Source organism: Tsukamurella sp. M9C (assembly GCF_020169415.1).
In the GTDB taxonomy this organism is placed as follows: Bacteria; Actinomycetota; Actinomycetes; order Mycobacteriales; family Mycobacteriaceae; genus Tsukamurella.
The window spans coordinates 1-45,090 of the sequence record NZ_JAIULG010000038.1 but is presented as its reverse complement, the minus strand read 5'-3'; the positions used below and the strand labels follow the sequence as shown (position 1 = coordinate 45,090).

At 71.9% G+C, this 45,090-nt stretch carries 49 protein-coding genes; 24 read left to right on the top strand and 25 right to left on the bottom strand.

The window, feature by feature from the left end; translation table 11 throughout:
* Nucleotides 1–473, top strand: a 473-nt coding sequence (locus tag LB823_RS17075; RefSeq protein WP_224649141.1) for a 6-phosphofructokinase, incomplete at its 5' end; no start/stop codon positions are given.
* A gap of 27 nt (nucleotides 474–500) precedes the next feature.
* Here LB823_RS17075 and LB823_RS17070 read toward each other — a convergent pair.
* The 6 genes from LB823_RS17070 to LB823_RS17045 form a co-directional block, all read right to left on the bottom strand.
* Entirely contained in the window at nucleotides 501–1,277 is a 777-nt protein-coding gene (locus tag LB823_RS17070) for an aspartate/glutamate racemase family protein (RefSeq protein WP_224649138.1), read from the bottom strand.
* Between the two features lie 92 nt (nucleotides 1,278–1,369).
* Nucleotides 1,370–2,470, bottom strand: coding sequence for a galactokinase (locus LB823_RS17065; protein WP_224649135.1), 1,101 nt, complete (start codon nucleotides 2,468–2,470; stop codon nucleotides 1,370–1,372).
* Nucleotides 2,467–3,567: a galactose-1-phosphate uridylyltransferase gene (gene galT, locus LB823_RS17060; protein ID WP_224649133.1), complete on the bottom strand. Its 1,101-nt coding sequence runs from the start codon at nucleotides 3,565–3,567 to the stop codon at nucleotides 2,467–2,469. Before galT ends, LB823_RS17065 begins: the two co-directional genes overlap by 4 nt.
* Nucleotides 3,564–4,364 carry a DeoR/GlpR family DNA-binding transcription regulator gene (locus LB823_RS17055; RefSeq protein WP_224649131.1) on the bottom strand — a complete coding sequence of 267 codons (801 nt, stop codon included), beginning with the start codon at nucleotides 4,362–4,364 and terminating at the stop codon, nucleotides 3,564–3,566. The genes galT and LB823_RS17055 overlap by 4 nt, the downstream gene beginning before the upstream one ends.
* Complete coding sequence (locus LB823_RS17050; RefSeq protein WP_224649129.1) at nucleotides 4,351–4,650, bottom strand: hypothetical protein; 300 nt, start codon at nucleotides 4,648–4,650, stop codon at nucleotides 4,351–4,353. Before LB823_RS17050 ends, LB823_RS17055 begins: the two co-directional genes overlap by 14 nt.
* Nucleotides 4,651–4,664: 14 nt before the next feature.
* Entirely contained in the window at nucleotides 4,665–6,365 is a 1,701-nt protein-coding gene (locus LB823_RS17045) for a sodium:solute symporter family protein (protein ID WP_224649127.1), read from the bottom strand.
* Between the two features lie 132 nt (nucleotides 6,366–6,497).
* Here LB823_RS17045 and LB823_RS17040 point away from each other — a divergent pair, with 132 nt between their 5' ends.
* On the top strand, nucleotides 6,498–7,040 hold the full coding sequence (locus LB823_RS17040) for an AAA family ATPase (RefSeq protein ID WP_224649125.1): 543 nt from the start codon (nucleotides 6,498–6,500) through the stop codon (nucleotides 7,038–7,040).
* On the opposite strand, the gene LB823_RS17035 is transcribed toward LB823_RS17040, so the two are convergent.
* The 3 genes from LB823_RS17035 to LB823_RS17025 form a co-directional block, all read right to left on the bottom strand.
* Complete coding sequence (locus LB823_RS17035) at nucleotides 7,041–7,772, bottom strand: SDR family oxidoreductase (protein WP_224649122.1); 732 nt, start codon at nucleotides 7,770–7,772, stop codon at nucleotides 7,041–7,043.
* A 77-nt stretch (nucleotides 7,773–7,849) separates the two neighbouring features.
* Nucleotides 7,850–8,704 (bottom strand): sigma-70 family RNA polymerase sigma factor, encoded by an 855-nt coding sequence (locus LB823_RS17030; protein WP_224649120.1) that lies wholly within the window; start codon nucleotides 8,702–8,704, stop codon nucleotides 7,850–7,852.
* Between the two features lie 11 nt (nucleotides 8,705–8,715).
* Nucleotides 8,716–10,119 carry an NAD(P)H-quinone dehydrogenase gene (locus LB823_RS17025; protein WP_224649118.1) on the bottom strand — a complete coding sequence of 468 codons (1,404 nt, stop codon included), beginning with the start codon at nucleotides 10,117–10,119 and terminating at the stop codon, nucleotides 8,716–8,718.
* Between the two features lie 90 nt (nucleotides 10,120–10,209).
* On the opposite strand from LB823_RS17025, the gene LB823_RS17020 reads away from it, so the two are divergent.
* On the top strand, nucleotides 10,210–10,704 hold the full coding sequence (locus LB823_RS17020; protein ID WP_224649116.1) for a gamma-glutamylcyclotransferase: 495 nt from the start codon (nucleotides 10,210–10,212) through the stop codon (nucleotides 10,702–10,704).
* A gap of 6 nt (nucleotides 10,705–10,710) precedes the next feature.
* Here the strand turns inward: LB823_RS17020 and LB823_RS17015 are convergent, their stop codons facing one another.
* The gene (locus LB823_RS17015) at nucleotides 10,711–10,947 is read right to left on the bottom strand and encodes a hypothetical protein (RefSeq protein ID WP_224649114.1); all 237 of its coding nucleotides are present in this window, start codon (nucleotides 10,945–10,947) and stop codon (nucleotides 10,711–10,713) included.
* A 55-nt stretch (nucleotides 10,948–11,002) separates the two neighbouring features.
* On the opposite strand from LB823_RS17015, the gene LB823_RS17010 reads away from it, so the two are divergent.
* Together LB823_RS17010 and LB823_RS17005 are read left to right on the top strand one after the other, a co-directional pair.
* Nucleotides 11,003–12,013 (top strand): helix-turn-helix domain-containing protein, encoded by a 1,011-nt coding sequence (locus tag LB823_RS17010; protein WP_224649112.1) that lies wholly within the window; start codon nucleotides 11,003–11,005, stop codon nucleotides 12,011–12,013.
* The gene (locus tag LB823_RS17005) at nucleotides 12,003–12,782 is read left to right on the top strand and encodes an SDR family oxidoreductase (RefSeq protein ID WP_224649110.1); all 780 of its coding nucleotides are present in this window, start codon (nucleotides 12,003–12,005) and stop codon (nucleotides 12,780–12,782) included. The genes LB823_RS17010 and LB823_RS17005 overlap by 11 nt, the downstream gene beginning before the upstream one ends.
* A gap of 188 nt (nucleotides 12,783–12,970) precedes the next feature.
* On the opposite strand, the gene LB823_RS17000 is transcribed toward LB823_RS17005, so the two are convergent.
* From LB823_RS17000 to LB823_RS16990, 3 genes are read right to left on the bottom strand one after another with little or no spacing between them, the layout of a single operon-like run.
* A complete protein-coding gene (locus tag LB823_RS17000; protein ID WP_224649108.1) occupies nucleotides 12,971–14,179 on the bottom strand; it encodes an amidohydrolase in 1,209 nt (402 codons plus the stop codon).
* Complete coding sequence (locus LB823_RS16995) at nucleotides 14,176–15,378, bottom strand: amidohydrolase (protein ID WP_374201343.1); 1,203 nt, start codon at nucleotides 15,376–15,378, stop codon at nucleotides 14,176–14,178. The genes LB823_RS17000 and LB823_RS16995 overlap by 4 nt, the downstream gene beginning before the upstream one ends.
* Before the next feature lie 2 nt (nucleotides 15,379–15,380).
* Nucleotides 15,381–16,091: an enoyl-CoA hydratase/isomerase family protein gene (locus tag LB823_RS16990; RefSeq protein WP_224649106.1), complete on the bottom strand. Its 711-nt coding sequence runs from the start codon at nucleotides 16,089–16,091 to the stop codon at nucleotides 15,381–15,383.
* Between the two features lie 32 nt (nucleotides 16,092–16,123).
* Here LB823_RS16990 and LB823_RS16985 point away from each other — a divergent pair, with 32 nt between their 5' ends.
* From LB823_RS16985 to LB823_RS16975, 3 genes are read left to right on the top strand one after another with little or no spacing between them, the layout of a single operon-like run.
* The gene (locus LB823_RS16985) at nucleotides 16,124–16,960 is read left to right on the top strand and encodes a purine-nucleoside phosphorylase (protein WP_224649104.1); all 837 of its coding nucleotides are present in this window, start codon (nucleotides 16,124–16,126) and stop codon (nucleotides 16,958–16,960) included.
* Complete coding sequence (locus tag LB823_RS16980; protein WP_224649102.1) at nucleotides 16,961–18,586, top strand: phospho-sugar mutase; 1,626 nt, start codon at nucleotides 16,961–16,963, stop codon at nucleotides 18,584–18,586.
* On the top strand, nucleotides 18,583–19,134 hold the full coding sequence (locus LB823_RS16975) for a hypothetical protein (protein ID WP_224649100.1): 552 nt from the start codon (nucleotides 18,583–18,585) through the stop codon (nucleotides 19,132–19,134). Before LB823_RS16980 ends, LB823_RS16975 begins: the two co-directional genes overlap by 4 nt.
* Before the next feature lie 19 nt (nucleotides 19,135–19,153).
* On the opposite strand, the gene upp is transcribed toward LB823_RS16975, so the two are convergent.
* Nucleotides 19,154–19,783 carry a uracil phosphoribosyltransferase gene (gene upp, locus LB823_RS16970; protein WP_224649098.1) on the bottom strand — a complete coding sequence of 210 codons (630 nt, stop codon included), beginning with the start codon at nucleotides 19,781–19,783 and terminating at the stop codon, nucleotides 19,154–19,156.
* A 63-nt stretch (nucleotides 19,784–19,846) separates the two neighbouring features.
* Between upp and LB823_RS16965 the strand changes: the two genes are divergently transcribed.
* The 3 genes from LB823_RS16965 to LB823_RS16955 all read left to right on the top strand — a co-directional run bounded on the left by LB823_RS16965 (nucleotide 19,847) and on the right by LB823_RS16955 (nucleotide 22,748).
* Nucleotides 19,847–20,161 carry a hypothetical protein gene (locus LB823_RS16965; protein ID WP_224649095.1) on the top strand — a complete coding sequence of 105 codons (315 nt, stop codon included), beginning with the start codon at nucleotides 19,847–19,849 and terminating at the stop codon, nucleotides 20,159–20,161.
* Nucleotides 20,158–21,321: a C40 family peptidase gene (locus tag LB823_RS16960; protein ID WP_224649093.1), complete on the top strand. Its 1,164-nt coding sequence runs from the start codon at nucleotides 20,158–20,160 to the stop codon at nucleotides 21,319–21,321. Before LB823_RS16965 ends, LB823_RS16960 begins: the two co-directional genes overlap by 4 nt.
* 62 nt (nucleotides 21,322–21,383) lie before the next feature.
* Nucleotides 21,384–22,748 (top strand): primosomal protein, encoded by a 1,365-nt coding sequence (locus LB823_RS16955; protein ID WP_224649091.1) that lies wholly within the window; start codon nucleotides 21,384–21,386, stop codon nucleotides 22,746–22,748.
* A 39-nt stretch (nucleotides 22,749–22,787) separates the two neighbouring features.
* On the opposite strand, the gene LB823_RS16950 is transcribed toward LB823_RS16955, so the two are convergent.
* From LB823_RS16950 to LB823_RS16935, 4 genes are all read right to left on the bottom strand, one after another.
* Entirely contained in the window at nucleotides 22,788–23,906 is a 1,119-nt protein-coding gene (locus LB823_RS16950) for an adenosine deaminase (RefSeq protein ID WP_224649089.1), read from the bottom strand.
* Nucleotides 23,907–23,950: 44 nt separating this feature from the next.
* Entirely contained in the window at nucleotides 23,951–24,577 is a 627-nt protein-coding gene (locus LB823_RS16945) for a response regulator transcription factor (RefSeq protein WP_224649087.1), read from the bottom strand.
* Between the two features lie 66 nt (nucleotides 24,578–24,643).
* Nucleotides 24,644–25,903, bottom strand: coding sequence for a sensor histidine kinase (locus tag LB823_RS16940; protein WP_224649085.1), 1,260 nt, complete (start codon nucleotides 25,901–25,903; stop codon nucleotides 24,644–24,646).
* An 86-nt stretch (nucleotides 25,904–25,989) separates the two neighbouring features.
* Entirely contained in the window at nucleotides 25,990–27,654 is a 1,665-nt protein-coding gene (locus LB823_RS16935; RefSeq protein ID WP_224649083.1) for a DHA2 family efflux MFS transporter permease subunit, read from the bottom strand.
* 107 nt (nucleotides 27,655–27,761) lie between these two features.
* On the opposite strand from LB823_RS16935, the gene LB823_RS16930 reads away from it, so the two are divergent.
* Nucleotides 27,762–28,256, top strand: coding sequence for a MarR family winged helix-turn-helix transcriptional regulator (locus LB823_RS16930; RefSeq protein ID WP_224649080.1), 495 nt, complete (start codon nucleotides 27,762–27,764; stop codon nucleotides 28,254–28,256).
* Nucleotides 28,257–28,261: 5 nt separating this feature from the next.
* Entirely contained in the window at nucleotides 28,262–29,188 is a 927-nt protein-coding gene (locus LB823_RS16925; protein ID WP_224649078.1) for a D-2-hydroxyacid dehydrogenase family protein, read from the top strand.
* Here LB823_RS16925 and LB823_RS16920 read toward each other — a convergent pair.
* The gene (locus LB823_RS16920) at nucleotides 29,185–30,483 is read right to left on the bottom strand and encodes a thymidine phosphorylase (protein WP_224649076.1); all 1,299 of its coding nucleotides are present in this window, start codon (nucleotides 30,481–30,483) and stop codon (nucleotides 29,185–29,187) included. The genes LB823_RS16925 and LB823_RS16920 overlap by 4 nt on opposite strands.
* Before the next feature lie 5 nt (nucleotides 30,484–30,488).
* Complete coding sequence (locus tag LB823_RS16915; RefSeq protein WP_224649073.1) at nucleotides 30,489–30,902, bottom strand: cytidine deaminase; 414 nt, start codon at nucleotides 30,900–30,902, stop codon at nucleotides 30,489–30,491.
* Between the two features lie 241 nt (nucleotides 30,903–31,143).
* Here LB823_RS16915 and sdhC point away from each other — a divergent pair, with 241 nt between their 5' ends.
* The 9 genes from sdhC to LB823_RS16870 all read left to right on the top strand — a co-directional run bounded on the left by sdhC (nucleotide 31,144) and on the right by LB823_RS16870 (nucleotide 38,966).
* The gene (gene sdhC / locus LB823_RS16910; protein ID WP_068741624.1) at nucleotides 31,144–31,551 is read left to right on the top strand and encodes a succinate dehydrogenase, cytochrome b556 subunit; all 408 of its coding nucleotides are present in this window, start codon (nucleotides 31,144–31,146) and stop codon (nucleotides 31,549–31,551) included.
* Nucleotides 31,552–31,565: 14 nt separating this feature from the next.
* Nucleotides 31,566–32,033 (top strand): succinate dehydrogenase hydrophobic membrane anchor subunit, encoded by a 468-nt coding sequence (locus LB823_RS16905; protein ID WP_068522412.1) that lies wholly within the window; start codon nucleotides 31,566–31,568, stop codon nucleotides 32,031–32,033.
* A 25-nt stretch (nucleotides 32,034–32,058) separates the two neighbouring features.
* A complete protein-coding gene (gene sdhA / locus LB823_RS16900) occupies nucleotides 32,059–33,810 on the top strand; it encodes a succinate dehydrogenase flavoprotein subunit (RefSeq protein WP_224649071.1) in 1,752 nt (583 codons plus the stop codon).
* Nucleotides 33,810–34,577: a succinate dehydrogenase iron-sulfur subunit gene (locus LB823_RS16895; protein WP_224649069.1), complete on the top strand. Its 768-nt coding sequence runs from the start codon at nucleotides 33,810–33,812 to the stop codon at nucleotides 34,575–34,577. Before sdhA ends, LB823_RS16895 begins: the two co-directional genes overlap by 1 nt.
* An 80-nt stretch (nucleotides 34,578–34,657) precedes the next feature.
* Nucleotides 34,658–35,818 (top strand): SGNH/GDSL hydrolase family protein, encoded by a 1,161-nt coding sequence (locus tag LB823_RS16890; RefSeq protein ID WP_224649055.1) that lies wholly within the window; start codon nucleotides 34,658–34,660, stop codon nucleotides 35,816–35,818.
* Nucleotides 35,819–35,912: 94 nt separating this feature from the next.
* Nucleotides 35,913–36,425 (top strand): histidine kinase, encoded by a 513-nt coding sequence (locus tag LB823_RS16885; RefSeq protein ID WP_224649053.1) that lies wholly within the window; start codon nucleotides 35,913–35,915, stop codon nucleotides 36,423–36,425.
* Nucleotides 36,426–36,530: 105 nt separating this feature from the next.
* Nucleotides 36,531–37,376 (top strand): DUF4097 family beta strand repeat-containing protein, encoded by an 846-nt coding sequence (locus LB823_RS16880; RefSeq protein ID WP_224649050.1) that lies wholly within the window; start codon nucleotides 36,531–36,533, stop codon nucleotides 37,374–37,376.
* A 28-nt stretch (nucleotides 37,377–37,404) separates the two neighbouring features.
* Nucleotides 37,405–38,199, top strand: coding sequence for an ABC transporter ATP-binding protein (locus LB823_RS16875; RefSeq protein ID WP_224649048.1), 795 nt, complete (start codon nucleotides 37,405–37,407; stop codon nucleotides 38,197–38,199).
* Complete coding sequence (locus LB823_RS16870; protein ID WP_224649046.1) at nucleotides 38,196–38,966, top strand: ABC transporter permease; 771 nt, start codon at nucleotides 38,196–38,198, stop codon at nucleotides 38,964–38,966. Before LB823_RS16875 ends, LB823_RS16870 begins: the two co-directional genes overlap by 4 nt.
* On the opposite strand, the gene LB823_RS24115 is transcribed toward LB823_RS16870, so the two are convergent.
* Nucleotides 38,959–39,927: a DUF2867 domain-containing protein gene (locus LB823_RS24115; RefSeq protein ID WP_224649044.1), complete on the bottom strand. Its 969-nt coding sequence runs from the start codon at nucleotides 39,925–39,927 to the stop codon at nucleotides 38,959–38,961. The genes LB823_RS16870 and LB823_RS24115 overlap by 8 nt on opposite strands.
* 71 nt (nucleotides 39,928–39,998) lie before the next feature.
* Between LB823_RS24115 and LB823_RS16860 the strand changes: the two genes are divergently transcribed.
* Nucleotides 39,999–40,571, top strand: a complete 573-nt coding sequence (locus tag LB823_RS16860) for a TetR/AcrR family transcriptional regulator (protein ID WP_224649041.1) — start codon at nucleotides 39,999–40,001, stop codon at nucleotides 40,569–40,571.
* On the opposite strand, the gene LB823_RS16855 is transcribed toward LB823_RS16860, so the two are convergent.
* The 4 genes from LB823_RS16855 to LB823_RS16840 all read right to left on the bottom strand — a co-directional run bounded on the left by LB823_RS16855 (nucleotide 40,568) and on the right by LB823_RS16840 (nucleotide 44,139).
* Nucleotides 40,568–42,091, bottom strand: a complete 1,524-nt coding sequence (locus LB823_RS16855; protein WP_224649039.1) for a DHA2 family efflux MFS transporter permease subunit — start codon at nucleotides 42,089–42,091, stop codon at nucleotides 40,568–40,570. The genes LB823_RS16860 and LB823_RS16855 overlap by 4 nt on opposite strands.
* On the bottom strand, nucleotides 42,081–42,662 hold the full coding sequence (locus tag LB823_RS16850; protein WP_224649037.1) for a PadR family transcriptional regulator: 582 nt from the start codon (nucleotides 42,660–42,662) through the stop codon (nucleotides 42,081–42,083). Before LB823_RS16850 ends, LB823_RS16855 begins: the two co-directional genes overlap by 11 nt.
* Before the next feature lie 119 nt (nucleotides 42,663–42,781).
* Complete coding sequence (locus LB823_RS16845; RefSeq protein WP_224649035.1) at nucleotides 42,782–43,255, bottom strand: nitroreductase/quinone reductase family protein; 474 nt, start codon at nucleotides 43,253–43,255, stop codon at nucleotides 42,782–42,784.
* Nucleotides 43,256–43,281: 26 nt separating this feature from the next.
* Nucleotides 43,282–44,139, bottom strand: coding sequence for a sucrase ferredoxin (locus LB823_RS16840; RefSeq protein ID WP_224649033.1), 858 nt, complete (start codon nucleotides 44,137–44,139; stop codon nucleotides 43,282–43,284).
* A 31-nt stretch (nucleotides 44,140–44,170) separates the two neighbouring features.
* On the opposite strand from LB823_RS16840, the gene LB823_RS16835 reads away from it, so the two are divergent.
* Nucleotides 44,171–45,090 (top strand): D-alanyl-D-alanine carboxypeptidase family protein (locus LB823_RS16835; RefSeq protein WP_224649031.1); only part of this gene is annotated, 920 nt, incomplete at its 3' end.

The following is a 45,090-nucleotide window of genomic DNA, read 5'->3' as shown; positions in this document are numbered from 1 at the left end:
CCCACGCCGTCCTCATCCCCGAAGTGCCCTTCGACGTCGAAGAACTGTGCACCATGATCAAACGCCGCTTCCAACGCGGCCACGCCAGCTTCATCGTCGTCGTCGCCGAAGGCGCCAAACCCGCCGACGGCACCATGGAACTGCGGGTCGGCGGCACCGACGAATTCGGCCACGAACGGTTCACCGGCGTCGCCCACCAACTCGGCGTCGAGATCGAAAAACGCATCAACAAAGAAGTCCGCACCACCGTCCTCGGCCACGTCCAACGCGGCGGCACCCCCACCCCCGCCGACCGGGTCCTCGCCACCCGCTACGGCGTCAACGCCGCCGACGCCGCCCACGCCGGCAAAACCGGACAGATGGTCTCGTTGCGGGGCACCCAGATCGGCCTCGTCCCCCTCGCCGAAGCAGTCAAACAACTCAAACGCGTCCCCCGCGACCGCTACGACGACGCCGCCGAATTCTTCGGCTGAACCGATCCTCCGGCGGCACCGCCGGACTCAGCCCACGGCCTTGAGCGCGCTGGAGACCGCGGCGTTGACGGCGACGACCAGCGGCACGTCGAACTGCGGCTGCAGCCGCAGGGCGGACGGCGACAGCGGCCCGCCGCCCATGATCACCGCACGGGCACCGTCCTGATCCACCGACTGCCGTACGGCCTCGCGCAGCGCCACGTCGAGGGCGTCCGGCGACTTCACGAGCTCCGTCGCATCGCCGGGGGTGACGCGGACGCCGCGGTACTGCGCCAGGAGCCCGAGCTCGGCCGCCTTCTGCCGGAAGGACTCCACCAGTGCAGGATCCGACGTCACGGTCGCGATGCCGAAGGCGCGGCCGCCCCGACCCGCCTCCCGGAAGGCCTCGGTGCCGATCCCGAAGACGGGGACCGAGACCGCCGCGTCCAGGTCGGCGAGCCCGGGGTCGCTGAACGCCGAGACGATGATCGCGGCGACGCCCGGCTCCTTCGCCGCGGCGACGCCGCGCTCGACCACGCCCCGCGCCGCCGTCGCCATGTCCTGCTGCGTGGTCAGCAGCGCCGGGGCCCCGTCGTTGGTGACCCCGACGATCCTCGCGGCGCCGCGCGCGTGCTCCGTCGCGAGCTCGACCATCGAGGCGGTCGCGCTCGCGCTGGAGTTCGGATTGATGAGCACGATCGTCCTGGTCGGCGCGGGTGCCGCCGACGAGCTCGGCATCGCGCCGTCGCCGCCGCTCCCGCAGCCCGTGACAGCCAGCGTCACCGCGAGGATCCCCGCCGCGAACGCACCGTTCCGCACCGCCATGCCGCACCTCTTCCCGCCGGCGTCGCGCCGAGCATCAAATTCCGTTATGCGGAATGTACGCTCCGGATCGCGGCGAGTCCGACGAACGCGCGTTACCGTCGCGATCGCACATCCGGAAGGAGATGCGCACCGCGCCCCGGACGGACAGCCGTGACGATGGGGACGGGGTGACCCGCCCCCGCGATTCTCGACGGCAATGCGTCTGCGATCCGTTCGGCCGCGGCCGCGGGCGCCAGGGCGATGACGGTGCCGCCGAAGCCGCCGCCCGTCATCCGGGCGCCGTACGCCCCGAGCTCGACCGCGGTGTCGGCGATGAGGTCGATCGCGGGGACGGTGATCGCGAAGTCGTCGCGCATCGACGACTGCGAGGCGGTCATCAGCGCGCCGAAGGCGGCATGGTCCGCGCGCCGTAGCGCGGCCGCGGCGTCGAGCACGCGTCGGTTCTCGGTGAGCACGTGCCGGGCGCAGCGACGGGTCTCCCTGTCCTCCAGCGACTTCCAGGCGTCCTCCGCGGCATCGCGTAGGGCAGCGACACCGAGCCGCGCTGCGGCGGCCTCACACGCCTCGCGCCGTCGCCGGTACTCCCCCGCCGCGTGCTGATGCGGCGTGCGGGAGTCGATGGCGAGCAACACGTCGTGGTCGAGGCGCAGGGGAACGGGATCCACGGCCAGCGTGCGGAAGTCGAGCAGCAGGGCGGTGTCCTCCGCACCGTACATGCTGCTCATCTGGTCGAGCAGGCCGGTGGGCGCGCCCACGTAGTCGTTCTCGGCACGCTGCGCGAGCCGGGCCACGACGGTGCGGTCCATCGCATCCGCCCCGGCGGCCACGACCAGCGCCGGCAGCACGGCGCACTCGAGGGCCGCGGAGGACGAGAGTCCCGCCCCCACCGGCACGTCCGAACGAAGCCGGAGCGTGCCGGCGGGGACGTCGACGCCGTGCTCGCGGAGCGCCCACACGCACCCCGCGACGTACCCGGCCCAGCCCCGCACCCCGCCCGGGCGGGTGTCCAGCGGGACCGCGACGGCGCCGTCCTCCTGGGCGGAGGTGACGTCGATCGTGGAACCGCCCGAAGCCGGATCGAACTCGGCCACCGTCCCGACCTGCAGCGCGATGGGCAGCGCGAAGCCGTCGTTGTAGTCCGTGTGCTCCCCGATCAGGTTCACCCGCCCGGGGGCGTACGCGCGCACCGTCATCCGATCACCCGGCGCAGCTCGTCGGCGATGGCCTCCGGCGTCTTGTCCGTGACGAAGGCATCGCGGCCGGACTCCGAGCCCGCCAGGTACTTGAGCTTGTCCGCGCTGCGGCGGATGGAGAACAGCTCGGCGTGCAGGTAGCCCTCGGCGGAATCGGATCGGTACTGGTGCCACGAGGCGATGTACGGCAGGGGCGCGTCGTAGAGCGCGTCGAAGGCGCGGAGCAGCACCAGGTAGACCGCGGCCAGGTCGTCGGCCTCGGCGTCGGTGAGATCGGACAGGTTGCGAACGTGCCGATTCGGGTAGACGTGCGCCTCGACCGGCCATTTCGCGGCGTAGGGCACGAAGGCGGTCACGTATTCGGTGCGGACGAGGATCCGGGTTCCGTCGGCGATCTCGTCGGCGAGCACCCCTTCGAAGAGGTCGGCGCCGTGGTCGGCCCGGTACTGTGCGGCGGTGCGCAGCAACGCGGCGGTCCGGCGGGTGCGGAAGGGATAGCCGTAGATCTGGCCGTGCGGGTGCGTGAGCGTCACGCCGATCTCCTCGCCGCGGTTCTCGAAGCAGTACACCTCCTCGATGTCGCTGCGCGCCAGCAGTTCCGCGGTGCGGTGACTCCACGCGTCGATCACCAGCCGTGCCCGCCGCTGCGAGAGGCCGGCGAAGGAACCGTCGTGATCGCTGGTGAAGCAGACCACCTCGCACCGGCCCAGCCCCGGCCACTCCGCTCGCAGCAGGTCCACCTCCGCCGGCTGGTCCGCCGCGTAGCCGTCGGGCGCAGAGAGGGAGGGGAAGCGGTTCTCGAAGACCACCACCTCGTAGTCCGCCGCGGGGATCTCGCTCGACAGCCCCGTGGGATCGGGGTCGAGCGGACACATGGCCCGCGGCGGCTTATACGTGCGCTCCTGCCTGGCCGGCGCGATGATGACGTTGTCGCCGGTCGTCGGGTCGCGGCGCACGGTGGTCACAGGCACCGTCGGGCGTGCGGGCAGGTCCCGTCGGTCCACACCGATCGACGGCGCACCGTCGGACGAGAAGAAGAGGATCTCGCGGCCGTCGGCGAGGCGGGACGCGGTGGGGGCGACGATCTCGCGGGTCATGGGGCGCCTCCCGGTGCGACGGTGAGCGGGACGGCGGCGGCGAGCGCCTCGCGGGCGGCGACGCCCAGGCCGTCGTCGACGATCAGCGCGTCCGCGTCGGCGAAGCGCGCGAACAGGTGGGCGCCGATCTCGCCGTACTTGGTGTGGTCGGCGAGGAGCACGGTGGACCGGGCGCTGCCGATGAGGCGCCGGTTCGTCTCGGCCTCACCGATGTTGGGCGAGGTGAACCCGGCCGCGGGATCGATCCCGTGGCAGCCGAGGAAGGCGAGGTCGCAGCGCACGCGCTCCAGCATGGCGTTCGCCACGGGCCCCACCAGCGCGTCCGACGGGGTGCGTTGCCCGCCCGTCAGCTGCACGTCCGCCGCCCCGGTCGGGTCGGCCCCGGCGTCGTCGGGGTCGGTGAGCACGTGGAAGATCGAGATCGAGTTGGTCACCACCGCGACGCGGCGGCCGCGCAGCAGCCGGGCGAGCTCCAGGGTGGTCGTCCCGGCGCCGACCGCCGCCGTCATCCCGTCCTCGACGAGAGCTGCCGCGGCCGCCGCGATGGCGCGCTTCTCCGCGGTGTCGCGGACGGCCTTCTGCGCGGACCGCGGCTCCACGCCCCGTCCGGCCCGGGCGCCGGGCAGGACCGCCCCGCCGTGCACCTTGGCGAGCTCGCCGGCCTCGTCGAGCCGGTCGAGGTCGCGGCGGATCGTCATCTCGGAGACGCCGAGCTCGGCCGCGAGGTCGATCACCCGGACGGAGCCGTGGGCGGCCGCCGCCTCGAGGATCATCCGGCGTCGGTCAGCTGCGAGCACGCCCCACGCCCATCACTGCCCACGCCTCGAAGGCGATGGCGACGAGGACGAGGGCACCGCCCACCCAGAGGTTCGCGGCGCTGCCCGCCGCCATGTCGACGCGGTCGGGCGTGTGCGCGAACTCGCGGGCACCCAGCTCGGCGAACGACGGCACGAGGCCTGCGATCAGGAGCAGGACGCCGTAGATCCCGAGCAGGGCCGCGATGACGGTGCGGATGTCGGACAGGAGCGCCAGCTTCGTGGACTTCTTCGCCGGAGCGGACGCGGTTCCGTTGTCGTTGGTCATGGTTCAGCTCCTCGTCAGTGGAAGATCAGGCCGAGTACGACGGTCGTGGAGAGCACCGCGGCACCCAGGGGCACGGGGCGTGAGTACCAGGGCGCGGCGCCGTCGTCCTCGCCCCGCAGGGTGGCCTTGTCGGTGAGCGAATAGACGTAGCCCGCGAGCTCGGATTCGGGCTTCGGTTTCGTCACGGCGGAGACCAGCACGGAGACCACGATATCGACCACGAAGGCCGCCGATGCGGCGACGAAGGCCATGCCCTGGCCGGGCAGGTCGATCACGCCGGTCTTCTGCAGGATGAAGACGCCGATCGCGGCCAGCGTGCCGGAGACGAGGCCCACCCAGCCGGCGGTGGGCGTCATCCGCTTCCAGAACATGCCGAGCAGGAACGTCGCGAACAGCGGCGCGTTGAAGAAGCCGAACAGCGTCTGCAGGTAGTCCATGAGGTTGGAGTAGCCGGCGGCGATCGTCGCCGTGCCGATCGCGAGGAACACCGCGATGACCGTCGCGACCTGGCCGACGCGGATGTAGTAGGAATCCTCGCGGTCCTTGACCACGTACTGCTGCCACAGGTCGTAGCTGAACACGGTGTTGAACGCGGAGACGTTGGCCGCCATGCCCGCCATGAACGACGCGATCAGGCCGGCGACGGCCACGCCCAGCAGACCGTTGGGCAGGATGTCGCGCATCATGAGCAGCAACGCGTCGTTGTAGGTGACACCGTCCGGCGCGCCGTTGTTCTTGAGGTTGATCATGTCGCCGATCGCCGCGGCGCAGATCATGCCCGGCACCACGACCACGAAGGGGATGAACATCTTCGGGATCGCGCCGATGATGGGCGCGCGCCGCGCCGCCGACATCGAGTCCGAGGCCATGGCGCGCTGCACCTCGACGAAGTTCGTGGTCCAGTAGCCGAAGGAGAGCACGAAGCCGAGGCCGAAGACGATGCCGACGACGGACCAGACCGGCGACTCGAAACCGCTGAGCGCCTGTCCGGGCCAGGTGTGCAGCTGATCGGAGACGGTGGCGGTGACGCCCTTGTCGGAGCGGGTCTCGATCACCTTCTCCTTGAGGCCGCTCCAGCCGCCGATCTTGATCAGGCCGATCACGGTGAGCGGCACCAGCGCCGCGAGGATCACGAAGAACTGCAGGACCTCGTTGTAGATCGCGGCGGAGAGGCCGCCGAGCACGGTGTAGGTGAGCACCACCGCCGCGGCGACGAGGAGCGAGACCCAGTGCGGCCAGCCGAGCACCACGTTGATCACGGTGCCGAGCAGGAACAGGTTGACGCCGGCGATGAGCACCTGGGCGACGGCGAAGCTCAGCGAGTTCACGAGGTGTGCGCCGGTGCCGAAGCGCTTGCGCATGAACTCGGGGACGCTGCGCACCTTCGAGCCGTAGTAGAACGGCATCATCACGATGCCGAGGAAGACCATCGCCGGGACGGCGCCGATCCAGTAGTAGTGGAAGGTCGACATGCCGATCTGGGCGCCGGTGGCCGACATGCCCATGATCTCGACGGCGCCGAGGTTCGCGGAGACGAAGGCGACGCCGGTCACCCAGGCCGGGAGCCGCCTGCCCGAGAGGAAGAAGTCGAGGCTGGAAGCGACCTGCGTACGGGCCAGGTACCCGATGCCCAGGACGAACACGAAATAGATCGCGACCAGCGTGTAGTCGAGCAGTCCGACGTTGAGTCGGAGTGCGTTGTCGGCGAGGAGCATCGCGCCTCCAGGGGGTCAGGGAACGAATTCTCACGAAATTTAACAGAGACGCACATCTGGGCTGAGTGTTTCTGTGATTATGCGTGCGAAATCGATCGGGGCACGTGGTCGGGCGCGCGATACCCTCCGGACATGCGCATCGTCGTCTCCGGCACCCACGCGAGTGGGAAAAGCACTCTGATCACGGACTTCGCCGCCGTGCGCCCCGGGTACGAGGTGCTCCCCGACCCGTTCGAGGAGCTCGAGGAGTCGGCGCTCGACCTCGATGCCGGAACGTTCTACTCCCAGCTCGTCCTGGCCGCCGCACGCCTGCGCGGACGTCGTCCCGGCGACCGCGTCATCGCCGAGCGCGGGCCGCTCGACCTGCTGGCCTACCTGCGGGCGCTCGACGACCTCGGGCGCCCGACGCGGTCGCCGGGCCTGCTCGACCGCGGCGCCGCCATCACCGCGCGGGCGATGGCCGCGGTGGGCCTCCTCGTCCTCCTGCCGTTGCACCATCGCGACCCGATCGAGGTCGGTGACGACGAGGATCCCGAGCTGCGCCGCGCGACCGACGCCGCGCTGCTCGACCTCGCCGACGACCCCGCCCTCACCGGCGGCGCCCGCATCGTCGAACTCGCCGGGTCGCCCGAGGATCGCCTCGCCCGGCTCCTCGACGCCGCACCCTCGATCTGATCAGGCGAAGAACCGCGTCGCCGCGATCTCCGCACCCGGACCCGGCAGCAGCGTGTCGGCCTGCAGGTGCGCGCCGAAGTACGCGGCGTCGGGGTCGCGGACGACGGCGCGCGCGTCGCCCGCCTGGGCGAGCGCCCTGCGGACGAGCTCGTCGAGGGCGAAGACGTCCGGACCCGCGACCTCGGTACGGCCGCCGGCCGGCGCCCCGAGCGCGGCGCGCACGACGGCCGCGGCCACGTCGTCGGACGAGATCGGCTGGATGTTCGCGCCCGGCAGGCGGACGACCCCGTCGACCTCCGAAGCGGCGGCGATACCCGGGACGAACTCGAAGAACTGCGTGGCCCGGACGATCGTGAACGGCATGTCGCCGGCCTCGATCAGCTCCTCCTGCGCGATCTTCCCGCGGAAGTAGCCGCTCTCCTCGAGCCGCTCGGTGCCCACGACCGACAGCGCCACGTAGTGGCCGACTCCGGCCGCTCGCGCCGCGGCGAGGAGGTTCGTCGTGGCACCGGTGAAGAACTCCAGCACGGCCGCGTCCTCGAACGACGGTGAGTTCGCGACGTCCACGACGCCGTCGGCGCCCGCGAGCGCCGCAGCCAGTCCCTCGCCGGTCACCGCGTTCACGCCGGTGCTCGGGGCGCCCGCGACGGCCTCGTGCCCCGCCGCGGCCAGTCCCGCCACCACCTTCGACCCGATCAGCCCGGTACCGCCGATCACCACGAACGTCGCCATGTCCTCGTCCTCTCGATCCGGCCCGAACCGTTCGGGCCTCCACACCAAGGACCGAACGGCGCGGCGATCTGTGACCGTCAGGCGAAATCGGCCAGCTTCTCGGGGTTCATGACCCACATCAGGCGCGTCAGGCCGGCGTCCGAGGCCGTCGGGCAGAGCAGCGCCACGGGCGCACCGTCGACGCTGAAGACCGCGCCCGGCAGGCCGTTGACCTCGACGATCCGCGCGGACGCGTCGGACATGAAGCGCACGGAGAAGCCTGCGACGAAGCGCGCCACGGCGTTGTCCCCGACCACCGGGCGACGCCCGGCCCGACGCGCGCCGCCGCCGTCGGTCTCGCTGACCACGTCGGCCACGAGCACGGCCTCGAGCCCCGCGACGTCGCCGGCGTGCGCGGCGGCGAGGAAGGCGTCGAGCAGCACGCGGACCCGCTCGCGGGTGGCCGTGGTGCGCCGCTCCCCCGCGACCTGGGTGCGGGCGCGGCTGACCAGCTTCCGCACGGCGGGCTCCCGCATCTGGAGGATCTCCGCGATCCGCGGGTAGGGGTGCTCGAAGTCCTCGCGGAGTACGTACGCGGCGCGCGCCTCGGGCGAGAGCCGCTGCAGTACGTGCACCACGGCGAGCTCCAGGGCCTCCGCCCGCTCGGCTCCCAGCGCGGGGTCCTCGGCCGTGTCGACCGGCGTCGGGAACCACTCCCCGACGTACTGCTCGCGCCGCGCCCGCGCCGACTGCGCCAGGTTGAGCGCGAGGCGGGTCACCGTCACCACCAGGAACGCCTCGGGATCGCGGACTGAACCGTCGTCGGCGCCGCGCCAGCGCAGCCACGCGTCCTGCACCACGTCCTCGGCGTCGGGCGCGGACGCGAGCACCCGGTACGCCACCCCGAACAGGCGGGGCCGCAGCGCCTCGAAGACGCCGTCCCGATCGCTCACCGCCGAAACGGCTAGGCCAGGTCGTCCTGGCGCATCAATTGCCGGGCGGCCTCGGTGACCGAGCCGGACAGCGACGGATACACGGAGAAGGTCTGCGCCACGTCGTCGACCGTGAGGCCGTTCTGCACCGCGACGGTGAGCGGCAGGATCAGTTCGGAGGCGTTGGGCGCCACCACGACTCCGCCGATGACCAATCCCGTGTTGGGGCGGCAGAAGATCTTGACGAAGCCGCGCCGCAGGCCCGACATCTTGGCGCGCGGGTTCGTCGCGAGCGGCAGCATGACGGTGCGGGCCTGGTACGTCCCGTCGTCGATCGCGGCCTGCGAGACGCCGACGGTGGCGATCTCCGGGCGGGTGAAGATCGCCGACGAGACGGTCTTGAGCTTCACGGGCGAGACGCCCTCGCCGAGCGCGTGGTACATCGCGACGCGGCCCTGCATCGCGGCGACGGAGGCCAGCGGCAGCACGCCGGTGCAGTCGCCGGCGGCGTAGATGCCGGGCACCTTGGTCCGCGAGACCCGGTCGACGGGGATGTAGCCGCCCTTGTTCAGCTCGATGCCCACGTCCTCGAGGCCGATGCCCGCGGTGTTCGGAATCGAGCCGACGGTCATGAGGCAGTGCGAGCCCTCGACGGTGCGGCCGTCGGTCAGGCGCACGACGACGCCGGTCTCCGTGCGCTCCACCTTGTCGGCGTAGGCGCGCTTGACCAGCGACACGCCGCGGTCGAGCAGCGCGTCCTCCAGCACCAGGGCGGCGTCCTCGTCCTCGTGCGGGAGCACGCGGTCGCGGGAGCTGACGAGGGTGACCTTGATGCCGAGCTCGGTGTAGGCGTGCACGAACTCCGCGCCGGTGACGCCGGAGCCGACGACCACGAGGTGCGTCGGGAGCTCCTCGAGGTCGTACAGCTGCCGCCAGGTGAGGATCTTCTCGCCGTCGGGCTGCGCGGACTCCAGCACGCGGGGCGAGGCGCCCGTGGCGACGAGCACCACGTCGGCCTCGAAGGACTGCTCGCCGCCGGACGGGGTCACGACGTTTACCTCGTGATGGGCCATGCCCGACGCCGTGGGTGCGAGGGTCGCGCGGCCGCGGATGATCCGCACGCCCTCCCCCGCGAGGCGGGCGCGGATGTCGGCCGACTGCGCCGTCGCCAGGTCCTTGACGCGCGCGTTGATCCGCTCGACGTCGATCTCGACGCGCTCGAAGTGCAGCTCGATGCCCAGGTCGACGGCACGCCGGGTCTCGGTGCGGATGCCGGTCGAGGCGATGAAGGTCTTCGACGGGACGCAGTCGTACAGGACGCAGGCCCCACCGATCCCGTCGGACTCGATCACCGTGACGTCGCCGCCGTGCGCCACCGCCACCAGTGCTGCTTCGTACCCCGCCGGACCGCCGCCGATGATCACGATGTTCGTCATGGCTGCAACGCTATCGTCCGCGGCCACGCCGCGTGCGGGCACCGTCGCACCAGCGACGTTCTCCCGGACCGGCGCGCTAGAGTCTGACCTGTGCCGATCTACGCCGCCTACGGCTCCAACATGCACCCCGACCAGATGGCCGAGCGCGCCCCGCACTCGCCGATGTCCGGTACGGGGTGGTTGCACGGCTGGCGCCTGACCTTCTCGGGCGAGGACATCGGGTGGGAGGGCGCGCTCGCGACCGTCACCGAGGACCCGTCGGATCCCGACGCCAAGGTCTTCGTGGTGCTCTACGACGTGACCAGCGACGACGAGGTCTCCCTCGACCGGTGGGAGGGCTCGGAGCTCGGCATCCACGTCAAGCTCAAGGTGCGCGTCGAGCTCACCGGCGGCGGCTCCACCCTGGCCTGGCTGTACGTGGTCGACGCCTTCGAGGGCGGCCTCCCGTCGGCCCGCTACCTGGGCGTCATGGCCGACGCCGCATACATCGCCGGCGCCCCCGAGGAGTACGTCCTCGACATCCGCACCCGCGAGTCCCGCAACGTCGGCCCCGGCCCGGGCGCCTCCGCCGACGGCCCGGAGTAGAACCGCTCAGGCGGCCTCGGGCCCGCAGCCGGACGGTGCCGGCTCGATCGCCGCCGCCAGCCGCCGCAGCGCCCGGGCCAGCCCGGGACGCAGGCCCCGTCGTCCGGGTGCGACGGTGCGCCCCACCCGGTTCCGCCGCTCCCGGTCGAGCGCCGAACGGTCGTGCGCGTCCGCCATGCGGGCGTAGACTGCTGCCGTCGGAGGATCCGCCGTCAGGTTCCAGTGCTCTCGGTATTCGCTCATACCCCGAGCACACACGAACCCCGTCGCGGGTTCCAATGAATTAGGTGGCGCCTACATGTTGACCTACCTGTTGGACGTCGGCGATCTGGCCGACGCCCGCTTCGTGGTGTCGCCGCTCAACGAGACCGTCCTGAGCCTGTTCCACCTGAACAAGGTCTACGACACCGCGCACCACCTCACGGGGTGGCGATGCGAGGCGAACGCCCGCCGGGGCGAGTACGACCGCGAACTGATCGACGCGCTGGTCTCGCCGTCGGGCAAGCAGATCCCCGACTTCCTCACCCCGGTGACCGCGCAGGCCGACGTCCGGCCGACGTTCGACGCGCACCTCGACGCGGTCCGTGGCACGGACGCGCGGACGGCGCGCGCCGAGCTGGTCGAACTGGCGGAGGGTGCGGCACCGTCAGGGCCCCTGGCGCGCCTGATCGCCCTGGACGATCCCGCACCGGTCATCGCCGATGCCCTGGCCGCCTACCACCGCGCGGCCGTCGCTCCCGTGTGGCCGGCGGTGCAGCGGATCCTGGAGTCCGACGTCGTCTTCCGGGGCCGCGAGCTCGCCGTCGGCGGGCCCACCCGGCTCTTCGAATCACTGAGCCCGCGCGTGGAATGGCGTCGTACCGGGGAGCTGAGCGTGGACATGTCGTGCTCAGTGGTCGCGGGCGAGGTCCGCTCCCCCGGTCTCGGTCTGACCCTGATGCCGAGCGTCTTCACCACCAGGATCACCACCGCGCACGATCCGACCCGCACCGCGCCGAACATCGGCTACCCCGCCCGGGGCTCGGCGACGCTCGCGGAATCCGTTCCACCGGTCGCCGACGACGCGCTCCGCAGGCTGATCGGCACCGCGAAGGCGGACCTCCTCGCGGTGCTGGCCGAGCCCGCCGCCGTGGTCGATCTCGCCGCCGCACTGGGGATCTCGCCGTCGGCCGTGTCGCAGAGCCTGAAGGTGCTGGGCGCCAGCGGGATCGTCGAGAGTTCGCGGTACGGACGCCGGGTCCTGTACCGCCGCACCACCCTCGGCGACGCGCTCGTCGATCGAAGAGGGGAAGGGCCGCATGGACCTTGACCTGCACGAGCGGGTGTTCATCGTGTCGGGCGCGAGCAGCGGCATCGGACTGGCCACCGCACAGCGACTCCTACGCGAGGATGCGCGGGTCTGCGGATTCTCCCGCGACCTCGATCGCCTCACCGCCGCCTACGCGGGCACGGCGACCCCGCGCGATCGGCTACTCCTTCTGGCGGGCGACGCCCGCCGGCCCGAGGATGTCGAGGAGATCGTCGACTCCGCGGTGCGCACCTTCGGCGGTGTCCACGGCGTCGTGGCCAACGCGGGCACCGGCGTGACGGCGGGCGTCGGCGCGGGCCCAGAGGTGTGGGTCGAGCAGTTCGCCATCAAGGTCGGCGCGGCCGTCGCGCTCGTGCGCGCCGCCCGCCCCCACCTGGTCGCCTCGCGGGGAGCGATAGTGCTCGTGAACGGCGTGAGCGCGCACCACCCGAGCCGTGAGCTGGCACCGGTCGGCGCCGCCCGCGCCGCCTTGGCGAACTACGCGGCGACGCTGAGCGCCGAGGTCGCGCCCGACGACGTCCGCGTCGTGGTGGTCAATGTGGGCGTCATCGAGACCGCCCGGCAACGGGAGAAGTACGCCCGGTCCGGTGCCACGACTGCCTACGCCGACTGGTGTCGAGACGAAGCGCGGCGAAGGGCGATTCCCTTGCAGCGCATGGGCAGGCCCGAGGAGGTCGGCGACACGATCGCCTTCCTGCTGTCCGACCGTTCGTCGTACACGACCGGCACCTCGATCGACGTCTCCGGAGGCCTGGACGGGCGCACCTGAGAACTAGGTCGTCCATCGAATACTCAACGACGACTGCCCACGAAGTGGATTGCCGCATCGACGACTCTCGGATTCTGTCCGTCCCGGACACCCTGTCCGATCCGGACAGAATTCGAGAGTCCGTTCGCCGCACTGCCGTCGCCACGACGGGCCCGCGCCGGCGCGGGTGTGGCCGGGGCCGACCGCGATCAGCGACCGGAGGCGAAGACCACGTTCGTGAAGACCTTCACGCCCATCTCGAGTGCGCGCTCGTCGAGCACGAAATCGGGCTGGTGCAGGTCGTACTGGCGGCCCTCGCCGGACCAGACGCCCAGCCGTGCCATCGCGCCGGGCGACTCCTCCAGGTACCAGGAGAAGTCCTCGCCGCCGCCGGACTGCGGGGTGTCGACCACCCCGTCGGGCGAGACGGCGCGCGCGGCGTCGGCGAGGCGGGTGGCGGCCAAGTGGTCGTTGATGACCGGGGGGACGCCGCGGGTGTAGTTGACCTCGTGCTTGATCCGCAGCGGCGCGAGCAGCTCGGCGATGATCTCGCGCACGAGCGGCTCCAGCGACTCCCAGATCTGATGCTCGCCGGTGCGGACGGTGCCGTGCAGTGCGCCGATCTGTGGGATCGCGTTCGGCGCGGATCCGGCGTTCGCCGCGCCCCACACCATGATCGTGCCGGAGCGGGGGTCCACGCGGCGCGACAGCACGCCGGGGAGCCCGGTGATGACGGTGCCCATGGCGTAGATCAGGTCGCTGGTCAGGTGCGGCCGCGAGGTGTGCCCGCCGGGCGAGTGCAGGATGACCTCGACGTGGTCGGCGGCGGAGGTGATGGCGCCGGAGCGGACGCCGATCCGTCCCACCTCGACGCGGGGATCGCAGTGCAGCGCGTAGATGCGGGAGACCCCCTGCATCACCTCGTCGCGCACCGCGGACAGCGCGCCGCCCGGCATGACCTCCTCGGCGGGCTGGAAGATCAGGCGCACGCCCACTGGCAGCCGGCCCGCGCGGTCCAGCTCGGCCAGGGCGAGGCCGGTGCCCAGCAGGATCGAGGTGTGCGCGTCATGACCGCACGCGTGCGAGACGCCAGCCGACGTGGATTGGAAGTCGAGGCCGGTGGCCTCGTGGATCGGCAGCGCGTCCATGTCGGCGCGCAGGGCGACGCGCTCCCCGCCGGCGGGTCCGAGGTCGCAGATCAGGCCGGTGGTCGAGAGCTTGCGGGGGTGCAGGCCCGCGGCGGTCAACGCCTCGAAGACGACGTTCGTGGTGCGCTGCTCGCGCCAGGACAGCTCGGGGTGGGCGTGCAGGTCGCGCCGGAACTCGCGGAGCCAGTCGCCCTTGCGCTGCAACCACTGGTCGACGTAGGCGGCCCTCGAGAGATCCTCGCCCGCACTTCCGCTCGCCGTGCCGCTCACCGTCCGCCTCCATCGCTGCCGCGTCGCCCGGCCCCGGTCAGCAGCCGCGCGCGCTCGTCCTCGTCCTCTGCGACCGCAGCGAAGGCTGCGGCCAGGGCCAGCGCACCATCGCGCACGGCCCGATCGGCGGATTCGGTGGCGGCGGCGGCCGTGAACTCCGGCTGATGGGTCACGGCCCCGTCGGTCTCGAGGCCGATCAGCGGATGGATCGACGGTACAGCGTGGCTCACATTGCCCATGTCGGTACTCCCCAACGGCACCAGCCGCTCGAACTCCGGAGCCACCGGTTCCCGGCCGATCGCGACCGCCGCGGCGCGGTACGCGACGGCGAGGGCGTCGTCGCTGCGCAGCTCGGTGTAGGCGGGCGAGACCTCGCCGACCTCGTGCGTGCAGCCGGCCGCCAGCGCGCCCGCGGCGAAGCAGTCGCCCGCGCGGACGGCGAGCCGCTCCAACGACTCCGCGTCGTCGGCGCGCAGGTAGTAGAGCAGTTCGGACGCGGCGGGCACCACGTTGGGCGCGGTCCCGCCCTCGCTGACGATGCCGTGCAACTGCTGCCCCGGCTCCAGGTGCTGCCGCAGCAGGCCCAGCGCGACCTGCGCGACCGTCGCGGCGTCGCCCGCGTTCCGGCCGGCCCACGGCGCCGCCGAGGCGTGCGCCTCGCGGCCGGAGAACCGGATCGCGAGGTCGGCCAGCGCCAGGGTGCGCGTGCGCACCACGTCGAACGGGGCGGGGTGCACCATGCCCGCGTAGGCGACACCGTCGAACGCGCCGCGCTGCAGCATGAGCACCTTGCCGCCCCCGGACTCCTCGGCGGGCGTGCCGTAGACCTCGACGGTCAGGCCCAGCTCGTCCGCGACGGACGCGAGCGCGAGGCCGGCGCCGAGCCCCGCCGCGGCGATGATGTTGTGCCCGCAGGCGTGCCCGATGCCGGGCAGGGCGTCGTACTCGGCGAAGATGGCGACACGCAGCGGCCCGCTGCCGGACCGTCCGACGAACGCGGTATCGAGGTCCGCGACGCGGCGCTCGACGGCGAAGCCGTGCCCCGCGAGGGCGTCGGCCAGCAGCGCCGACGCGAATCGCTCCTCGAAGGCCAGCTCGGGCCGGGCGTGGATCTCGTGGCTGACCGCGACCAGGTCGCCCCGCACGCGGTCGACGGTGCCGGTGAGCGCCTCCAGGACGGAGGTGACGCGACCGGTCACCGTCAGCCGAACTTGACTTCGGTGGTCGGAACGGCGAGGTCGGCGATGAGGTGCGTGTGCAGATCGTTCTTGATCTTGTTCAGCGTGGGGCCGTCGGCGGCGGCGTTCGCCGCCGCCCGGGCGGTCGCGGTCGGCAGCAGCTCGGCCTCCGAGACCGCCGCCTGCACGATGCCCGCAGCAACGGCGTCGGCGCCGCCGTAGCGACGTCCGGTGGTCATCGCCTCGACCGCCGTCTGGTACGGCAGACGGGAGCGCAGCAGGCTGGCCATGCCGACGGTGAAGCCCATCTTGAGGCTGACCTCGGGGAGGCAGAAGAAGCCGCGGTCGTCGCGCATCACGGCGAAGTCGCACGACAGCGCCAGCATGGCCCCGGCGCCGAAGGCGTGGCCGTTGATCGCGGCGACGGTGGTCATCGGGAAGGTCAGCAGGCGGCTGAAGACCGTGTGCACGCGGTCCAGGTAGGTCGGCAGCTCACCGGCGTTCGCCAGGATGTACATGACGTCGAGGCCGTTGGAGAAGAACTTGCCGGTGGCGGTGACCACCAGTGCGGCGGGCGAACCGGCCGCCTGGGCCTCGATCTCGTCGAGGCGGGCGTGCACCGCGTCGACCCAGTCCGGGGAGAAGCGGTTCTCCGGGTTGGTCTCCGAGAGCTCGACGCCCTCATCGCCCAGGAACAGAGTGAAGACGTCGTCGGTGCGCGTGACGTAAGGCATGGGCATCACGATAGCGGCTAGCATCTGGGGCCATGGCGCAACTGCACGCGGCACGTGACTCCGGTATCGACGATCCCTCCGCTGCGGCCCGCGAGGCGGCCGCCGCACTGACCGCCGCGACGGGCGGTGAACCCTTCGACGTGGCGGTGGTGCTCGGCTCCGGCTGGGCCCCCGCGGCCGACGCGCTCACCGCGCGCGGCGCCGCCGTCGGATCCGTCCCCATGGCCGAACTGCCCCACTTCGCGCCGCCCAGCGCGGCCGGCCACAAGGGCACGGCCTCGGCGGTCGTCGTCGGCGGCAAGCGGGTCCTGGTGCTGCTCGGGCGGACCCACGCCTACGAGGGCCACGACCTCTCGCGCGTCGTCCATCCGGTGCGCACCGCGTGCGCGGCCGGGGCGAAGACCGTGATCCTCACCAACGCCGCGGGCGGCCTGCGCGAGGGCATGTTCGTCGGCGAACCGGTGCTGATCGAGGACCACCTGAACCTCACCGCCCGCTCGCCGCTCGTGGGCGCGCAGTTCGTGAACCTGGTGGACGCGTACTCGGCGCAACTGCGCACGCTGGCCCGCACCGTCGACCCTTCGCTCAAAGAGGGCGTCTACGCCGGCCTCCCCGGCCCGCACTACGAGACCCCGGCCGAGATCCGGATGCTGCGCACGCTGGGCGCCGACCTGGTGGGCATGTCGACGGTGCACGAGACGATCGCCGCCCGCGCGGAGGACGCCGCGGTGCTGGGGATCTCGCTCGTCACCAACCTGGCCGCCGGCATCACCGGCGAGCCGCTGAACCACGAGGAGGTCCTCGAGGCCGGCCGCGAGGCCGCCGCGCGGATGGGCGGCCTCCTCGCCGACGTGATCGAGGCGATGTAGATGAGCGCCGAGCTCGCGGCCGAGGCCCTCGCCTGGATCGAGGGCGATCCCGACCCGGCGACCCGCGCCGAACTCGAGGCGTTGAGCGGCGACGAGCTCGCCGAGCGCTTCGCCGCCCCGCTGTCCTTCGGCACCGCGGGCCTGCGGGGCCCGGTGCGCGGCGGACCGTCGGGCATGAACGTGGCGGTGGTGACCCGCACGACCTGGGCCCTCGGCGAGTGGCTGAAGACGAAGTGCCTGGGCGGCGGCACCGTCGTCGTCGGGCGCGACGCGCGGCGCGGCTCGGAGGCCTTCTTCGCTGCGGCCACCGAGGTGCTCGCGGCGCAGGGCTTCGCCGTGGTGGCGCTGCCCGAACCCGGCCCCACACCGTGGGTCTCGTTCGCGACCAAGGCGCTCGGCGCCGCCGCGGGCGTGCAGATCACGGCCTCGCACAACCCGCCCGCGGACAACGGCTACAAGGTCTACCTCGACGGCGGCGCCCAGCTGGTCTCCCCCGCCGACGCCGAGATCGAGAAGCTCATCGCCGCCGCGCCGCCCGCCACGGAGATCGAGCGGACGCCGGTGCCCGCCGATCCCCGCGCGACCGAGGTGGTCGCGGCGTACCTGGACCGCGTCTCCGCGCTGCGCCCGGCGCCCGCCGTGCCGCTGCGGATCGCGCTGACGCCGATGCACGGCGTGGGCGGGAAGGTCGCGGTGGAGGCCCTGCGCCGCAGCGGCTTCGACGACGTGCACGTGGTCGAGCAGCAGTTCGCCCCGGATGGCGAGTTCCCGACGGTGGCCTTCCCCAACCCCGAGGAGCCGGGCGCCTCCGACCTGCTGCTCGCCCTCGCGGAGCGGGTGGATGCGGACCTCGCGGTCGCCCTCGACCCCGACGCGGACCGGTGCGCCCTGGGCGCCCGCTTCGCCGACGGCTGGCGGATGCTCACCGGCGACGAGTCCGGCTCGCTGCTCGGCGCCCACCTGCTCGACGCGCCGCTGGACGGCGCACCGTCGGATCCCCTCGTGGCGACGACGATCGTCAGCTCCGAGCTCCTCGGCGCGATCGCCGAGAGCCGCGGCGCGCGGTACGCGCGGACCCTGACCGGGTTCAAGAACCTGGTACGGGCGGGCGACGGCCTGGTGTTCGCGTACGAGGAGGCGCTCGGCCTCTGCGTCGACCCGTCGACGGTGCGCGACAAGGACGGGATCTCCGCCGCGGTCGTCGCCGCCGGCTACGCGGCCGCGCTGAAGGCGCAGGGCAGCGGACTGCCGGACGCGCTGGACGCGTTGTACCGCCGGCACGGCGTGTACCTGTCGAGCCAGTACGCGCTGCGCGTGGACGACGTCGCGCGGATCGCCGCGATCATGGCCGCCCTGCGCGCCGACCCCCCTGTTGAGGTTGCAAACACCGCCGTCGGCTGTGAGGATCTTCTGACGGCCCGCCCCGCGACGGACGCGCTGGTGTTCCGCGGCGACGGCGTCCGGGTCACCGTGCGGCCCTCCGGAACCGAGCCGAAGGCGAAGTTCTACCTGGAGGTGATCGAGCCGGTGGCGATCGACAGCGACACGAGCGGCGCCGAGGCGCGCGCCCGACAGCGGCTCACCGCGGTGACCGACACGGTGCGTAAGTGGGCGGCCTTCGGGTGACCCGCCCAGTGCGCCCGGCCGATCCCGCACGCGGCCGGGTGATCGCGGCGGCGGTCGTGGTGGGGGTGCTCATCGTGGTCGCCGCCGCGGCGGCCGCGACCGCCTACGTCAGCGGCAAACGACCCACGGAGCCGGCCACGGCCGCCGCGCCGCCGTCCGGGCCGTCGAGCTCCGCGTCGGCCGCCCCGGCACCGTCGTCCGAGCAGCCGGGCACACCCGCGCCGCCCGCACCGTCGATCCCCGGGACCGATGCCCTCGGCTTCCTGGGGACCCCCGCGCGCTGCGCCGACGGCGACGCCGCCCGGATGATGGTCCTCACCGCCACCTCGCAGGCCGTCGTCTGCGATCGCGCGGGCGCACTGTACTACGCGGGCTGGCGCATCGACACCGGTACCGGGACGCGCATCGAGGGCGTGCTGCCCGCGGGCCCCGGCTGGGTCGCCCGCGCCCCGGACGCGACGATCAACATCACGCCCACCGGCCTGGTGATCAGCACCCCGTCGGGCGAGTTCACCGAGCCGGCGACGGGATTCTGGGCGGCCCCGTAGCCGCCCGCCGATCCGTGGATCAGGTCCAGCGCGGGCCGAACTGGCGGTCGCCGGCGTCGCCGAGTCCGGGCACGATGTAGGCGTTCTCGTTCAGCCCCCGGTCGACGGTGGCGGTGACCAGGCGGACGGGGTGGCCGCAGTCGGCGAGCGCCTGCACGCCCTCGGGCGCGGCGACGACGCACACCGCGGTCACGTCGGTCGCGCCGCGCTGCGCGAGCAGGCTCAGCGTCTCCACCATCGAGCCGCCGGTCGCGAGCATCGGGTCGAGCACGAAGACGGGGCGCCCCGCGAGATCGGCGGGCAGCGACTGGAAGTAGGGCTCGGGGACGTGCGTCTCCTCGTTGCGGCCCATGCCGACGAAGCCCACCTGGGACTCCGGCAGCATCGCGTGCGCCTGGTCGACCATGCCGAGGCCAGCGCGCAGCACCGGCACCAGCAGCGGCGGCTTCGCGAGCGCGGCGCCGTCGGTGTCCTCGAGCGGGGTGGTCACCGTGACGGCGGCGACGGCGGCGTCGCGCATGGCCTCGTAGACCAGCATCTGGGTGAGCTCCTTCAGCGCTGCGCGGAAGGAGGCGTTGTCGGTGGCCTCCGCGCGGAGCGCGGTGAGGCGGACGGCGGCCAGGGGGTGGTCGACCACGGTGATCTGCATGCGGTCAGCGTATCGGGAACCGCTCGGGACCCTGAGGCGTCCAATCAATGAGGGGGTATTGCGATGGAACCGTTTCTGATGACGACGAGCGCGGTGACGGCGGCGGGGACCGAACTGGGCTCGCTGGCCACGTCGGTGGCGGGGGCCGCGGGAGCGGGCGCCGTCTCGGCCGCGGCGCTCACACCGGTCTTCGGACTGATCGGCGGCGACTACCTGGCCGAGCTGCTGGGCGCCGTCACGGCGACCGATGCCGAGGTCACGCGCCTAGCCGCGTTCTACACCTCGGCCTCCGCCGGCGCGGCGCGGACGGTGGCCTCGGCGGTCGCCACGGACGGGGGCGGCGCGGGGGCGCTGCTCGGGTTGCTGGGTGCGTCGTGAGCGGCATCGTCGCGGCGCTGGCGGCGCCGCTGCGGGCCCTGCTCGACACGTTCGGCACCGGCGACCTCTCGGTCGCGGGGGTCGACGCGGCGATCCGGGCGGTGGAGGCCGAACTGGCCCGGGTCAGCGCGCAGACGGATTCGGCGACGGTCAGCGTCGGCAGCGCGTGGACGGGCGTGGATGCGACGACCGCCCAGCGCACGATCGGCACCGGCGGCACCGCCGCGGCGGCCCTGTCGCAGCACAGTGGCGCGATCCGCGAGTCGGTGACGACCGCCGCCGGGGTGGTGAGCAAGGGCCGAACGCGGCTGCAGGCCGTCCTCGATTCCTTCGTGAGCAAGGCCGAGGCCGCGAATCCAACGCTGCTCAACCCCACCGGGCTGATCGCGGTGCTCACGCTGGCGGCCGATCACCTACAGCAGGCGCTCGACGTGCTGCGGTCCGTCCGCGACGAGCTCGACGGCGAGACCGGCACGGTCTCCGGGCTGGCGGAGAGCACCCCGACCGCGCCCGCCACCGTCGACGGCGGTGCGGCGACGACGCCCGCCTCGACGACCGCGACCGCGACCCCGTCGACCTCCTCCCCGACCGGCACCGGCTCGGGGTCCGGAGGCGGCTCGGGCGGCGGAGCCTCCCCCGTCAGCGGGCTCACCTCCGCGCTCACGTCCGCGAACCGGGGCGGCTCGGGCTCGGGCCGCGGCTCCGGGGCGAAGACGGTGTCCGCCTCGCGCCGGTCCGGGGCGACGGTGACCGCCGACGGCAAGGGCGGCTACGACGTGCGGCTGCCCGACGGCACGGTGGTGAAGGCCCCGAACGCGAAGGCCGCCGCCGCGGTGCAGGCCGCGCTCACGCAGCTGGGCGTGCCCTACTCGTGGGGCGGGACGACGCCCGGAGTCGGCCTGGACTGCAGCGGGTTCACGCAGTGGGCCTACCGGCAGGCGGGCATCGAGCTGCCGCGGCTCGCCAACGAGCAGGGCGTCGGCGCCGCGGTCAGCGCGGGCCAGTTGCAGCCCGGCGACCTCGCGGTGTGGGAGGGCCACGTCGCGATGGTCATCGGCGACGGACGCATGGTGGAAGCGGGCGATCCGGTGCAGATCTCCGCGATCCGCACGGAGAACATCGGCCAGCAGTTTTACGGCTTCTTCCGCCCGACGGGCTGAGCCCCGTGCGGTCGGATCCTCCAGCCGACGCGCAGGCGGCCCGGTGCACTACGCTGGGCGCCATGGCGTCTGACATCGTCCCGATCGAGCTCGGCCTCACCGACGGCCCGGTGTACACCCTGTGGGCACCGCGGTGGCGTGACGGGGAGGACGAATGGGAGGCCTTCCTGGGCCTCGACGAGGATCTGTACGGCTTCTCGTCGGTCGCCGAGTTGGTCGCCTTCGCCCGCAGCGGCAAGGCGAACGACCTGGACGACCACCCGGCCTGGGAGGCCCTGACCACCCTGCCGGCGGAGGCCTTCGTCCCGCGTGACGACCGTAGCTTCGACCTGATCTCGGTGCCGGAACTCGCCGCCGAGGAGCCCACCCCCGAGGTGATCGCCGAGCTCGAGGACACCCTCGAGATCGTCGGCCTCATCGGCGAGGTGTGCGAGCTGATCGACGTCACCAAGTTCTTCAACGGCAACCCGGTGCTGGGCACCGTGCGCATCGGCACCCGCAACTTCGAGGGCCGCGAGGGCGCGGAGATGTGGCACAAGGTCGGCCAGATCATCAGCCGCAAGTGGGACGACGTGATCGACGCGATCGAGGGCGTCGTCAGCGCGCCGAAGGTGTCCGCCACCCTCACCGAGGCCGCCGAGCAGGAGCTCGCGGAGGCCGAGGAGAAGGCCGCCGCGCTCGCCGCCGACGCAGCGGATCTGGACGACGACCTCGACGACGACCTCGACGACGTGCCGGGTCTCGACACCGACGACCTGGACGAGGACGACGACGAGTACGAGGGCGACGACGAGTACGAGGGCGACGAAGCCGGCGCCGACGACGGGGTGACGCTCGCGAAGAGCGCCGACGAGGACTTCGAGGACGAGGAGGATGACGATTCCTTCTGGGGTCAGGTCGGCATCGACCCGATCAAGATCATCACCTCCACGGGCGAGTACTACACGCTGCGCTGCTACCTCGACGACAGCCCGGTCTTCCTGGGCCGCAAGGGCAAGATCTACGTCTTCGACTCCGAGGGCGCGCTGGCCCGGTACCTCGCGGACGACGACGACACCGACCTCTCGTCGGTCTCCACCTTCGACGAGGTGCGCGTGGCCGCGACCGACGGCTCGCTGGAGATCGAGGTCTACGACGACAACGTCTACGTGCTGCCCGGGATCGGCGAGGACATCGCCGACGGTCCGCGGCGCATCGACCGCGATCAGCTGGACCTCGCGGTGGAGCTGCTGCTGGACTCGGCCGACTTCGCGGACGACGCCTCGGTGCGGGAAGCGCTGCGCCCCACCACTCCGCTGGGCTTCTTCGTCTCCTACGCGCTCGACCCGCAGCCGCGCCGGCTGGCCCCGTCGGGCCCGTTCGACAACGAGGCCGAGGCGTGGCGGGCGCTCGAGCACGACTTCGAGGACCGGCTCACCTCCAAGTGACCGGACCCCGCGGCGCCACCGCCGCGGGGCACCCCGGCGTCAGCCGATCAGCACCGCGAAACCGGGCTTGATCACCTCGTCGATGATCGCGAGCCGCTCGTCGAAGGGCAGGAACGCCGACTTCATCGCGTTGATGGTGAAGCGCTGCAGGTCCGTCCAGCCGTAGCCGAAGGTCTCGACCAGCTTGAGCATCTCCGCGCTCATCGTGGTGTCGCTCATGAGCCGGTTGTCGGTGTTGACGGTGACGCGGAAACGCAACTGCGCCAGCAGGTTGAAGGGATGCTCCTCCATCGAGGCGACCGCGCCGGTCTGCACGTTGGAGCTGGGGCACAGCTCCAACGGGATCCGCGCGTCCCGCACCCGCGCTGCGACCCGGCCGAGGACCGCGCCGGAGAAGTCGGTGGATCCCGGCTCGACGCCCGCGATGTCGTCGACGATGCGGACGCCGTGGCCCAGGCGGTCGCAGCCGCAGAAGGCCAGCGCCTCGTGGATGGACGGCAGCCCGAAGGCCTCGCCCGCGTGGATGGTGAAGGGGGCGGAGTGGTCCCGCATGTACTCGAACGCGTCGAGGTGGCGGCTGGGCGGGAAGCCCGCCTCCGCGCCGGCGATGTCGAAGCCGACGGCGCCGCGGTCGCGCCAGCGCACCGTCAGCTCCGCGATCTCACGCGAGCGGGCCGCGTGCCGCATCGCGGTCACGAGGCAGCGCACCACGATCGGGCGGCCCGCGGTGCGCGCCGCCGACTCGCCCGAGGCGAAGCCCGCGAGCACGGCCTCCATCACCTCGTCGAGCGACAGCCCGCCCTCCAGGTGCTGCTCGGGCGCGAACCGCACCTCGGCGTAGACCACGCCGTCGGCCGCGAGATCTTCCGCGCACTCGCGCGCCACGCGGGCCAGCGCCTCGGGCGTCTGCATCACGCCGACGGTGTGCTCGAAGGTCTCCAGGTACTTCACCAGCGAGCCGGAGTCCGCGGCGTCCCGGAACCACGCGGCCAGCTCGGGCTCGGTGGTGGCGGGGAGGTTCGCATAGCCGGTCTCCGCGGCCAACTCGAGGACGGTGGCGGGACGCAGCCCGCCGTCGAGATGGTCGTGGAGCAGCACCTTGGGCGCGCGGCGCAGGGCCTGCAGGTCGATGGGGGTGGGGCCAACGGGATTCGCCATAGGGTCAAGGTACCGGCTACCGGCGCGTAACACGGTCGGCGCGGCTATCGCTCCGTGAGATAGGTGAGGATGGCTCGGACGCGGCGGTTCCCCTCCTCCGGAGGCAGATCCAGCTTGGCGAAGATGTTCGCCACGTGCTTGGCCACCGCCGCGTCCGAGACCACCAGCGCCGCAGCGATATCGGCATTGCTGCGGCCCTCCGCCATGAGCGCGAGCACCTCGCCCTCGCGGGGCGTGAGCCGGTCGAGCACCGTCGGGGTGAACATCTTGGAGATCACTTCTGGGTCCACCACCACTCCCCCGCTCGCGACGGTATCGAGAGCCCGGAGGAAGTCGTCCACGCGCCCGACCCGCTCCTTGAGCAGGTAGCCCACGCCGCCGCCGGAGTCCAGCAACCGCCGCGCGTACGCGGCGGCGACGTACTGGGACAGCACCAGCACCGGCAGGCCCGCGCGGCCGGCCCGCAGGTCCAGCGCCGCCCGCAATCCGTCGTCGCCGTGGCCGGGCGGCATCCGGACGTCCGTCAGGACGAGGTCGACGGTGCCGGGATCGATCGCTCGGAGCGCGTCGGCATCGCCGAGCAGGCCGGCCACCTCGTGGCCGGCCCGTTCGACGATCCGCTGCAGTCCCTCGGCCAGCAGCACGGAGTCTTCGGCTATCAGGATCCGCACTACGACGAGCCGCCTTCCGTCCGCACGTGCCTTGTCCTCAGCGATACGATCCGCATCGCGGGCAGCCTACGACACCGCCTTCGCCCAGTAGAGCGTGGTGGGACCTCCGGGCGGGCTCAGCACCGTCAGCGTCGCGCCGATGGACTCGGCCCGCTCGATCAGCCCGGCCAGGCCCGTACCGCCGGCGGGATCCGCCCCGCCCGTGCCGTCGTCCATCACCGTCATCGACACCCCGAGCGCGCCCGCCGCGAACGTGATCCGCACCGTGCTCGCGCCCCCGTGCTTGATCGCGTTGGTGACGGCCTCGCTGGCGGTGTAGTACATGGCCTGCTCGATCTCCGCGGGCAGGCGGCGGCCGGGCGTCCAGCCCTCGCCCGCGGTCACGTCCACCCGGATCGCGCCGCCGAGCTCCGCGCACGCGGCCTCGACGCCGGCGTCGTCGAGCACCTGCGGGTGCACGCCCCGGACGGTGTCCCGCAGGCCCGCCATGGCGCGCTCGAGCCGGGCCTGCGCCTCGGACACCTGGCCGCGCAGGGCCTCGTCGGCGGTGTCCGGCAGGCTCTGCTGCAGCTCGCCGAGCTGCAGCGACAGGCTCGCGAGGTCCTGCTGCGGGCCGTCGTGGAGGTTGCGCTCGATCCGGCGACGCTCGCCCTCGAAGGAGTGGACGAGCACGCCCCGCGAGGCCTCGAGCACGCTGACGCGGCGCTGCAACTCCTCCTCGGTGGGACCGAGCAACAGGCGCGCGGTGGCGGCCTGCGCGACCGAGACCGCGTACGTGATGTAGAGCCCCGCCGCACAGATCACCGCGCCGATCGCGCCCCAGATCGCCTGGCTGACGACACTGTCGATCGCCGTGCCCATGACGTTGACCTCGCCGTCGAGGAAGGGCGCGATCACGAGCCCGCCGCCGATCGTCCAGCCGATCACCGCGCCGAGGAAGACGATCGGGGTGAGCACCGCCAGCAGCAGCGAGTAGGCGACCTCACGCCAGGTCGCGCGCTCGCCGAGCCGTGCGCCCGCGCGGGTGGACAGGTTGCCGGACACCGGCGGGTGCGGGTCTCCGATGGCCTGCGCCCCCAACCACGTGACCCGCAGGCGCTCCAGCTTCGCCAGCCCGTACGACCACGCCGGCGCGAAGGGCAGCAGCACCACCACGACGTAGAGGAAGAAGAGCACCCACCCGACGATCATCGATCCGGCGAAATAGGCCAGGCCGCGCCAGGGCGCGGACGTGGTCAGGAAGCGCAGCGGCTCGCGGAGTGGCGCGGCGAGCGCGCCGCGCGCGGGCTCGGACTGCGCCGGGGACGGGGTCACGTAATCGATCATGCCGTAGACGCTATGCACGCCGCGGGCGCGAGTCCCTGGCCCCAGCCGGAGAATCCGGGGTGGTGCCAGCACTACCCTCCGCCGGATCAGGCGGCGACGTGCGGGCGGGCGTCCTTCGCGCCGCTCCCGTCGTCGTCGCCTACCTCGCCGGTCATCGGCGGGATCACCAGGGACGCGACCAGGCCCAGCAGAACGAAGGCCGCCGCGACATAGCCGCCCACCATGATGCCGTCGGTCATCGCGCTGCGGCCTGCGTCCGCCACGACGGCGGTAGACGGATCGGCGGCGAAACCGCCGATCGCGGCGCCGGCGCTGTCCGCGAGCGTGCCGGACAGCGCGTCAGCCTGCTCGGGACCCATCCCATGGTCGGTCAGGTAGGTCTCCGACCGCGAGCTCAGCGCGGTGAAGAACACGGTGGTGAGGATCGCGATGCCCAGGGCGGAGCCGAGCTGCCGGAACGCGCTCTGGATGCCCGCGGCCTGGCCGTCCTCACTCGCCGGCACGTCGGCGAGGACGACGTTCGTGACCTGCGCGGTCGCGAAGCCGACGCCGACGCCGTACAGCGCGAGGACCAGCGAGAGCACCCACCAATTCGTGTCCGTCGCGGCGACGAACGCGAGGCCGGCGAGGCCGACGACCTCGAAGGCCAGGCCCAGCCGCAGCATCGCGAGGGGCGTGACGTTCTTGTCCGCCAGGCCGAAGCTCGCACCGCTGGCGACGAAGCTGCCGACGGCGATCGGGACCAGGAGCAGGCCCGACTGCATCGCGGTGTAGCCCAGCGTGAATTGGAGCCACAGGGGCAGGACCGCGATGATGCCGAACTCCCCGACGCCGATGATGAGCGTCGCGACGTTGCCGTTGCGGAACGAGGCGATCGAGAACAGCCGCAGGTCCATCAGGGCCTTGTCCACGTCGCCGCGCCGGCGCAGCAGCACCTGTCGAGCGACGAAGCCGGTCATCGCGAGCGCGCTCAGCACGAGCGCGACGAGCACGGGCGACGGTCCGCTCGCCCAGTGGCGGCCGGCGACGTCCAGCGGACGGGTGACGGTCCACCATCCGTAGGTGCGGCCCTCGATCAGACCGAAGGCGAGAAGACCCAGTCCGGCGACGGAGAGGATCGCCCCGAGGGCGTCCAACCGCCCGGCGACGCGCGGCGCGCGATCGACGCAGAGTACGACGCCGACGATGATCAGCACCGCCAGCGGCACGTTGATCCCGAAGGCCCAGCGCCAGGAGAAGTGCTCGGCCAGCCAACCGCCCAGCAAGGGCCCCAGGGCCGCTGCGGCCCCGATCGTGGATCCCCAGATCGCGAACGCCTGGCCGCGGGCCTTGCCGGTGAAGGTGGCGTTGAGCAGCGCGAGCGAGGTGGGCAGGATCATCGCAGCACCGGCGCCCTGCACGAACCGCGCGACGATGAGCACCTCGGTCCCCGGGGCGATCCCGGCCGCGATGCTGCTGACGCCGAAGACCACGACGCCCGCGGTGAACACCCGGCGCGCTCCGTGGATGTCGGCGACGCGACCGACGACCAGGAGCAGCGCCGCGAAGACGATCGCGTACGACTCCTGGATCCACTGCGCCGCAGTGGATCCTGCTCCGAGGTCGGCGATGATTGACGGGTTGATCACATTGACGATCGTGGTGTCGACGACGATCAGCGCGACGCCGAGCGCGATCGCCAGCAGGCCGATCCACTGCCGCCGCGTCGGCACGACTTCCCCCGTGGCGACACCCTGTGGCGAGCCTTCCATGGCAACCTTCTTCCATTGTGGAATAATTCCATCAAGAAACTAGATCGGGCGCGGTAGGTTGTCAACCGAGACGGGTCGGCGTCGTGGGCCGACCGCAGGAGGGGCAGATGAGCGACCGGGTCGAACCGGGTCAACAGGAGCGGCTCGCCGAGTCGCTGCGCAGCTACGGCGCGACCTTCCGCGAGCTCAGCCGCAAGTTCGCAGCCTGGCTGGGCCTGCACTCCACCGACGCCGAGGCCCTCCTCGAGATCCTGTCCGCCGAGGAGAGCGGCACGCCGATCTCGCCGGCCCGGCTGAGCGAGCGGATCGGCAGGTCCCACCCCGCCACCACCGCGGTCCTGAACCGGCTCGAGCGCGCCGGCCACGTCGTCCGCACCCGGGAGCACGCCGACCGCCGCGTGGTGACGCTGCGCAGCGGCCCCGAGGTCCAGTCGCTCGCGGACGAGTTCTTCAGCCCGCTCGGCGTCGAGGTCGGCGCCGTCATGGCGCGCTACTCCGCGGCCGAGCTGGAGCGTTTCCAGGGCTTCCTCGACGCGATGCTGATCGCCACGAACGGCCACCTCGAGCGCCCCGTCGAACCCGCCCCGCGCGCACTACCCTGAGACCCATGCGCATCGCGATCCTCGACGACTACCAGGACGTCTCCCGCGAGTACGGCGACTTCTCCGGCCTCGACGTCACCGTCTTCACGGAGCCGCTCACCGACGTCGCCGGCCAGTTGGCCGGGTTCGACGGGGTCGTCGCCATGCGGGAACGCACCCGCTTCCCCGCCGAGGCGCTCCGCTCGCTCCCCGACCTCCGACTCCTGGTGTCGACGGGCCGCCGCAACGCCGCGATCGACCTCGCCGCCGCATCGGAACTCGGGATCACCGTGTGCCACACCGGGTACCGACCCGCGGCTGCCGCCGAGCACACCTGGGCGCTGATCCTCGCGGCGCTGCGGCACGTGCCGGCCGAGGACGCGAACATCCGCGCCGGGCGGTGGCAGAGCACCGTCGGGAAGGAACTGCACGAGAGCACCTTCGGCATCGTCGGCCTGGGCGGGCTCGGGCGGCGCGTCGCCCGGGTCGCGAACGCCTTCGGGGCGGAGGTGATCGCCTGGTCGAGCAACATCGACGCAGAGAAGGCCGCCGAGGTCGGGGCGACGGCCGTGAGCAAGGAGGAGCTGTTCGCGCGCGCCGACGTGGTCACGATCCACTACGTGCTCTCCGGGCGCTCGCGCGGCATCGTCGGCGCCGCCGACATCGCCCGGATGAAGCCGGGCGCACTCCTCGTCAACACCTCGCGGGCGGGCGTCCTCGACACCCCGGCGGCAGCGGCGGCGGCGCGCAGGGGCGACATCCGCCTCGCCCTCGACGTCTTCGACACCGAGCCGCTCCCCGCCGACGACCCGATCCGCGACCTGCCGAACTCCGTCCTCACCGGGCACGTCGGCTACGTCACCGAGCAGCAGTACCGGACCTTCTACGCGGACGCGGCCGAGGACGTCCGCGCCTATCTCGCGGGCGCCCCCGTCCGCGTCATGAATCCCTAGACGGTCACCCGGTCCAGCACGAGCGAACCGCGGGGCGCCGCGGACTCGCCGATGACGGCGGCGCCGTCCAGGGCGGCGACGGCACCGTCGAACTTCTCCGGGGTGTCGGTGTGCAGGGTGAACAGCGGCTCGCCCTCGACGACCCGGTCGCCGACGGTCGCGTGCCAGGTGACCCCGGCCCCGGCCTGCACGGGCTCGCCCTGGCGCTCGCGGCCCGCGCCCAGGCGCCAGGCGGCGATGCCGACGCCCATCGCGTCGAGCTCGGTGAGCACGCCCGAGGCGGGCGCGGCGACGGTGCGCGTGTGCTGTGCGACCGGCAGCGGCGCGTCGGGGTCGCCGCCCTGCGCCGCGATCATCGCCTTCCAGCTGTCCATCGCCTTCCCGTTGGCGAGGTGCTCGGCGGGGTCCGCGTCGACGCCGGCGAGGGTGAGCATCTCCCGCGCGAGCGCGAGCGTCAGCTCCACCACGTCCGACGGTCCGCCGCCGGCCAGGACCTCGAGCGACTCGGCGACCTCGAGGCCGTTGCCCGCGGTGCGGCCCAGCGGGGTGGACATGTCCGTGAGCAGCGCGACGGTGTTCACGCCCGAGTCGTGGCCGAGCGCGACCATCGTCTCGGCGAGCTCGCGCGCCTGCTCGGCGGCCTTCATGAACGCGCCCTTGCCGACCTTGACGTCGAGCACGAGCGAGGCGGTGCCCTCGGCGATCTTCTTGCTCATGATCGAGCTGGCGATCAGCGGGATGGCCTCGACGGTGCTGGTGACGTCGCGCAGCGCGTAGAGCTTCTTGTCGGCCGGAGCGAGCCCGGATCCGGCCGCGCAGATCACGCCGCCGACCTTCTCGAGCTGGTCGAACATCTGCTCGTTGGTCAGGTCGGCGCGCCAGCCGGGGATCGCCTCCAGCTTGTCGAGGGTGCCGCCGGTGTGGCCGAGGCCGCGGCCGGAGAGCTGCGGCACGGCGACGCCGTACGACGCGACGAGCGGGGTCAGCGGCAGGGTGATCTTGTCGCCCACGCCGCCGGTCGAGTGCTTGTCCGTGGTGGCGAGCGGGCGGCCGTCGCGGCGCAGGCCGGAGAAGTCCATGCGCTCGCCGCTGGCAATCATGGCCGCGGTCCAGCGCGCGATCTCGGGGCGGTCCATTCCGTTGAGGAAGATCGCCATGGCCAGCGCCGACATCTGGTAGTCGGCGACCTCGCCGGAGGTGAACCGGTCGATCACCCAGTCGATCTGGCCGTCGGTGAGGGCCTTGCCGTCGCGCTTGGCGGCGATGATGGAGACGGCGTCGAACACTTCGGTCATGTGGTCTACCTCTTCTCGTCGTGGGCGACCTCGTCGAGGTCGTCGGGCCCGAAGGCGTCGGGCAGCAGCCGGCTCAGGGGCACCGGGCCGGAGCGGTGGTCGATCAGGAGCTCGCCACCGCCGTGTTCGTAGAGGAGCTGGCGGCACCGCCCGCAGGGCATCAGGACGTCGCCGTTGGCGTTGGTGCACGTGAAGGCGAGCAGTCGCCCGCCGCCCGTGGAATGGAGCGCGCTCACGAGGCCGCACTCCGCGCAGAGGGTCAGTCCGTATGAGACATTCTCCACATTGCATCCGGACACCACGCGGCCGTCGTCCGTCAGCGCGGCGGCCCCGACGGGGTACTTCGAATAGGGCGCGTAGGCGTGCCCCATGGCGTCGACGGCGGTGCGCCGCAATGCCTCCCAGTCGATGTAGGACACAGCCGATCACTCCCTTCCGGAGGCTTGTTGATTCCGGGTCAATTTCGGTCAGGCATACCTAACTAAATCTGTTCGGCCCCAACACATCGGGACCGTGGTTTCGATTCCACATTCCGGTGGGTTTAAGGTCAAGGCGTGGGTTCAGGTATACGTCGCGAACGGCGCCGACGCGAGGGCTCAGAGTCCTTTCGCCGACCTCCGTTCGACCGTATCCAAGAAACGATGTCGAAGGCAGGACTCGATGAGCAGTAGTACCGAGGTGGCGGCCGCCGAGGAGCCGCGCCGCGTCTCCCTCTACAAGGGCGATCCGGGCATGTTGAACTGGGTGCTGCACCGCATCAGCGGCGTCACCATCTTCTTCTTCCTGTTCGTCCACGTCCTCGACACCGCGGTCATCCGCATCGATCCCGAGGCGTACGACGCGATCATCAAGACGTACAAGACGCCGATCATCGGTCTGCTCGAGATCGGCCTCGTCATGGCCATCCTGTTCCACGCCCTCAACGGCGTCCGCGTGATCCTCGTGGACTTCTGGAGCAAGGGTGTGCAGTACCAGAAGGCGATGTCCATCGCCGTCTGGACGGTCTTCCTCATCACCGGCGCCGGAATGGCCGCGCGTCTCCTCTACATCATGATCTCGCACGCATAGGGGGACGCAGAGATATGACTACCGCGAACGAACCCAAGCTCGCCAAGACGCTGCTCAAGCAGTACGACCGCCCCGCCTCGCTCGACAACCCGCGCTCGCCGCACCGTCCGGCGTCCGGCAACTTCGAGAAGTACGCCTGGCTGTTCATGCGCTTCTCGGGCATCGCCCTCCTGGTGCTCGTCTTCGGGCACGTCTTCATCATGCTCGCGCTGGACAGCCAGGGCGTGCACCGGATCAGCGCCGCCTTCGTCGCGCAGCGCTGGGCCAGCCCCTTCTGGCAGATCTGGGACATCACGATGCTGTGGCTCGCCCAGCTGCACGGCGGCAACGGCCTGCGCGTGATCATCGACGACTACGCCCGCAAGGACCGCACGCGGTTCTGGCTCAAGACCCTGCTCGTGCTGTCGATGATCCTCGTGGTCGGCCTCGGCTCGTACGCGCTCCTCTCGTTCGAACCGGCCTCCGTGCCCACCGCCCAGTAACGGCCAGGAAGGACTGACCCGCATCATGCAGGAACATCGTTACGACGTGGTGATCATCGGTGCCGGCGGCGCCGGTATGCGCGCGGCCATCGAGGCCGGCCCCCGCGCCCGCACCGCGGTGCTCACCAAGCTCTACCCCACCCGCTCCCACACCGGCGCGGCGCAGGGCGGCATGTGCGCCTCCCTCGCCAACGTCGAGGAGGACAACTGGGAGTGGCACACCTTCGACACGGTCAAGGGCGGCGACTACATCGTCGACCAGGACGCCGCGGAGATCATGGCCAAGGAGGCCATCGACGCGGTGCTCGACCTGGAGAAGATGGGCCTGCCCTTCAACCGCACCCCCGAGGGCAAGATCGACCAGCGCCGCTTCGGCGGCCACACCCGTGACCACGGCAAGGCCCCCGTGCGCCGCGCCTGTTACGCCGCGGACCGCACCGGCCACATGATCCTGCAGACGCTGTACCAGAACTGCGTCAAGCACGACGTGGAGTTCTTCAACGAGTTCTACGTCCTCGACATCGCGCTGACGGAGACCGAGGACGGGCCCGTCGCCACCGGCGCCGTCGCGTACGAGCTGTCCACCGGCGAGATCCACGTCTTCCACGCCAAGGCGATCATCTTCGCCACCGGCGGCTCGGGCCGCATGTACAAGACCACCTCCAACGCCCACACCCTCACCGGTGACGGCATGGGCATCGTCTTCCGCAAGGGCCTGCCCCTGGAGGACATGGAGTTCCACCAGTTCCACCCGACGGGCCTCGCGGGCCTGGGCATCCTCATCACCGAGGGCGTCCGCGGCGAGGGCGGCATCCTGCGCAACGTCGACGGCGAGCGCTTCATGGAGCGCTACGCCCCCACCATCAAGGACCTCGCGCCCCGCGACATCGTCGCCCGCTCGATGGTGCTCGAGGTTCTCGAGGGCCGCGGCGCCGGCCCGAACAAGGACTACGTGCTCCTGGATGTCACGCACATCCCGGAGGAGACCCTGATGGCCAAGCTGCCGGACATCATGGAGTTCTCGCGCACCTACCTCGGCGTAGACCCCGTCACCGAGCTCGTGCCCGTGTACCCCACCTGCCACTACGTCATGGGCGGCATCCCCACCAACATCCACGGTGAGGTGCTGCGCGACAACACGAACGTGGTCCCCGGCCTCTACGCCGCCGGCGAGTGCGCCTGCGTCTCCGTGCACGGCGCCAACCGCCTCGGCACCAACTCGCTGCTCGACATCAACGTCTTCGGCCGCCGCTCCGGCATCGCCGCCGCGGAGTACGCCAAGACGCACGACTTCGTGCCGCTGCCCGAGAACCCCTCGGAGATGGTCGAGAAGTGGGTCGCCTCGATGCTCAGCGACCACGGCAACGAGAACGTCATGGCGATCCGCACCGAGCTGCAGCAGACGATGGACAACAACGCCGCCGTCTTCCGCACCGAGAAGACCCTCTCGCAGGCCCTCGAGGACGTCCGCGCCCTCAAGAAGCGCTACGAGCACGTCACCGTCACCGACAAGGGCACGCGCTTCAACAGCGACCTGCTCGAGGCCATCGAGCTGGGCTTCCTGCTCGAGCTGGCCGAGGTCACCGTCGTCGGCGCCCTCAACCGCAAGGAGACCCGCGGCGGCCACGCCCGCGAGGACTACCCCAACCGCGACGACGAGAACTTCATGGTGCACACCATGGCGTACAAGGAGGGCGAGGGCCTGGAGTCCGGGATCCGTCTCGACACCAAGCCCGTCGTGCAGACCCGCTACGAGCCGATGGAGCGTAAGTACTGATGACCGCCGCAGTTGACACCCCCGCGTCCGTGCAGCCGCCCGTTCCGCCCGGCTCCACGATGGTCACGATCAAGGTCTACCGATTCAACCCGGAGGACCCGGACGCGGCCGGCTGGCAGAGCTACCGGGTTCCCGCGCTCCCCTCGGACCGCTTCCTGAACCTGCTGCTGTACATCAAGGGCTACCTCGACGGCACCCTGACCTTCCGCCGCTCCTGCGCCCACGGCGTGTGCGGCTCGGACGCCATGCGCATCAACGGCGTCAACCGCCTCGCCTGCAAGATGCTGATGAAGGACTTCCTCGTCGAGGGCAAGGAGATCACCGTCACGGTCGAGCCCATCCGCGGCCTGCCCGTGGAGAAGGACCTCGTCGTCGACATGGAGCCCTTCTTCGACGCCTTCCGCGCCGTGAAGCCCTTCCTGATGACCTCCGGCAACGAGCCGACCCGCGAGCGCATCCAGTCCCCTACGGACCGCGAGCGTTTCGACGACACCACCAAGTGCATCCTCTGCGCCTGCTGCACCACCAGCTGCCCGGTGTACTGGATGGACGGCTCGTACTTCGGCCCCGCGGCCATCGTGAACGCGCACCGCTTCATCTTCGACAGCCGCGACGAGGGCGCCGCCGAGCGCTTGGAGATCCTCAACGGCGTCGACGGTGTCTGGCGCTGCCGCACCACCTTCAACTGCACCGACGCGTGCCCCCGCGGCATCCAGGTGACGAAGGCCATCCAGGAGGTCAAGCGCGCCCTCCTGTTCAGCCGCTAGAACCTTTACTGCAGCCCGGAAACGCCCCGGACCTCACCCGAGGTCCGGGGCGTTTCTCACTCCCGACGACAGGACCGCCGGTGGCCCCGAGCCTGATCAGCACCCCGATCGACGAGACCCTGCTGCGCGGGCACCTCGACCTCGAGCGGACGGCCCGCGGCCTCCTTCCGCACCGCCTCCCCGCCGAGGCCCGCCGCCGGATCCCCGACGCGCGGCTCGCCTCCGCGGAGGCGCAGCCCTCGGGCGTGCGCCTCGTCCTCCGGACCGCCGCCACCGTCATCGAGCTCGAGACCCTGCCCACCAAGCGCGCGTACGCCGGCCACCCGCCGCTGCCCGACGGTGTCTACGACCTCGTCGTGGACGGCGGCCTGGTCGCCCGTACGACGGTGCCGGGCGGGAACGTCGACACCGTCATCGACATGGTGACGCAGGAGGCCGAGCTCACCGAGGGCCCTTCCGGCACCGCGCGATTCGCGGACCTGCCCGGGGGCGAGAAGGACGTCGAGATCTGGTTGCCCCACAACGAGATCACCGAGCTGATCGCGCTGCGCACGGACGCCCCGGTGAGCCCGCAGCCGCCCCGCGATCGCCTCTGGCTGCACCACGGCAGCTCGATCAGCCACGGTTCCAACGCCACTCATCCGACCGGGACGTGGCCGGCGATCGCCGCGGCGGCCGCCGGCGTCGACCTGATCAACCTCGGCTTCGGCGGCAGCGCGCTCCTCGATCCGTTCGTCGCCCGCGCGATCCGCGACACCCCGGCCGACCTGATCAGCCTCAAGCTCGGCATCAACGTCGTCAACGCCGACGTGATGCGGCTGCGCGCCTTCACCCCCGCCGTGCACGGCTTCCTCGACACGATCCGCGACGGCCACCCGAGAACGCCGCTGCTCGTGATCTCCCCCATCCTCTGCCCGATCCAGGAGCACACACCCGGCCCGGTGATGCCCGTGCCGTCGGCCGACGGCCTGCGCTTCGAGGCCACCGGGGATCCCGCCGAGGTCCGCGCGGGGAAGCTCACGCTGACCGTCATCCGCGAGGAGCTGGGGCGCATCGTCGCGGAGCGGTCCGCCGAGGACCCGAACCTGCACCTCCTCGACGGCCGCGCCCTGTACGGCGCGGACGACTACGGCCGCCTGCCGCTCCCCGACGAACTGCACCCCGACGGGCCCACCCACACCCTGATCGGCACCCGGTTCGGCGAGCTCGCCTTCGGCCCGGGCGGCGGCTTCACACCATAGGACACCACCGTGACACCATGATTCACCTGGCGATTCTCATGTTTCTCGCCTATCGCTGTTGACGTGACACCATGGTGGTGTCATAGTTGACGCCATGGACATCACCCCCTTCGTCAGCGACCTCCAGCGTCAGCTCATCGCCGCCGCCGAACGCGACTTCACGGATGCCGGGGACAACGGCGTCGACGACGCCCGCGCCTCCGCGGAGCGCCTCGCCTCCGGCCTCGACGCCGCCACCCGACTCGTCCTGCTGGACGCGCTGTCCGCCGCGACCGGCGAGATCACCCGCGACCTGGTGCCCGGCTCCGTCGACCTGCGCCTGCGCGGCCGCGACGTCGAGTTCGTCGTCGCCGCGGCGCGCGCGGAGCAGGACGAGGACGCGACCACCGCGACCGGCGTCGACTTCGACGACACCAGCAGCTCGCGCACCACACTGCGCCTCCCGGACGTCCTCAAGTCGCAGGTCGACGAGGCCGCCGCGGCCGACGGCGTCTCCGTGAACACCTGGCTGGTGCGGGCCGTCGCGGCCGCGCTCGCCCCGCGCAAACGACGAACCGCCCAGCGCGCGCTCCGCACCGGCGACGACTTCGCCGGCTGGGCGCGCTGACCCCTCCCCGCCCGATCCCCCTCCGAACACACCACAACCGCACAGCCCGACGAGAACCCCGCGCCCCGCGGGGTCGGCCGAGCGCACCCTTCGAAAGGTCCCACCATGCCCGTCTTCCCCACCCCCGAGCCCATCGACCTCGCAGTCAACCTGCAGGTCGGCGACATCGACGTGATCGCGAGCGACCGCACGGACGCCGTCGTGACCGTCTCCCCCAGCTCTCCCGACAAGGCGGCGGACCGGCGCGCCGCCGAGGCCACGCGCGTCGAGTTCGACGGTGCCCGGCTCACCGTGGTCGGCCCCAAGCCGAAGTTCAGCCTGTTCGGCCCGAGCGAGTCGGTGGACGTCACCGTCGAGCTGCCGGCCGGCTCCCGGTTCACCGCCGAGAGCGCCGTCGGCGGCGTCCGCACCGAGGGCCGCCTCGGCGCCACCCGCATCAAGGCGACCACCGGCATGGTCGAACTGGATGCGACGGGCGACCTGTGGCTGCGCGCCGGGCACGGGAACGCCACGGCCCGCGCGGTCGACGGCTCGGCGGAGATCACCGCCGACCACGGCCAGATCCGCATCGATTCCGTCGCCGCCGACGCCGTGCTCAAGGCCTCCCACGGCAGCATCCGCATCGGCGAGGCGCTGGGCGGCGTCGACGCCAACCTCTCCTACGGCGATCTCGACATCGACCGCTCCACCGGGTCCGTCACGGCGAAGACCGCCTACGGCGCCATCTCCCTGCACGAGGTCTCCGCCGGCGTCGTCGACGTGGAGAGCAGCTACGGCAAGCTCACCGTCGCTGTGGCAGAAGGCGTCCCCGCCTGGCTCGACCTGTCCTCCAAGGAGGGTCGCGTCCGCAACCACCTGGAGGAGAGCCTCCCTGATTCCACCACCGGCGACCACGTCGCGGTGCGCGCACGGGCCAAGTTCGGCGACATCGACATCCGGCGCGCCCGCTGAGCGCGCCTCCGACGACCAGGAGAACACCATGACCATCACCACCACCGCGGCCATCGAGGTCCGCGGCATCGAGAAGTCCTACGGCGACCTGCCGGTGCTCCGCGGCGTCGACTTCGCCGTCGTCCCCGGCAGCATCTTCGCCCTCCTCGGCGCGAACGGCGCGGGCAAGACGACGCTGGTCAGCATCCTGTCGACGTTGCTGCGCCCCGATGCCGGCAGCGCCGTCGTGCACGGCTACGACGTGACCTCCGAGGCGCAGCAGGTACGCGAATCCATCAGTCTCACCGGCCAGTTCGCCGCCGTCGACGAGATCCTCACCGGGCGCGAGAACCTCGTACTCGTGGCGCGGCTGCGGCACCAGAGCGATCCCGGCGCCGTCGCCGACGAGTTGCTGAGCCGCTTCCGCCTCACCGACGCCGGAGGCCGGAAGGTCGGCACCTACTCGGGCGGCATGCGCCGGCGCCTCGACATCGCCATGAGCCTGATCGGCGATCCCGCGGTGATCTTCCTCGACGAGCCCACGACCGGCCTCGACCCGGAGGCCCGGATCGACGTGTGGGACATCGTCAAGGAGCTCGCCGATCGCGGCACGACGGTGTTGCTGACCACCCAGTACCTGGAGGAGGCCGAGCAGTTGGCCGACCGGATCGCCATCCTGCGCGACGGGCGGATCATCGCCGACGGCACACTCGCCGAGCTCAAGCGGATGCTGCCGGCGGCGAAGGTCGAGTACGTCGAGAAGCAGCCCACGCTCGAGGAGATCTTCCTCGCCCTCACCGGAACCCGCACCGACACCCCCACCACGACCGAGGACCGATCATGACCACCTACGCCGTCTCCGATACCAGTGCACTGCTGGGCCGTTCGCTCAAGCACATCACCCGCAGCGTCGACACCATCGTCACCACCGCGATCACGCCGATCGCGATGATGCTCCTGTTCGTCTACGTCTTCGGCGGGGCGATCAAGGGCAGCACCGGCGACGAGAACTACGTGAACTACCTACTGCCAGGAATCCTGTTGATGGCCATCGCCTCCGGCATCGCCTACACCGCGCTGCGGCTGTTCAACGACATGCAGGGCGGGATCTTCGAGCGCTTCCAGTCGATGCCGATCGCGCGCTCGTCGGTGCTGTGGGCGCACGTGCTCACGTCGATGGTGGCCAACGCGATCACCGTGCTGATCATCATCGGCGTGGGGCTGATCATGGGCTTCCGCTCCTCGGCGGGCCCGCTCGCCTGGCTCGGCGTCGCCGGCATACTGGCGCTGTTCACCCTGGCGCTCACCTGGATCGCGGTGGCCGTCGGTCTGACGGCGAAGTCCGTCGACGGCGCGACCGGGTTCTCCTACCCGCTGATCTTCCTGCCGTTCATCAGCTCCGCCTTCGTACCCACCGACACCATGCCCGGGCCGGTGCGCGCCTTCGCCGAGAACCAACCGGTGACCTCGATCGTCAACACGATTTCGGCGCTGCTGGCGGAGCGCCCGGTCGACACCGCCGACCTGGTCTCGGCCCTCGCCTGGTGCACCGGAATCCTGGTGGTCGCCTACGGCGGGGCGATGCTCGCCTACCGCCGCCGGATCAGCTGACGCCCAGCCCGATCCGCCCCTGCTGCGCCGCGCGCCGATGCGCGCGGCGCAGCATCGCGCGGATCACGGCCGGGTGCACGCGCCGCACCACGGCGAGGTACGCCCGGCCCTTCGCGGTCGACGGCGCCGAAACGGTGGTCAGGGTCACGGCACCGTCGGCCACGAGGACCGAGGCCCGGAATCGCAGGTGGCCGGGGTCCCCGCCCAGCAGCACCTCGGTCCCGGACCGCTCGCGCGTCGCGAAGAAGTCCTCCCGCTCCCCGCGATCGATGCCCACCAGGAGCGCCACGGCCTGCCGTACGGCGAACGCCGCGCGCACCCAGCCCGGCAGGTCGCGGAACGTGGCATCGGCCCAGGCCTGCGGATCCGTGGGGAATCCCCGCCACACCGGTACGGCGAAGGCGTCCACCAGGGCACCGGGCCGCCCGGACTGTTCCGCGAGCGAGCGCCGGGCGAGCACGGCGCCGTCCGGGACGTCGACACATCGGACCGCGGGCAGATCGACGGTGCGGAGCATCCGCACCCACGCCGACCATCGCGCCGGCCGCGTGACCGAACCGGTGGCGGCCAGCTCGGCGTCGTCGAGCAGGTCCTCGAGCACCGCGTCGTGGAGGGGCACCAGGAGGAGCGGCCCCAGGATCCGCATGGCGCCCTCGGTCCGGCAGTCCAGGACGTGCCGCACCCGAGTACGGCCGTCGGCGACGGGTTCCAGCGAGATCTCGTGGTGTCCCGTGATGCCCGGTGTGGAGTGGAAGGCGAAGCGGATCCGGCGTCCCGGTTCGGCGTCCACCACCCGGTAGCGGATGGGGCCGTGGCCGCCGTCGGCGCCGACGACGGGCGGTCCGTCGAGGATCATCGGCTCCCACGCCGGCGCGGGCCACAGCACGTCGTCGGGGCCGCCGAGGCGGTCCAGGAGCGGCGCGAGCGCCGATGCCGGCGCCCCGACGATCCGCTCGTGCACGTTATGGATCCGACCGGCCACGGGACACCTCCGTACGGTTGCGTATGGTTTCCATACGGTACCGTATTGTGATGGACGGATCCAGCCCTCGACGACGACTCACCGCGGACGACTGGACCGGCGCCGCGCTGCAGGCGATCGCCGAGGGCGGCCTCGACGCGGCCGCGGTCGAGCCCCTCGCGAAACGCCTCGGCGCGACCAAGGGCAGTTTCTACTGGCACTTCTCGAACCGGCGCGCGCTCCTGGACCGCACGATGGAGACGTGGGAGAAGGTGCACACCGACGCCGTCATCGCCGCCACCAGCGCGGCACCGGCAGCGCCCGAGCGCCTGGCGGAGCTGTTGGAAATCGTCTTCGGCAGCATCGGCGAGCCACTCGAACTGGCGCTGCTCGCGGCCGTCGACGACCCCAGCGTGGGCGCCGCGGTCGCCCGGGTCACCGAGCGGCGCGTCGACCACGTCGCCGGGCTCTACCGCGCCGCCGGGCTCGACGAGGAGGCGGCGCGCAGCAGCGCCGTGGCCGCCGTCGCGCTGTACCTGGGCCACGCCCAGTTGGCGGCGGCGGCACCGTCGACCCTGCCGGAGGGCGCCGCGTGGACGGCCCACCTCACGCGCCTCGGCGAACTCCTGGCGCCGCGCCCCTAGACCTGCTCCGCGGGCACCTTCTGCGCCGCGGCCTTCTGGTGCGTGGGCGTCGCGAAGAACTGCACCACCACGAAGGCGACCACGAGTGCGGCGGCGGGCAGCAGGATCGTCGAGCCCATGGCGTCGGCGAAGGGCCCGCGCAGGAACTGCGGCAGCGCACCGGTGGCCATCGCGCCACCCTGCGCGTGGCCGGTGGCGGCGGCGATCTTGTCCTCGATCTCGTGCTGCATGAGCACTCCGACCGCCGCGCTGCCGAGCACCGCGCCCACCTGCCGGGTCATGTTGTAGACGCCGGACCCCGCGCCGGCCAGCGGCAGCGGCAGGTTCCGGTTCGCGGTGGCGGCGAGCGGACCCCAGATGAAGGCGTTGCCGACGCCCATGAGGCCGATCGGGGCCAGGATGCCGATCACCGGCGTGGTGTCGTGCGCGACGAGGGCCAGCCAGAACAGGGCCGCCGCGTTCGCCGCGAAGCCGAATCCAGTGAGGTACTTGGGGTGCACCTTGTCGGCCAGCTTGCCCGACGGGGCCGCCAGGGCCCCGGAGATCACGGCCAGCGGGATGAGCAGCAGCGCCGAGCGAGTGGGCGTGAGCCCCATGGACTTCTGCGCGAAGAGCATGAGCGGGATCGACATGCCGGTGACGGAGAATCCCATGCAGGCGATCGCGGCGTTGGCCAGCGAGAAGTTCCGGTCCTTGAACAGGGTCAGCGACATGAGCGGCTCGGCCGCCTTGGTCTGCCACCACACGAAGGCGACGAGCAGCGCGAGGCCGCCGACGATCATCGTCCAGATGCCGGCCGACCAATCCTCCTTCTGCCCCTCCTGCAGACCGAAGGTGAGCAGGAACAGGCCGAGCGCGCTGAGCACGATGCCGGGGATGTCGAGCTTGTGCTTGTGGGTCGGCAGGTTCGGCACGAGGATCACGGCGGCGATGAAGGCAGCGATGCCCACGGGCACGTTGACGAAGAAGACCCACTCCCAGCCGAGCCGGTCGACGAGCACGCCGCCCGCCAGCGGGCCGACGAGGATCGCGACGCCGGCGACGGAGCCCCACAGCGCCATCGCGGTGCCGCGCTTGTTCGGCGGGAAGGTGCGGGTGATGACGGCCATCGTCTGCGGGGTCATGAGCGCGGCGCCCAGGCCCTGCACGACGCGGGCCGCGATGAGCATGCCGATGGAGCCGGAGAGGCCGCACCAGGCCGATGCCAGCGTGAAGACGACGAGGCCGGCCAGGTACAGACGCTTGGGTCCGTACATGTCGCCGAGGCGGCCGGCCAGCAGCAGCGGCACCACGTAGGCCAGCAGGTAACCGCTGGTCACCCAGATGACGCCGTTGAGGTCGGTGCCGTTCGTGAGGTCGATCCAGATCGCGTCGGTCGCGACCGAGACGATCGTCGAGTCCACGAGGATCATGAAGAAGCCCACGACGAGCGCCCACAGCGCGGGCCAGGGCCGGTAGCCGGACGGCAGGCCCGGCAGCGCGCCCGGGTCGTACTGCTTCGCGGTCGCGTCATTCGTCATGACAGGTCGCCTTCCATTCCAGGGTCTCGTCGTCGAGTCGTTCGACGGTGCGCCGCAGCCAGTCGGCCTCGGCGGTGCGCATCGCGATCAGGTAGTCCAGGTCGAGCAGGTGCACCTCGGCGGCGTGCCCCAGGGCGCGGGCGTGCCCCTCCCGCATCGCGGCCACGTCGGCCTCGAGGCGCGACAGCCGCGCCGCGAACAGCCCGCGCACGCGGTCGCGGTCCAGGTTGTGCGCCTCGGAGACGGCGAGCGGGAAGCTCGGGTACTCCTCGGCGGGCTCGGCGAGCAGAGCCGCGACGGTGTCCTGCAACCGTTCCCGGCCCGCGGCGGTGATCGCGTAGGTGGTCCGCTCGGGGCGGTTGCCGTCGCGATCGGTGCCGATCTCGGTCACCAGCCCGTCCTCCGCCAGCCGATTCACGCAGTGGTACAGGGAGCCGGCACGGAGCTTGACCACGAGATCCTCGCGGCGCTCCGTCATCGTCGTGAACATCTCGTAGGGGTGCATGTCCCGCTCGGTGAGCAGGGCCAGCGCCGCGATCGCCAGCGGGGTCAGTGCCCGTTCTCGAGCCATGTCCCACCTCCGATCGCACGCTCGGCGGTCACGCTACCCGCCAAATACTCCACATGGAATATTCGGATCGGGGGAATACGCCCGAAACGGGACGAACTCCCCGCGTGACTCCGCTCACATCAGTGCAGTGTGAGCGTCACCAGCGGGATCGGACGGTCGACGGTCGCCTGGAAGGCCGCGAGGTCGGGGTTGTCCGCGAGCGCCCAGGCGGCGAACTCCGCGTACTCCTCCCCCTCGAGGACGCGGGCCGTCGCGGCGACGGTGCGCGCGCCCATCTCGACGGTGACCTCGGGGTTCTTGCGGGCGTTGTGCCACCACGCCGGGTAGGACTTCTCGATGAAGGAGCTGACGTACATCTGCTCGCCGCGGTGCAGCGGTCCCAGCGGCACGGTGTGCGGCCGCCCGGACTTCGCGCCGGTCGTGGTGAGCAGGAGGAGCGCTCCGCCCTCGTAGGCGCCGCCGACGACGCCGTCGTTCGCCCGGAACTCGGCGATCACGTTCCGGTTCCAGTCGCCGATGGTCTCCTCGGTCAGCGTGTTCCACGGCATTTCGGGGTCGTCGTACGAGCCCGCTTCCGGTGTCTTCTCAGTCATACCCACGAGTCTTGCGGGTATTGGTGTCAGTTTCCGTCCGCTATGCGCGCGGAAACGCGCCAGGCCCGCGCGGGCGAGGGCTTCTTCCCGCACGACATCATCCGCGGCGGCAGGTCCTCCGGCGTCACCGTCATCGTCCACGCGCGTCCGTCCTCGTGCCGGACGGTGACGGCGGCACCGTCGGACCCGGTGCGCAGGACGTCCGGCGCGACGGGCCCGAGGAGCTCGCGGACCGCGACCTCGGCGGCCTGCTCGGCGGGCGGGATCGACGAGCGGCCGCGGAGCCCGGCGGTGGCGACGAGGCCGGCGCGCGCGGCGTCGAGCGCCTCCTTCGCCTGCGCTCCGGTGACCCGGCCGTAGGTGTGGCCGGCGGGCAGCACGATGAGCACGGGCGCGAAGCGGTGCCCGCCGGTGTGGGAGCACTCCCACACCACCGGATCGGCGTAACAGCCCGCGAGCGACGCCGCGATCGGCCGCCCGAGCACGGCGCAGCAGACGTCGCGCTTGCCGTTGGTGCACACCAGGGCGATCGGTCCCGCGGGCTCGCCCGCGGACGGGTCGTCGAGGGGCAGTGCGGGGATCTCCGCGTAGTCGGCCACGGTGAACATCCGCAGCGCGGTCTCCCCCGGCACCGAGTTCGCCACGAAGACCCGCATCCGCCCGCGGAAGCCCCCGGCGCGGCCGGGCCGGCGGATCAGCAGCACCCGCAGGCCCCGGGACTCCGCGAACCGCTCGACGGCCTCGCCCACCTCCGGCGCGAAGGTCTCGCCCGAGAACGGGTCGCGGCCCCACCCGGACTCGTTCTCGATGCACAGCCAGCCGGTCTCGGTGGTCGCGGTCCCGGGGAGCGGCTCGTCGGTGAAACTCGAACAACGCTCCGTCATTCCGCCACCGTAGCGGACTACGATGAGCGCGATGATCGCGCGCACTCTGACCACCGCGGGCCGTGTCCTCGCGACCGCCGGCCTGCTCGGCGCACTCGCCGCCCCGGCCGCCGCGACGCCCGGCCCTGCACCGTCGCCCACGCCCGGCCCCGCGGCGAAGACCCTGGTGACCGACGCCTGCCCGCACAAGCAGGTCCCGCCGCCCGCCGTCGACGAGTCCGAGGTCCCGAAGCCCGGGCAACCGAGCCCCACGCCGCTCGCCGTGCCGGACCCGCCCGTCGGGGGCGCGAAGCTGGGCGGGTGCGGCGTCGTCGTGCCCGACGGTGCGCCGCCCGTCCCGCCCGGCATCGACTCCGCCGGCTGGCTCATCGCGGACGTCACCGACGGCACCGTCGTCGCGGCGAAGGATCCGCACGGCCGGTACCGGCCGGCGAGCACGATCAAGGTGCTGCTCGCGCAGGTCGCGCTGCGCGATCTCGACCTCACGACGGTGGTCGAGGGCACCGTCGAGGACGCCGCGCAGGAGGGCAACGGCGCGGGCGTGAACGTCGGCGGCCGCTACACCGTCGAGCAGCTCCTCGAGGGCCTCCTGCTGGCGTCCGGCAACGACGCCGCGCACGCCCTGGCGCGGCAGCTGGGCGGCGTGGACGCGACCCTGCGGAAGATGAACACGCTGGCCGAGTCCCTCGGCGCGCGCGATACGCGGACCGCGTCACCGTCGGGCCTCGACGGCCCCGGCATGAGCTCGAGCCCGTACGACATGGCGCTCCTCCTGCGGGCGGCGCTGCAGGACGAGCGGTTCGTGCGCATCGCATCGACGAAGCAGGTCACGTTCCCCGGCCACCCGCCGGTGCCGACCACCGCGCCGGGGAAGTCGGTGAGCAGGCGGTTCTCGTTGACGATCGGATACGGCGCCACCGAGGTGGGGGCCGGCGGCGGGCTCTGTCCGGG

Coding starts and splice junctions, on each gene's coding strand:
- LB823_RS17070 (WP_224649138.1), bottom strand. CDS start 1,277: ATGGCGGTGCGGAACGGTGCGTTCGCGGCGGGGATCCTCGCGGTGACG.
- LB823_RS17065 (WP_224649135.1), bottom strand. CDS start 2,470: ATGACGGTGCGCGCGTACGCCCCCGGGCGGGTGAACCTGATCGGGGAG.
- galT (WP_224649133.1), bottom strand. CDS start 3,567: ATGACCCGCGAGATCGTCGCCCCCACCGCGTCCCGCCTCGCCGACGGC.
- LB823_RS17050 (WP_224649129.1), bottom strand. CDS start 4,650: ATGACCAACGACAACGGAACCGCGTCCGCTCCGGCGAAGAAGTCCACG.
- LB823_RS17045 (WP_224649127.1), bottom strand. CDS start 6,365: ATGCTCCTCGCCGACAACGCACTCCGACTCAACGTCGGACTGCTCGAC.
- LB823_RS17040 (WP_224649125.1), top strand. CDS start 6,498: ATGCGCATCGTCGTCTCCGGCACCCACGCGAGTGGGAAAAGCACTCTG.
- LB823_RS17035 (WP_224649122.1), bottom strand. CDS start 7,772: ATGGCGACGTTCGTGGTGATCGGCGGTACCGGGCTGATCGGGTCGAAG.
- LB823_RS17025 (WP_224649118.1), bottom strand. CDS start 10,119: ATGACGAACATCGTGATCATCGGCGGCGGTCCGGCGGGGTACGAAGCA.
- LB823_RS17015 (WP_224649114.1), bottom strand. CDS start 10,947: ATGAGCGAATACCGAGAGCACTGGAACCTGACGGCGGATCCTCCGACG.
- LB823_RS17010 (WP_224649112.1), top strand. CDS start 11,003: ATGTTGACCTACCTGTTGGACGTCGGCGATCTGGCCGACGCCCGCTTC.
- LB823_RS17005 (WP_224649110.1), top strand. CDS start 12,003: ATGGACCTTGACCTGCACGAGCGGGTGTTCATCGTGTCGGGCGCGAGC.
- LB823_RS16990 (WP_224649106.1), bottom strand. CDS start 16,091: ATGCCTTACGTCACGCGCACCGACGACGTCTTCACTCTGTTCCTGGGC.
- LB823_RS16985 (WP_224649104.1), top strand. CDS start 16,124: ATGGCGCAACTGCACGCGGCACGTGACTCCGGTATCGACGATCCCTCC.
- LB823_RS16980 (WP_224649102.1), top strand. CDS start 16,961: ATGAGCGCCGAGCTCGCGGCCGAGGCCCTCGCCTGGATCGAGGGCGAT.
- upp (WP_224649098.1), bottom strand. CDS start 19,783: ATGCAGATCACCGTGGTCGACCACCCCCTGGCCGCCGTCCGCCTCACC.
- LB823_RS16965 (WP_224649095.1), top strand. CDS start 19,847: ATGGAACCGTTTCTGATGACGACGAGCGCGGTGACGGCGGCGGGGACC.
- LB823_RS16955 (WP_224649091.1), top strand. CDS start 21,384: ATGGCGTCTGACATCGTCCCGATCGAGCTCGGCCTCACCGACGGCCCG.
- LB823_RS16950 (WP_224649089.1), bottom strand. CDS start 23,906: ATGGCGAATCCCGTTGGCCCCACCCCCATCGACCTGCAGGCCCTGCGC.
- LB823_RS16940 (WP_224649085.1), bottom strand. CDS start 25,903: ATGATCGATTACGTGACCCCGTCCCCGGCGCAGTCCGAGCCCGCGCGC.
- LB823_RS16935 (WP_224649083.1), bottom strand. CDS start 27,654: ATGGAAGGCTCGCCACAGGGTGTCGCCACGGGGGAAGTCGTGCCGACG.
- LB823_RS16930 (WP_224649080.1), top strand. CDS start 27,762: ATGAGCGACCGGGTCGAACCGGGTCAACAGGAGCGGCTCGCCGAGTCG.
- LB823_RS16925 (WP_224649078.1), top strand. CDS start 28,262: ATGCGCATCGCGATCCTCGACGACTACCAGGACGTCTCCCGCGAGTAC.
- LB823_RS16920 (WP_224649076.1), bottom strand. CDS start 30,483: ATGACCGAAGTGTTCGACGCCGTCTCCATCATCGCCGCCAAGCGCGAC.
- sdhC (WP_068741624.1), top strand. CDS start 31,144: ATGAGCAGTAGTACCGAGGTGGCGGCCGCCGAGGAGCCGCGCCGCGTC.
- LB823_RS16905 (WP_068522412.1), top strand. CDS start 31,566: ATGACTACCGCGAACGAACCCAAGCTCGCCAAGACGCTGCTCAAGCAG.
- sdhA (WP_224649071.1), top strand. CDS start 32,059: ATGCAGGAACATCGTTACGACGTGGTGATCATCGGTGCCGGCGGCGCC.
- LB823_RS16895 (WP_224649069.1), top strand. CDS start 33,810: ATGACCGCCGCAGTTGACACCCCCGCGTCCGTGCAGCCGCCCGTTCCG.
- LB823_RS16885 (WP_224649053.1), top strand. CDS start 35,913: ATGGACATCACCCCCTTCGTCAGCGACCTCCAGCGTCAGCTCATCGCC.
- LB823_RS16880 (WP_224649050.1), top strand. CDS start 36,531: ATGCCCGTCTTCCCCACCCCCGAGCCCATCGACCTCGCAGTCAACCTG.
- LB823_RS16875 (WP_224649048.1), top strand. CDS start 37,405: ATGACCATCACCACCACCGCGGCCATCGAGGTCCGCGGCATCGAGAAG.
- LB823_RS16870 (WP_224649046.1), top strand. CDS start 38,196: ATGACCACCTACGCCGTCTCCGATACCAGTGCACTGCTGGGCCGTTCG.
- LB823_RS16860 (WP_224649041.1), top strand. CDS start 39,999: ATGGACGGATCCAGCCCTCGACGACGACTCACCGCGGACGACTGGACC.
- LB823_RS16855 (WP_224649039.1), bottom strand. CDS start 42,091: ATGACGAATGACGCGACCGCGAAGCAGTACGACCCGGGCGCGCTGCCG.
- LB823_RS16850 (WP_224649037.1), bottom strand. CDS start 42,662: ATGGCTCGAGAACGGGCACTGACCCCGCTGGCGATCGCGGCGCTGGCC.
- LB823_RS16845 (WP_224649035.1), bottom strand. CDS start 43,255: ATGACTGAGAAGACACCGGAAGCGGGCTCGTACGACGACCCCGAAATG.
- LB823_RS16840 (WP_224649033.1), bottom strand. CDS start 44,139: ATGACGGAGCGTTGTTCGAGTTTCACCGACGAGCCGCTCCCCGGGACC.